Consider the following 57,671-nt stretch of genomic DNA (forward strand, 5'->3'; position numbering starts at 1 on the left):
TGTGCTGGTTGGTAAAAAAGCACCGCTTTTCCCCGGCTTTCACGTCAATGGTGTTGGCACCCTTCAGAAGAAAATGCATCTGGATGGCTTCTCCCTCGGTTGTCTTCGTAAGCTGAACGGATTTCGTCAGACGAAAATCAATGTCGGCAATCATAAAAGCCCCCGCATTGATCTGATTCTCGGCAATCTCGCCAATGGCTTCGTGCTGAAAAAACACCTGCTTTTCCGCTAGTTTCAGACCCGGTTTCTTCACTTCCGCTAGGGATTGCTGGCAAAGCCAGTTTTCCATTCCCTTTATTTTCACATCCAACTTCATAGTTAATCCCGATCGCGATACTAATTATCCTTCTTGCGATACCTACCGCAGCCAGTTCATCTACAAATTTGCATATATTTTTAATCAGTCTAAATAGTGTTATGCAACTATTTATTGGCCATCAGTAACTTCTTGTATTTCACCAACGGACCCTGTTTAAAGTCCTATTGGTCACTCCGTATCAATCCCAACTTCCTCTTCATACCATACCATGTACCGACGTTTTATTCTGCTAAGTTTCTGCCTGTTGCTGGTTCAATTTGCTTCGGCACAGACGGCTTCTTCCGTTATTGAAGGAAAAGTTTCCATTGACGACGACAACCCGTTGCCCTACGCATCAGTCGTTCTGGAAGGCACCCGCTACGGTGTCTCGACCGACGAGTCTGGTTATTTCAAAATTCAGCAATTGCCCGCCGGTCTATACCGGGTAAGGGTATCGGGCGTTGGTTTTAAAAACAGTATCCGCAGGGTGCAACTGAAAGACAGCGAAACCGTTAGCCTGACGTTTAAGCTGACGGCGGCCACCAACGAACTGGAAGTGGTGGAGGTGTTTGGCGCGCGCGACAAGCAACCGGAAAAACTGGACGCCATCACCCGCCTGCCGCTCAAGCCGAGCGACCAGATTCAGAGCATTTCGGTCATTTCCAACAAACTCATCGAGCAGCAGGGCGCCCTGACGGTCATCGAAGGCGTCCGCAACGTGCCCGGCGTTTATACCTACTCCACCTACGGCGGGGTGAAGGAAAGCATTTCGTCGCGCGGTTTCCGGGGCATTCCGACGCTGAAAAACGGGGTTCGCGTGATGACCGATTTCCGGGGCATGGGCTACCCGACCGATATGCAGGGCGTCGAAAATATTCAGGTTCTGAAAGGTTCGGCAGCCATCACGCAGGGCCTGGGACAAGCTTCCGGGCAGGCAACGGACCTGGGCGCACCGGGTGGTCTGGTCAACGTGGTTACCAAGACGCCCAAGTTTGTGAACGCCGGATCGGTTTCGCTCCGGGCCGGTAGCTGGAATCTATTCCGGCCTACCTTCGACGTTCAGGGACTGCTCAACGAATCCAAAACCATTGCGTTCCGGATTGACGGCGCTTACCAGACGGGCGGAAAATACCGCAAGGGCATGGAAAAGGAGTCGTTCTACATCAACCCGTCGCTGGCGTTTCGGCCCAACGAAAAGACCTTCATTACGCTGGAAATGGACTTCTATAACGTCAATGAAACCATCGACGCCGGTACGGTTAACCTGTCGGTGATGCCCAACCCGGCTTTTGACCCGACCCGACCGGCGGGCCGCAACAACGTTCGGTTTCTGACAAACATGACCAACGACATTTACGACATCCCGGACAACCGGATGCTGGGTTTTAAATCGGACATTTCGACGGTACGGCACAGCACCTACACCGCCAGCTTCCGCCGGTACCTGGACGACGCCAACAAACTGTACATTCGGGGGGCGGTATACCGCTCCGTCTACGACTCCGACGCAATCCGGACGTCCCTGACTCCGCTGGCCAGTAAACCCGATACGAACGACGTAAAGGTGAACCTGTACACCCGATCGATCAGCCATAACCTGCCGCGGCTCGACAAAAACTCCGTGGTTCAGTTCGACCTCGTTGGCGACCAGATCGAAACCGGTGTTCTGAAACACACCTTCATGGTTGGCGCCGATTATAAAGTGACGGACCTAACCGAAATGACGTACAATACCATCGCGATTCCGGGCATCATCGACGTGTTCCGACCCGAAACGATTAGCAACACGCTCCCTTACGGTACGGCCAATTTCACCAAAACCGGTGAAACCATCAGCCGAACCACCAACATGGGCGTTACGGCGCAGGATGTCGTTTCGCTGAACGACTGGCTGAAAGCCTTCATCGGCGTTCGGTACAGTTCAAACCAGAGCAGTTCCCCGCTCAATTCGGCCTTTACGCGCACGCATTTCTGGAATCCGCTCGGTGGCCTGATGGTTTCGGTGAAGAAAGGACTGAACCTGTTTGTTTCCTACACGAACAGCACGCGCCCCGAAAACGTCAGCCAGGTGGATGAAGCCGGTAACACGTTTGGAAACAGCTCCGTTAACCAGTGGGAAGCCGGGGTCAAATCCGACTGGCTGGACAACCGCCTGCGCTTCAACCTGACGCTGTACCGAATCGAGCAGAGCAACCTGATCGAGCAGTTGTACGACATCAACAACAACGCCATCACGATCAACGGCCGCAACGTCTACCGCGCCAGTGGCGACGACCGGCGGCAGGGCGTGGAGGTGGAACTGACGGGCCGGGTGCTGACCAACCTGGAAGCCATTATCGGCTACTCGTACATCAACGCCCAATACCGCAATACGGTGGTGAACGTCGAAGGCTCCGCGCCCAACAATACGCCCAGCCACACCTACAACGCGTGGTTGAACTACACCGTTGCGAAAGGTCCGCTGAAACGGCTGAACATCGGTGCTGGTCTGTATTACCTGGGTTCGCGGCCATACAACGACTGGACGCAGGTTGGTTACACTACCCACGGCCTCGACACCAGCAAAGAACCTTGGTACAACCAGGCATACACCCTGCTGAATGCGCAGTTGGGTTACCAGTTCAATCAGCAGTGGGGTCTGCGGGTAATTGCCAACAACCTGCTGGACAAAGTGGGGTACGATGCCTACCGCACTTCCTTCATCGACAAAATCCAGCCCCGTAACTTCTCGGGCGTTGTTTCCTACCGCTTCTGATTTCAGTTTTAGCTCAACTCATCCGAAGACATGGCCGGTATTACTGGTCATGTCTTTTTTATTTTCCCGTCCGGATGGTCAGGCCGCTCAGTGGCCGCGCCAGCAGCGACGCTCCCGGTGCTACGGAGTATTTAAGTTCGACTCTTACAATCGGCATCCCTGGCGATAGAATCAAATCCCTGAAACCGGGCAAACATTTGTCCGAAAGATCAGTTTTAGAAACAGATTATTAAACCTTACAAAATGATTTCGAACGAAGAAATTGTTGATTCGCTCAACGAGCTGGTCAAGATCAATAACGACCGCATCCAGGGCTACGAAAAAGCCGTTGAAGATACCAAAGACGCTAATCTCGACGATATTTTTCGCCACAACATCATCCAGAGCCAGCAGTTCCGCAGTGAGCTGGCCGACCACATCGTCCGGATTGACGGTTCGGCTGTATCGAGCGCCACTTCAACCGACATTTCCAGCAAAATTCACCGGGCCTGGATCGACATCAAAACCGCGCTAACCGGTAGTGACGAGCAGGCGGTGTTAAGCTCGGTTGAATTCGGGGAGAATGCCGCCGTGGAAGCTTACGAAGAGGCCATCGAAAAAGACCACATTCCGGCTTACATCCGCGAGGTGTTGCAAAAACAGCTTGAGCAGCTGAAAACGGCCCGCGATCGCGTGGTGGCTCTGCACAAGTAATTGAATACAAACTGAAATGAGTTGAAAACAGGTACCCGCTGCCTGTTTTCTTTATGTTATTCATCCTAACGATCAATCGCCATGACAAACGACGAAATTGTTGACTCCTTAAACGACCTGGTCAAGATTAACAACGACCGCATCAATGGATTTGAAAAAGCCGCTGTCGACATCGAAGACGCCGAGCTGGCTTCCCTGTTTAAAAACCTGACCTCGCAAAGCCGGAAATTCCGGAGCGAACTGGCCGACAACGTCGTTCGGATGGGCGGTGAAGTGCCGGGGATCGACGAAACCAGCACCGGCAGCAAAATTCACCGGGCCTGGATCGACATCAAATCCGCGTTCACGGGCAAAGACCGTCACACCGTTCTGGAATCCTGTGTTTTTGGCGAAAATGCCGCCGTTGAAGAATACGAGGAAGTGCTGGAAGACGAAGACATTCCGGCTTATATCCGCCAGACTCTCAGCACGCAACTCGACGAACTCCGCCAGACGCGCGATCAGATCGCAACCCTGCGCAACGTGACCGAGTAATTACTTGAATCATGGAACCTACCAGAAAAAGGTAGGTTCCATGATGGCTTATTTTCCCTTCCTTCCCAAGCCCGTCGAAATCGAGTCCAGCGTGTCGGCCAATTCCTGCAACTTATCCTTTACGCCATCTTCGGCACCGTCCAGACTTTTGCGCGTTAGCTTAGCGAGCGAATGCAACGACTCGGCAATCTGAAGATTTTTTCCCGTTGCCAGAGCCTTCTTAAGTTGCTCCAGTTCGTCCGAAATGTCATCAAATACCAGGTTGCCCGATCCGAGCGCCCGTACCCATTGATCAATAAAGCTGTTCGCCATCGGCTGCAAATGAACCGGATCGGTGTTCAGTTCCCGAACGGTAATGTTCAGAAGCTGGTCTGCATTTTGTGCTTGGGTCATAGCATTGAAAAAGATTGTTGAACAGACACAAGGTACAACGATTGTCCATTACTTTCACTTTTCAGGGGCCATTTTTCACTAAGCCAAGAAAAACCTAAACAAAACCGTTTACCTTGCTTCCTGACCTCCTCCCTGGAGAAAGCGTCATCCAACTTTTGGTAAAGCTATTGTACCCAAAACCTACTCTACCGGGCTTGCCCGTCGGATCAGCCCCGCAGGAAAACAAAAAAGGCAATCCAAGCTGGATTACCTTTCTGACTATCATTTCATAGTACTTAATCAATACTCATACCGTACGATGCCCGCTACCATGGCACACAACAGCGGGTTATTTACCTTGGTTTCCTCGGTTGAAAGCCGTCCCTTTTTATCGTACGTTTTTTCAATTAACGCAAGAAGTTCTTCGCTATTGGGCATCCGCTCACTGATTTGCCGACGGTTTCCGGCAAAGGAATGCGTAAAATACCGCGTTGCTTTATCAGCGTTCGAATACCAGGTTTCGCGGATCAGCACTTTATTTTTGTATTCATATTCCACCCGGTGACTGAATTGCTGGCGGGCATCATACCACCTCTGGCCCGTTTTTTTGCCGTCTTTGTATTCGTATTCTACCGAGCCCGTCAGCACGCGCTGCTCCGGGTTATGCTGGTTAAAATACGACCGTTCGGCTTTCAAAACCCCGTTTTCGTAATCGTATTCCGACTCGTCATAGGCCGTCCACTTCCCATCCGCCCCGTACTTGCCGTAGCGGATCTTGCCCACCAGGTTGCCGTGTTTGTTGTAAATCTGCTCCACATACGCCAGGACTTCTAGGTTACCGCCCGGCACCCGGCCCAGGTAGTCAATCCGGGTCTGCTTTCCATCTTTGTTGTAGGTATACTGCTCAATATTGACCGGACTTTCACACTCGCCTGAGTTACAAAACACTTTCCGAAGCGGAGAAGACTCATCGTTATAGGTATTGTCCCCCGGCTCAATGCCAAATTCGGAGGACTCATTCTGGCAGGCAAACCACAACAAAGCGGAAAATAAAAGAAGTAGTCGATTCTTCATAGAGATCAAGGATTTGGTCGTTAGCAGACTAGACTCCGATTCTGCCTGAACCGTTGGAAACGTGGCACCGTCAAAAGAATAAAACCGCAGATTAGCGGTACAATTTAACCGATAATGGAATTTCCGTAAACATTTCGCCTATTAATTATCTATACTTGATAACAAGAATTCTCTTCTACCATGAGTCAACCCCTGCAATCCCAGCTCAGTGAAGTTCTTCAGAAACTGGAATCCTTGCTGGAACGTGTCCCCGAAGCCGTCGCGAAAGAAGTTCGCCAGCAGATACGCGAATTCCGCCAGATCCTGGTCGATACCCGCCCTCCGCGCTTTGCGCTCGTTGGTCGGCGGGGCAGCGGAAAATCATCACTCATTAACGCCATTTTTGGTCAGAAAATCGCGCAGGTCGGTCACGAGAAGGCCCAAACCGGCGAGGCCACGTGGTGGCCCTATTCGGGCGAACTGGGCTCCATCGACATTCTGGACACACGGGGGCTGCAGGAGGGTTCGCGCCCCGACGAAGCCGATGCCGCATCCTCCCCCATCGAATCAATCCTGACGGCGTTGCGGGAAAAAGCCCCGGACATCATCCTGTTCCTGATCAAAGCCACGGAAGCCGACGCCGGAATCGACCACGACCTGGAGGCCCTGAAAACAATCAGCCAAACCGTCGAAAAAGTCCATAATTACCGTCCGCCGGTTATGGTGGTGGCCACACACTGCGACACGCTTGAACCCAAAAATGTGCGTTTGCACAAACCCGAAGAAGAAGATCCGGACGATTTGCAGGAAAAGCGGGAGCGCGTTGCCGTGATCGAAAATCACCTGCAGGCCAAATTTGAAGCGGATTCGTATTTAAAAGAGTCCCTGATTACCGTGCTGGGGGTATCGTCGTACCAATCCTGGAAAAACGACGTGCTCCGCTCCGACGAACGCTGGCGCATCGACACGCTGCTGGATTATCTTTTCAACGAGTTGCCGAAAGAAGGCAAGCTGGCCTTCGCCCGGTTGAGTCAGATTCAAACCCTGCAGGAGTCGATTGCCAATCGCCTGACGCAGATCGTTGCGGCCATTTGCGGAGGTATTGCCGCCGTGCCCATCCCGTTCGGCGACATTGTGCCCATCACGGCCCTACAGGTTGCCCTCATCAGCGCGATTGCCTACGTAGCCGGACGGCAGTTGAGCCAGGAAACCGCCAAAGAATTTCTGACGGCCATCGGGGCTACCATCAGCGCCGGGCTCATGCTGCGGGAAGTGGCCCGGGCTTCCATCAAGTTTCTGTTTCCGGGCGGGGGCAGCGTCATTTCCGCTGGAATTGCCAGTTCGGCAACATTGGGCATCGGAAAAGCCGCCACGGCCTACTTCATCCAGAACCTGAGCATCGAGAAAGCCCGGCAAATTTTTGAGGGCGAGCGAAAAAAAGCGAAGGCGTAAGCAGCAGCAATAACCCCGACCGGATGGGCCGAAAAACGTTGCCAATCCGGTCGGGAAGCCTTATTTCCGGTCGATTCCTTCCAGCACCCGCCGAATCTGGTTGGCGCGGGCCATAAACTCCGAGGAATCCTTCAGGTTCTGCTCGTCGATCAGCACTTTAAACTGCTTCAGAAACTCGATGTAATCGCCCAGCGCCTGGGAAACGTTAGTCCGGTTCTGGTCAAAAATCGGCGCCCACATCTGCGGGGAGCTTTTCGCCAGCCGAACCGTCGAGCTAAAACCCGTGCTGGCCATGTCGAAAATGGCCTGTTCGTCTTTCTCCTTCTCCAGGACCGTCAGCCCCAGCGCAAACGAGCTGATGTGGCTCAGGTGCGACACGTAGGCCAGGTGCAGGTCGTGTTCCTGCGGGTTCATGTAGAACAGCTTCATGCCGATGTCGCTAAACAGCGCTTCCACCAGCTTCAGGCTGTCGTAATGGCTTTTCGCGCGGTCGCAGATGATGAGGTTTTTACCGGGCAGCAATTCCCGAAAAGCCGCCCCCGGACCGGAATTTTCGGTGCCCGCCATCGGGTGAACGGCCACAAACTGCGCCCGTTTCGGATGCGCATCGGCCAATTGGCAAATCAGCCCTTTGGTCGAGCCAAGATCCGTAACCGTAGCGCCTTCCGGCAGGAGATCCAGCACCGGCGGCAGTAAGTCCAGAATGGCGTTAACCGGCGTCGCCAGCACCACCAGCGTACTGACGGCCACGGCTTCGGCCAGCGGTTTCATCTCGTCAACGATGCCTTTGGCCAGGGCCAGTTGCCCGTGGACGGGGGAAGCATCCACCCCCACAAACTTGGCCTTCGGGTATTTTTCCCGAACTGCCAGGGCAAACGAGCCGCCCAATAACCCAACTCCTACAATCGTAATGGTCATATTTTCCATCTCCGCTAACCTCCACTCTCCGTTGCTTAACTCCGCGAAATGATTAAGAGAACTGTTTCGCGGAGTCAAGCAGCGGATTAAAGAGTTGAGCAGAGGTTATTTTGAGATTCGGTGTACGGCTTCCCAGATGCGTTCTTTCGGCATGCAGAGCGACAACCGGATGTAGCGGTTGCCTTTCGGACCGAAGATGAAGCCGGGGGCAATGAATATGTGCTTGTTGTAGAGCAGATCGTCTACCAACTGCTCGGCAGACGGGACCTCATTGGGCAACTTAGCCCAGAAGAACATGCCTTCTTGATCGTCGGCGTAGGTGCAATCCAGCGCGTCCAGAAAAGCCGTAGCGGCTTCGAGCCGGCCTTCGTAGACGGCGTTGCGCTCCTGGTGCCACTCATCGGGGTTGCCCAGCGCTTCGGCAGCCGCGTCCATCACGGGTTTAAACATGCCGGAATCCACGTTGCTTTTGATCGACAATACCGCATCAATGTACGGTTTCGACGCGGCCATCCAGCCAACCCGCCAGCCCGCCATGTTGTGCGATTTGCTCATCGAGTTCAGCTCAATGGCGACATCTTTCGCCCCATCGATGGAAAGCAGACTAAGGGGCGGCTTTTTGTTCAGAATCAGGCTGTACGGATTGTCGTGGCAGAGCAAAATCCGGTGATCGTTGGCAAACCGGACGGCTTTTTCAAACAACTCCCGCGTGGCCGGGGCGCCCGTCGGCATGTGCGGATAATTGAGCCACATGATCTTGGTTCGGTCGGACACCCGCCCCGCCATCGCCGGCCAGTCCGGTTGCCAGCCCTGGTTTTCCAGCAGCGGGTATTCCTTCACATTGGCCCCCACCATCCGGCTCACGGCGCGGTAGGCCGGGTAGCCCAGCTCCGGTACGAGCACTTCGTCACCGTCGTTGAGAAACGTCAGCGAAATATGCGTAATGCCTTCTTTGGAACCCAGCAACGGCAGAATTTCCGTTTCCGAATCGAGCAGAACCTGATACGTATGCGCGTAATATCGAGCAATGGCACTCCGGAGGTCGGGCGTACCTTTATAATTTTGATAACCGTGGGCGTTGGCCTGCGCAGCCGATTGGCTTAACGCCTGGAGGGTGTTGGCAGAGGGCATCATGTCGGGGTTGCCGATGCCCATGTTAATCACGTCGTGCCCGGCCGCCAGCAGTTTACGTACTTCGGCCAGCTTGACCGAAAAATAGTATTCCTGCGTTTGTCCGGCGCGGTGAGCTACTGGAATTATCATTGCTTGATCGAGTCGCCGAAGCGACGAATTACACGGATAAAATAACGGAGCCGCAAAGGTACGGTATTTCCGTGTAAAACATCCTGAACCGGGATTGCACAGATTGGAGGATTAACCCCGGATGGCTCCCTAATTCTTTGCCATCGTCGTTACCCGTGCAATCCCGGTTTCAATTATTCACTCCGCAGACTCTTGACGGGGTCCGCCAGGGCCGCGCGGATGCTCTGGAAGCTGATGGTGACGAGCGCAATGGCAATGGCCAGCAAACCGGCCAGGGCAAAGACCCACCACTCCATGTCAACTTTGTAGGCAAAATCTTTCAGCCACTCGTTCATGGCCCACCAGGCAACGGGCGCGGCCAGCAGCAGGGCAATAAACACCAGCTTCAGGAAATCTTTGGACAGCAGGGCGACAATGCCGGCCACCGACGCGCCCAGCACTTTCCGGATGCTGATTTCTTTGGTGCGCTGCTCGGCCGTAAATGTCGCCAGCCCAAACAGGCCCATGCACGAGATCAGAATTGCCACGGCGGTGGCGGTATTGACCAAGCGGCCGGTTTTCTGCTCTTTTTCGTACAGCTTGGCAATCTGTTCATCCAAAAACTCGTACTCAAATTTTTTGTCGGGATGCACGGCTTTCCACTGTTCCTCGATACGCGCCAGTGCTTCTTTCAGTTCGCCGGTCGATCTGCCCTGTAGCTTGACGCCAAGGTTACGGGCCTGCGGCATATGGCCAATGAAAGCCGGATCAATTTTGGCGTGGAACGATTGCTCATGGAAATCGGCCACGACGCCCACAATCGGGTATGGCTTGCCGTCAAATTCCACGACCTTGTTCAGCGCATCTGCCGGTTTGCGAAAACCCAGGCGTTTGGCGAAGGTGGAATTGATGACCAGTTCCCGAAGCGAATCGCTTTTCTGGTAGTTGCGCCCGGCCAGCAAACGAAGGTTGTAAAGCGGAATGAAATTCTCGTCGCCCACTTTCGCCGACACGTCCAGTTCAACCTCTTTTTTGCCGTAATACTTCATTTTGGTTGTCATGTAACTCATGCCCATCGGCGGAAACCACTGCTTCGTGACCCGTTCCACGCCCGCCAGCTGTTTGATTCGTTCGGCCAGCAGGTCGGTTTTTCCCGCCCGCCCGGAATGCACTTCAATGATGGCGTCGGTTGAAAAGCCCAGGTCTTTGTTGCGGATGTAGTTGAGTTGCCGCTCCACAATGAGTGTTCCGATGATAAAAATGAGGGAAACCGTAAACTGGAAGACAATCAAGGTTTTACGCAGGTAGCCTTTTTGCCCGCCCACCAGCGCGCTTTGTCCTTTCAGCGTCAGCGCGGGCAAATACGACGACAGCACCAGCGAGGGGTAAAAACCGGCCAGCAACGCCGTACAAACCGTCAGGCCCAGCAGAAACACGCCGGTTTCCGGGCTAACTAAATCAAACGATAAGCCTTTCGGGGTAAGCGACTGAAAAGCCGTAAGGATGGGGTTAACAAGCACCAGCGCCAGGATTACCGCCAGCAAAGTCAGCAGGAACGTTTCGCTTAAAAACTGAATGACCAGGCTTTTCCGGCTGCTGCCCAGCACCTTCCGTACGCCCACCTCTTTGGCCCGCTGCACCGACTGCGCCGTCGATAAATTGATGAAGTTGATGGCGGCAATCAGCAGGATAAACACCGCTACCCCCATCATCCCATACAGGGTCGGCAGATGCGCTTTTCGGGAGTAATTATCCACGTAACCAGCGTCAAAATGCAGATCGGCAAGCGGTTGCAGCCCCGGCGTAAACTTGAATTCTTTCGGAAAATGCTTCCGGGAAAACTGCTGAAAAGCCGCCTTGAATTGCTCAGGACGGGCGCCTTCGGGCAATTTGACATATGCCTGCGAAGCCGACCAGATGTCTTCCCACTGATCGAGGTTAATGCTTTTCTTCATCAGGCTGCTGCGAACCGTCGCCATCGAAATAAAGTCCGTGAACGTCAGATCCGTCGGTTTTCCCCACTCCCTGACAATGCCCGAAACCTTAACCCGAACCGAATCCCAATAGATGACCTGCCGACCCAGCATCTGTTCCAGCGGCAGGTCGCCAAAATAGTTGCGGGCTTTCTGTTCCGACAACACGAGTTGAAACGGTTCGTTGAGGGCCGTTTTCGGATTACCGGCCAGCCACTGGTACTGGAAGATTTCGAAATACTGCGGGTCGGCCACGATCATTTCCGCATTATCAACCCCATGGCGCCGGTGTTCAAACCGCTTCGGCTTCCCGGTTCCCTCCGGGATCAGCACCTCCGACTCGATGTTGTGAAAAGCCGCCACCGTACCCAGCCCGGCCACCTCCTGCCGAACAGCCGCCGGAACGGCATTTGGAATAAATCCGACCGGGTGCCAATCCGCCGTGGGGCCGTGTTTTGCCTCACCCACCAGCCGGTAAATTCGCGCCCGGTCCGGATGGAACGTGTCGAAGCTCAGTTCATAGTCCGTAATCAGGTAGATCACCAGACAAGCCGTTACACCCAGACTCAGCCCCAGGAGGTTGATCAGCGCGCTGACTTTGTGTTTGGTAAGGTTGCGAAACGAGGTTTTGAGGTAATTGCGAATCATGACGGGATGCAGAAAAGAAGGGTTTGAATAGTCTCCAAAGCTCCGAACCGCCTTCGGACGTTTCAGCGCAAACGGTTTTATAAATCTCAGCACATTTAGAAAATACCGGCGGTTGGCTTGCGCAACACCCGCCCGCGCCACATCCCGCCCGTAGCGCTCGTGCAGATCGCCCTGAATCTCCTCCAGCAAGTGAGGAGCACAGAACAGTTCCAGCAGACGGACGGCCAATTGGGGCGGGTTTTTCATAAGTTAAGAGTGAAGAGTTAACAGTGAAGAGTTAATCGTACCAGCGAACCAGGCCGAACAAGGGGGCGACAGCTTCATAAGCTAAGTTGTTTTCTTCTTGACACATAACTCTTAACTTTTAACTATTCACTACTCACTCGCTTCGCAGTGACTTGACCGGATTCATCAGGGCGGCTTTGATGCTCTGGAAACTGATTGTCAGCAGGGCAATGCCGGTGGCCAGCAAGCCGGCCAGGGCGAAGACCCACCATTCCATGCCAATTTTGTAAACGTAGGTTTGCAACCACCGGCTCATGGCAAACCACGCCAGGGGCGAAGCAATCACAATGGCGACCAGCACCAGTTTGAGAAAATCCTGCGAAAGCAGCCCGACAATGCTCGGCACCGATGCCCCCAGCACTTTCCGGACGCCAATCTCCTTGGTGCGCTGCTCGGCCGTGAAAGCCGCCAGCCCAAACAGGCCCAGGCAGGAGATGAAGATGGCCAGAAACGCAAAGTAATTCGCCAGCGTACCCACCACGGTTTCGCTCCGGTAAAGCTTCTGAAAGGCATCATCGGCAAACCGGTAGGAGAACGGAAATTTTGGGTTCAGTTGCTTCCAAGCGGTTTCCAGACTCGCCAGCGCCTGCCGGGTCTGGCCGGGTTTGGTGCGAACGATGATGTTTTTTCCGGCAGCCTGCGGACTGAGTTTGGCAATAAACGGTTCAATGGCAATGTGCAGCGAACTCTGGTGAAAGTCGGCCACAACACCGACGATGGTACCGGTTTTACCCCACATCGTCAACGGTTTGCCGATCGGTTGCTGGTAACCAATCCGGCGGGCCGCCGTTTCGTTGATCAGATACCCCACCGAATCGGTGCTGAACTCCTTCGAGAAATCCCGCCCGGCTACGTTCACCTTCAGCGTTTTTGTAAAATCGTAATCCACCTGCGAAAACTGGAACTGAATGCTGGTGCTGGGGTCTTTGCCCGGCCATTGCACGTTGCCGGTGCTGCCAAAGCTGTTGGTCGGCGTACCGTCCATGTAGGTCATGGTCTGAATACCCGGCATGCGGAGCAGCTCCTGCTTGAACGTTTCGTATTTTTCGGCCAGATCGCCCTCCGCCGACAGGTAAATCAAGTCTTCACGGTCGAAACCCAGGTTTTTGGTCTGGATAAAATCAATCTGCCGGTAGACCACCATCGTACCGATGATGAGCAGCATGGACAAGGCAAACTGAAAGACCACCAGCCCCTGCCGAAACAGCCGGGCCCCGGCACCAAACCGGATGCTTCCCTTCAGCACCCGGATCGGGTTGAGCGAAGACAGGAAAAGGGCTGGGTAACTTCCGGCAATCAGGCCGGTGACGAGCGTCATCCCCAGCAACGTAAGCCAGAACGAAACCTGCGTCAACTGAAAAGAAATGTGTTTATCGGTCAGTTCGTTGAAAAGGGGCAGCAGCAGCCAAACCACCAGCACGGCCCCCATCAGGGCCAGCGACGCCAGCACCAGCGCTTCGCCAATAAACTGCCCGATGAGCAGGCTCCGCCCGGCTCCGACCACCTTCCGAACTCCCACCTCACGGGCCCGTTTGACCGACCGCGCCGTGGCCAGATTCATGAAATTGATGCAGGCAATTAGCAGAATAAACACCGCCACGATGCCAAACAGCCGGACGTATTCGATACGCCCCCCGTCCTGGTACCCATTTTTGAAATTCGAATAAAGATACGCTTCCTGAAACGGTTGCAGAAAAAGCTGAATGTCTAACCCCTTTTGCACCATCCCCGGATTGCGGCTTTTCAAAAACGACTTCATTTTAGCCTCCAGCCGGGCCGGATCGGCCGGAACCCCGTTGCGATCGGTGCGGAGCATGATGCGGGTTTCCGGGGCGTTGGTCCCCCAGTCTTTCAGCCACTCGTTGCGCCTGAGAAAGTCCGCCCAGCTGAGCAGGTAGTCGTACCGGTCGGAGCTGTTGTGGGGAATGTCCTCAAAAACCGCACTGACCTGATAGTCGTCTTTGTTGTCAATCCGGATGCTTTTGCCAACGGCCTCCTCAGAGCTGCCAAAGTAGTTTTGGGCCATTTTCCGGGAGATGGCAATGTAATTGGGCGCACTCAGGGCCGTCTCGGCGGTTCCGGCCAGCAGCGGCAGGCTGTACATCCTGAACCAGTCGGCGCCGACAAACCGCCCTTTTTCCTTGTTGAGTTTTTCGCCCACCGCGAACGTGTGCTGGTCTTCCCACGAATACCCGGCTGCGTAGGCAATCTCCGGAAATGATTTTTTCAACTCCTCCGCCAGCAAACCGGGCGTTCCCGAACCGGCTTCCACTTTTCCGTCGTAAAACTGGCGCTCCATGACGTTGTACAACTGCGGCCCGTTGGCGTGGTCGGCATTCACACTGAATTCGTCCTGAATCCAGAGGCCGATGAGCAGGCTGCACGCCATGCCCAGGGCCAGCCCCAGGATGTTAATGGCCGAAAATGACTTGTTGTGGGCGATGTTCCGCCAGGCGATTTTCAGGTAATTGCGAATCATACTTATGTTCATCAAATTTGCTGTTGGATACTCGTTGGGTATTCGTTTGAGGAAAAACGGCCCACCGGCCCGGGGCTTCAAGAAACTCAGGACTTCGCGCCCATATTGCCGCCGGGCGTAGGCCAGGCCAAACAACCACCGGTTGCGTAGAAACCGCTCGTACAAATCCCCCTGCACCTCCTCCAGCAAGTGGGGTGCGCAGAAAAATTCCAGAAGCCGTTGGGCCCAGCGGGGCGGATTTTGCATAGTGAAGAATTAAGAGTTATGAGTTAATCGTACCAGCGAACCGGGGACGACAAAAGCGGAGCGACAGCTTCATAGTCTTAGTTTATTTCTTTTAATTTCTTAACTCTTCACTCGTAACTCATCATTCTTCATTCGCTTCGCAAACTCTTCACGGGGTTGACAAGGGCGGCTTTGATGCTTTGGTAACTGACCGTCAGCGCGGCAATGGCGAAGGTGACCAGGATCGCTACCAGGAAAATGGCCGGACCAATCTGGATGTGGTAGGCATACTCCCGGAGCCAGACATTCATGGTGTACCAGGCCAGCGGAGCCGCAATGCCAAACGCAATCAGGAGCAGCCAGACAAACTCCCGGGAAAAGAGCACGACAATGCTGCTCACCGACGCCCCCAGCACTTTCCGGATGCCCACCTCCTTGGTCCGCTGAACGGCCATCAGCGACACGAGCCCGAACAGCCCCAGGCTACCGATGACGATGGCAATGCCGGCAAACAACCGGAAGGCGTTGTACACTTTTTCCTCCTGCGTATATAGTCTGGCAATGTGCTCATCCGTAAACTCGTACGTAAAAATGGACTCCGGATTCAGGGCCGACCAGTCGTGCTCGATGGTCGCCAGCGTTTTGCGGACGGCTGACGGCCGGAGTTTGACGCTGGCCTGCCACAAAGCCTTAGGTTCGTACGTAAGAACGCAGGCCCGAATTTTCTTGTGCTTGGATTCGCTCTGAAAATCCCGGACAACGCCCCGGATGATGACCGGTTGCCCTGCAACCCGCACGGACTGGCCGATGGCATCGGACTCCTTTTGAAATCCCAGACGGCGGATCAGCGTTTGGTTTACCACCACATTCCGAACGGTGTCTTTTTCCGCCATTTTGACAACCGGCTCACCCGCCAGCACCTCCAGGTCATACATCGGAATGTAGTTTTCATCGACCATCTTGAGTTCGGTGACATCGTTTTCGGTCATGCCCCGCTCCGGTGCGGAAAAAGGGGCGAAATTGATGTTGAAGGCCGGACCCGCTGAGGCAAAACTGACCTGCAGAACGCCCGGATTTTCCTGTAATTTCTGCCGGAGGACATCCGCTTTTTCACCCGTCGGGAAGGAAACAATCGCTTCTTTATCAAAACCCAGGTCCTGATTCAGGAAAAAATCCATCTGGCTGGCCACCACCAGCGTTCCGATAATCATAACCTGCGTAATGGAAAACTGCATGATCACCAATCCTTTGCGGAGCGCCAGCCCCCCTACCGTCAGATTGGTAGCGCGGGCCTTCAGGGCTTTGGTGGGCTGAAAACCCGCCTGAACGAAGGCTGGGTATAAACCCGCCAGCAAAATCGTGATCAGCAAAATACCGGCAATGGCCACCAGCACCAGCGGTTGAGTCAGTTGCGCTGCGTCGATCCGGATATTCAGCAACGGTTTAGACAGCGGCAGAAAAGCCCAGACCGCCCCCAGCGCCAGCACCATCGCCAGCCCGGCCAGGAACGTCGTTTCGCCCAGCACCTGCCCGACCAGTTGCCGCCGGTAAGCGCCTAAGGTTTTCCGGATGCCCACTTCCTTCGACCGCCGAACGGCCTGGGCCGTGGCCAGATTGACAAAGTTGATGCAGGCCGTCAGAATAATAATGACTGCCACCCCCGCCAGGCCGTAAATGGATTCTTTGGAACGCGGCATGGTAATCTGGGTCAGATAGCGTTTATCGAAGTGAATTTCCCGCAGCGGTTGCAGCATCAATACCCCCTTATCCTGTTTAACCTGATCGGCCCAGTTTTTTTCGAGAAAAGCCGGGAACCGGGCCGTAATCCGCTCCGGCCGTACTTTTTCCGGCAAAACCACGTAGGTATACCCGCCGTTGATCGACCAGAAATTGGTGGTACTGGCTTCTTTCCGGATGGTTTCCCACGACACCAGAAAGTTAAAGGTCAGGTGAGTGTTGGACGGCAACTCTTTGATCACCCCGGTAACCCGCATGTTCCACTGGTTGTCCAGGCGTATCACTTTACCGAGCGCTTCCTGATCCCCGAAGTACTTGCGGGCGATGCGTTCGGTCAAAACAATGGTGTTCGGCTCCTGTAAAGCCGTTTGGGGATGACCGGCCAGCCATTCAAAATCAAAAATCTGGGGAAATTGACCGTCAGCCCACGCGTAGCCTTCTTCGATATACCGCTCGCGGCCAACCTGAACCTGGCCCTCCCCGCGGTACAAATACTGGGAGACCTGCTCCGCTTCGGGAAAGTCATTCCGGAAAGCCGGCGCAACGGCGAAGGAAACACTCGGATTGTAATCCAGACCGTGTACCGTGACCCGGTAGGTGCGGTCGGCCTTCCGATGGTACCTGTCGTAGGTGAGTTCGTTGCGAACCACCAGAAAAATAACGATGCAAGCCGCCAGGCCCAGCGCCAGGCCCAGGACGTTGATGAACGCATAACTCTTCTGCTGAAGCAAATTCCGGTAAGCAATGGTGAAATAGTTGCGGATCATATCAGTCCAGTTGGGTTGCTTGAAAGGGTTTGGTTTTCTAGTCAGGAATTGAGGTTGCATAAATCTCACCACGTCCCAGACGTATTGCTGCCGGGCGTAGGCCAGGCCAAACAACCGCCGGTTGCGCAGAAACCGCTCGTACAAATCCCCCTGGATTTCTTCCAACAGATGCGGGGCGCAAAACCACGCCAGCAATCGGTCGGCCCAGCGGGGGGGTTCGGTGGTTTTCATAAACTGACAGCGGGTAATCCGTTCGGGGCGATTGAATCCCAGAGTTGTTCGCGAACCGCCCGGATGTCGTGCAGCGTGCGGCTGCCCAGCACCGTCACCGTAAAAAGCCGTTTGCGCCGACCACCCCGTTCGGCCGTGGCTTCGCCCAGGTGCGACTTCAGCATGCCCTTTTCTTCGAGCCGGTGCAAAGCCGCATGAACCGCGCTGATGCTGACCGCCCGGCCGGTTTGCCGCTCCAGTTCGTCGGTGATGGCCACCCCGTACGCGCCGTCGGCCAGCACCGCCACCGTAAGCAGCACCACTTCTTCAAATTCACCCAGGTACGATCGTCTCATGGCCAGGAGATATAATTAACTTCTGTAGAACAAATCTGCTGCCAGAAACAAAAAATGGCCTTTCCAGGCCACTTAAGGGGTTTTCCAGAAAACTGCTGTCCGAATCCGTACAGTGTCAATGTCCGAACGCGAACAGCAGAAGTTGCGATTAGCAGGCTTATTCAGCGAATTTTAGGGCATACTGCCGGTTCGGTTTATCGATCGTCAGCCAGTATACCATTTTTTCGCCCGCCTTTTTTACCTGCAGCCGGTATTTCCCGCTTAGCATTTGGGTCACATCCAGATACCGGTTGTAGCCTTCCAGACGGCTCAGATCATTAAAATAAACCGTCCGGGCCGTTTCATCGGTGAGTTCGATCGACACCAGTTTCTGTTCCGGATTGGCGAAGTGGACGCGCAGCTTGCCCAGGGAGTTGATCCACGGTTTAACCAGAAATGTCTTGTTTGCTTCCGAAAGCCGCATCGACGACGTTTCTTCCAGTTCATACCGGGGTGTTGTGCGGGTGAACCGAACGTCGTTGGAAGCCAGCAATTCCGAAGACCTGACCTGCGACGCCAGCAACTGACTGTTGACCACGCGATCAAGCATTTCGTCGAACAGCCGGATATTCCGTTTGGTCAGCTTCACGTATTTGCCCGGCAGGGTTTCCTGGTAAACCGGTTCGTTGCGGTCATTAAAAAACCGGACTACGGTACTCCGGCTGGCGTAGTCGGTTTGAATCTTCCAGTACCCTTTGGCGGCCTTTGTGCCGGGTTGATTCTCCGACTGAGCGCTGACCGACAAACTGGCCAGAAAGAACAGGGCGGTCAGCAAACCGCCAACGGTTTTGGTGAATTGTTTCGAGAGGGTTTTCATGGGATTGTGCGTTGTTGTTTACTGCGGTTTAAATTGATTGTTATTAACTCAACCTTTGCAGACCAAATCTGTTGCCAAAGTGAGAAATGGCGATTTGAGTCAATAAAAGCCCTTTTAAGCAAAACAGGCTGTCCGGTAGCGTACAAAAAGTGTCCGCTACCGGACCCCATACTGGCGGAGTTAAACTCGTCTATACGGGCTATTTCTCAATTGCCCGGAGTTTGTAGGAACGGGGGTTGTCCTGAATAACCAACTGGTAGGCGTAGTCTTTCCGGGAGCCATCGATCTCCAGCCGGAACCGGCCCTCCGGCAGTTGCGTCAGGTTCAGCGTTCGGGTGTGCGCCAGCTGCGATGTTTTTTCTTTGTAGACATACCGCCCCTGGTCGTTGAGCAGCAGGATCAGAACCGGTTCTTCCCGGATGTTCAACGTATGGATTTTTAGCTTGCCCACGTTGCTGATGGCCACATCCGACCGCAGCGGACTGATCTCCGTCGGGTCTTTGGCAGGGTCCAGGATGTAGGAAGTAAACACGGGCATTTCCGAAGACGTCGAGACCACCTGCTGGGGCACATTGTTGCTACTGGCGATGAGCTCGTAACTTTTTACTTGCGCCGACACCAGTTGATTGGTCACCAGACGTTGCAGCATTTCATCAAACAGGCGGATGTTTCGCGGGGTCAGCTTTACGTACCGGCCCGACAGGGTCTCCTGGTAAACCAGTTCGTGTCGCTGGTTGAAAAATCGGATCATCGTTTTCTGACTGGCGGCATCGGTCTGAAGTTTCCAGTAGGCTTTACTCGAATCGGTTCGGGCGTAATAGTCGGATTGCGCTCTGGCCGTCAATCCGGTCAACAGGATACAGACGGTCAGCAGACGTTGCAGGCCACAGAAGAGGGTCGGGGGAAGCATTTTCATACTCATTGTGCTTGTTGTTTACGAAAGGTTTAGTAAAAAAGTTATTATTTCAATGTTTGCAGAACAAATGCTCTGCCAAATTCAGAAACAGGGGTGTTTAGACTTAAATCGGGGATTTTTTCGCTTAGGTCGCTAAGAACTCGTCCATTAGTGGACACTGGACGTCCCAGAATGGACAATGCGGCAACTCAACGGGGCTGGTGCTGAGAAGATGCATAAAAGATGCGGCCCGAACGAACTATGTTGCATAACGGCTCCAAAAATTTTAACGGTAAAACTCGTCTGCAATCCGGCGCGGAAAGAAACAATCGGTCACCAGCATTGGGTTACCGCTTTACCTGCGAGGGCGTATGACCAAACTGCCGCCGAAAAGCCGTTGCGAAGTGGGCAGCATTGCTGAAGCCAACGAGTTCGCTTACTTCCTGGACCGACGCCTGAGTGGCCTGCAACAGGTGGTGCGCCGTGGTCAGTCGCTTTTGGGCCACGTAGCCAAATACCGTCGTCCCAAAAAGCTCTTTAAAACCTTTTTTCAGCTTAAAATCATTGGTGCCAAACTGCCGGGCCAGCGTCAGTAGACTGGGCGGGTTCTGGTAATTCTGATCCAGAAAATCGCGAATGGCGTAGAACAGGTCAACATCCCGGCGGGCAAGGCGGCTTTGGCTTACTTGCTGATACTGGTTCTGCTGCTCGACAAACAAATCCAGAAACCGAGCTTCCAGAAACATTTTTTTCAACGTTCCGCCGAACGGGCAGCTCAGAATCTGCTGGATGAGCCCCAGCGTCTGATCGGAGTGCACGATCGACTCCCGCAGCGCCCGGAACGGCTCCCGACGGTTTAGAAAGTGGTCGTAAAAACCGGTCCATTCCGTATTGTTGACCACCAGTTGTTCAAAAAAAACCGGGTCCATCATGATGTGAAAGGCATGAAACCGTTCGCCCGGAACAAACAAATGCCGGCTGTTGTCGCACTCTTCAAAAATCAGGTTGTGGCGTTTCGTAGGCACACTGACGGGGCGCTGGTCCATCGACGAATGAATCTGTCCATCGAGTTGGTACATCATCCCGACCCAGGGGCCCTGATTCTCCCTGGACGATAGCTCCAGCGGCAACGTCAAATTTCCCACCAGTTCGGACAAGGTGAAGCCTCCCATCGAGTAGTCGCGAACGGTCATGGTGCCGGCCTGGCCGCACTGCCACAGACTCTGAATGTAGGTCCAGTCCGGTTCTGGTTCGGCCAGTACGTTCAGGTTCTCGATGATGTCTGTTTCCAGCCCCATCCGGTAAATGGTATTCATAAAATCCGTTTGAGAAAGATGGTTATCCGTTTCGCGTAGGATGCCTGAAAAGTAGCTCGTTACCTTTGTAACGTAAACAACAACTACAAACAAAGGTAAATCATGAAACGATCATTTGAAAACCCGTTAATCGGCGACAAAGTCTACTTCACTAAGTACGCAACAGAACCCGGCAGCCCCGCCAGCATCATTGATGTTGAACTCAAACCCGGCGGGGGCAACGGCCTGCACTACCACAAAACCTTTGCCGAGCACTTTGAATGCCTGGAGGGCGAACTGAGTATTCAGGTAGGCAAAGAAATTCTGCGTCTGCTGCCCGGCGAAACCGCAACGGCCCCCGCCGGTTCGCTCCACCGGTTTTTCAACGCCAGCGCCCAGCCCAACCGGTTTCGGGTTACCATCGATCCGGGCCACCCGGGCTTCGAAAACACCCTGAAGATTGCCTACGGTCTGGCGTCGGACGGCCACGTCAACAAAGCCGGGATGCCGAAAAAATTGTGGCATATGGGTACCATCATTCTGTTGTCAGACACGAATCTGCCCGGATTTTTCAGCCTGATTCAGCGCCCGCTGGCCTGGATGGCCCGGCGCGCTATGGCCGACGGCCGCTTCAAGCGGGAACTGGAACCGTACACACGGTAATAGAAAACCGGGCCTGCGCCCGGTTTTTCTGTTTTTCAGCGTATGTTTATGCCATGAAAATTCTCTCGCTGACTGAGCTGAATACAGAGCAACAACTAGCCGCCCAGGCCCTCGAAATCGTCTGCAAATCCGAAGGTGGTTTGAAATGCAACATGCACTGGGATAAATCCATGAACTTTTTCCCAACCATGCGCCACTGGTTTTTGCTCTACAACGACGGGGTTTTGATGGCCGTGCTGTCGGCTTTTGCGCCCACGGTCAGCCAGGTCGAATTCGGTGGCTATACCCTCCCTAAAGCCCGGCGCAAAGGCTGTTTTTCGCTGCTGCTTGACGTGGCCGCCGAAGAAGCCCGTCAGTTTGGTTACCAGCACGCCCTGCTGATTACCGAGCGCTCGTCAAAGACCGGGCAGGCATTTGTCCGACACCTGGGCGCGCTTTATTCCAACACCGAATACCAACTGGTCTGGCAGTCTTCAACCGAGTTGGCCCCCTCCCCCCTCCCACCGCTCAAACTCGCCGTAGCCACGCTGACCGAGCTGGAACCACTAACCGAGCTCAGCCGTTCTATTTTCGGAGGCTCCCCCGAAGAAGCCCGTCAGATTCTGGAAACGACCATTCACACGCCCCACCTGACCCAGTACGTCGCCACGCTTGATGGGCAGATAGTCGGTATGGTCGCCATTAATTTTGAACAGACTACGGCCTGGATCATCGGGCTGGGCGTTTGTCCGGATCAACAGGGTAAAGGGTTTGGGAAACGGATTCTGCACCAGACGCTGGATTTGCTCCGGCAGGACAGCCGGGCCGAAACCGTTATGATCGAAGTGGACTCCTCCAACGAAGTGGCCCTGCGCCTTTACCAGCAAGCCGGATTCGTTATTCAAATGGGACAGGATTATTTTAAATTACCGTTGTAGACCGTTGCTGCGCGGAGATTCAGAGCAACAAGCAAAGCTGCTGCGCAACAACTCTTTTGGGCCCTATCGGTTTAGATGGGGATGAGTTTGCATATATGATGGAAGAACCTCTTAAACCGCATCAGGCCGAACGGGGGCAAAAAACCACGTTGGTTGGAATTGTGGTCAACATTGGGCTGGTGCTGGTCAAAGGACTGGCCGGCTGGCTGGGAAATTCGTACGCGCTGATTGCCGACGCGATGGAATCAGCCACTGACATTATAACGTCCATTTTTGTCTGGGTGGGCCTGCGGACGGCCGCCAAGGCGCCCGACCATAACCACCCTTACGGCCACGGAAAGGCCGAACCGCTGGCGGCCCTGGTGGTGTCGATGGCCTTGCTGGCGGCCGCCATTCTGATTGCCATACAAAGCATTGAAAATATTCGCATTCCCCACGAAACCCCGGCGCCATTTACACTGATTGTTCTGGCGATAGTTGTCATTGTAAAAGAAGTCTTGTTTCGGCGGGTTTCGCAGGTAGGTGCTGAAGTTGAAAGCAGCGCCGTGAAAGCCGACGCCTGGCATCACCGCAGCGACGCCATCACTTCCCTGACGGCTTTTGTGGGCATCAGCATTGCGCTGATTGGCGGGCCGGGCTACGAGAGTGCCGACGACTGGGCCGCCCTGCTGGCGTCCGTCTTTATCGTTTACAATGCCTACCATATTTTCCGGCCCTCGTTCGGCGAAATCATGGACGAAACGCCCCCCGGCGACTGGCAGCGGGAACTGGAAACCGTCGCGCTGGGAGTTCCGGGCGTGCGAGGAATTGAAAAATACCGGGTGCGTAAAACCGGTTTTGAGTATTTCATTGACCTGCACGTACAGGTGGCGGGCGAGCTAACCGTTAGCCAGGGGCACGACATCGCGCACGCGGTTAAAGCCGCTATTCTGGCAGCCAAACCGGCGGTATATGACGTGCTGGTGCATATTGAGCCGGTGTGAAGAAATTAATTAATTCGCGGAGTGAGCAGAATAAAAAGAGGGAAGCAGAGGCTCCGCTTAACTCCGCGAAACCTCTCCTCAATCTTTCATGCCAGCGCCTGCCGCTCCACCAACCGCTCGGCCATCGGCAGCAGGGTTTCCTCCAGCGGCAACCGACGTTTTGACTCCACCATGTACGTAGCCGGATTCGGCAGGTGGGGCCGCTGGCGAATCAGCTCCAGCTTCAGCGTTTCGTAGGTTCTTCCAATGCCTTTCCGAACCGAGTCGATGTAGCGCGTCCGGATGGTTTGCGACTGGCTCATGGTCAGTCCCGGCAGGGCCAAGCCGGGCCAGCTCAGGCTGAAATAGTAAATATGCGTTTGCGCGTGCGAGGTCCAGTGCAGAAACAGATAGCCTTCACTGCGGTGCAGCGGCAACATTCCAACGGGTGTCAGCGTCAGGTTGGCTTCCAGTTCGTCGGCCATTTGCTGCCCTTTCGTCAGCGTTTGGCCAAACCGGGGCAGTGCAAAATTGATAATCGAATCAATTTCGGTCATTAATTCGTCGTCGTCCTGCCGGGGCTGGTACCGTACCGTAAGACTTTCGGGGTTAATCCCGGTGGCATCCTTGGGAAACGAGGCCGAAAGCTTACCTTTATGATTCTGAAACCGGAGACTCGACTCGTAATGCTCGCGTAATTCCGTCAAATCCGGGTAAAACTTTTTGTCAGAAAAGTGCCGCTGAACCTGTTGCAGATATGCCAGAACGACAAACTTTTTATACTCGAAATCAATCAGTCCTTGCGTCAACCAGTCTTTCTGAAGCTTTTTCATAGACACTTAATCAAGAAAAATACCCAAGCTTGTTATTTAGTAAGTTAATGAAAAATCAAAATCTGCCAAATAGTGTTTGGTGGATTTTTTAGGGAACAGAAAAGTCTACGCCATAACGCATTGATTTCCAAACTGACACCTAAAACCGGAAATTTTGTCAGTCTTTGTCTAAAAAGAGCTTCTGGCACAATAAGTGACAACTGACGAGCGTCAGTTCGACAATAAACGGTTCGCCGTTGCGATCGAGCCTTTATTAACCATTAACACAATTTAAACTTCTTAAACACAAGCCCCATTATGGAAGCAGTAACGGAAAGTAAAGTAAACGTAAGACCGTTGGCTGACCGGGTGCTGGTTGAACCAGCTCCTGCTGAAGAAAAAACCGCATTTGGTATCATCATTCCTGACACGGCCAAAGAAAAACCCCAGCGCGGAACGATCGTAGCCGTTGGTACGGGTAAAAAGGATGAGCCGCTGACCGTTCAGGTAGGTGACACGGTGCTGTACGGCAAATACGCCGGTACGGAAATCACCGTCGAAGGCAAAGAATACCTCATTATGCGTGAGTCAGACATTTTTGCCATTCTTTAATGGCCAACCGTCATCCGTTGCCCCAGTGGACTGGCAAGCGGCTGATTGGTAAATCGTTTACTCTCAATTACGTTAACTCATTAATTTAATTAACAATGGCTAAGAAAATATTTTTCGACACGGAAGCCCGCGATAAGATCAAGAAGGGCGTTGATACGCTGGCCGATGCCGTGAAAGTAACGTTGGGCCCGAAGGGCCGGAATGTTATTCTGGATAAAAAATTTGGTTCACCGGCCATCACGAAAGACGGTGTGACGGTAGCGAAAGAAATTGAACTGAAAGACGCCATGGAAAACATGGGCGCTCAATTGGTGAAAGAAGTTGCTTCCAAAACGGCCGATTCAGCCGGTGATGGCACGACAACGGCGACGGTTTTGGCCCAGGCGATCTACTCGATCGGGGTGAAAAACGTGGCCGCTGGTGCAAACCCGATGGATCTGAAACGCGGTATCGACAAAGCCGTTACTGTGGTGGTTAACAACCTGAAAGAGCAGTCACGCGCCATCGAAACGTCAAAAGAAATCGCTCAGGTAGCGACCATCTCGGCCAACAGCGACGAAGAAATCGGTAACATGATTGCCGACGCCATGGAAAAAGTTGGTAAAGAAGGCGTTATCACGGTGGAAGAAGCCCGCGGTACCGAAACGGAAGTAAAAACCGTTGAAGGGATGCAGTTCGACCGTGGTTACCTGTCGCCGTATTTCGTTACCAACACCGAGAAAATGGAAGCTGAGCTGGAGCGTCCGTTCATCCTGATCTCGGAGAAAAAGGTTTCGTCGATGAAGGAACTGCTGCCGGTGCTGGAGCAGGTGGCTCAGACGGGCCGTCCGCTGCTGATCATCGCAGAAGACGTTGACGGGGAAGCCCTGGCAACGCTGGTGGTTAACAAAATCCGGGGTGCGCTGAAAGTAGCTGCCGTAAAAGCTCCGGGCTTTGGCGATCGTCGCAAAGCCATGTTGGAAGATATCGCCATCCTGACGGGCGGACAGGTTATTAGTGAAGAGCGTGGTTTCAAACTGGAAAACACCTCGATCGAATTCCTGGGTCAGGCTGAAAAAATCATTATCGACAAAGACAACACAACTGTTGTTAACGGTATTGGACAGAAAGAAGACATTACGGGTCGGGTTAACCAGATCAAATCACAGATCGAAAACACGACTTCGGACTACGACCGGGAGAAACTCCAGGAGCGTCTGGCCAAATTGTCAGGTGGTGTAGCCATCCTGTACATTGGTGCCGCTACGGAAGTAGAAATGAAAGAAAAGAAAGACCGCGTTGACGATGCCCTGCACGCAACCCGCGCTGCCGTTGAAGAAGGTATCGTTGCCGGCGGTGGTGTCGCCCTGATCCGCGCCGTTAAATCGCTGGAGAACGTGAGCACCATCAACGAAGACGAAAAGACCGGCGTACAGATTATCCGCGTCGCTCTGGAAGCTCCGCTGCGGACCATCGTTGCCAACGCTGGTGGCGAAGGCTCTGTTATCGTAAACAAGGTTAAAGAAGGCGAAGCCGACTTCGGTTACAACGCCCGCGAAGACAAATTCGAAAACCTGATCGGTGTCGGTATCATCGACCCGACGAAGGTAACGCGTCTGGCGCTGGAAAATGCCGCTTCGATCGCGGGTCTGTTGCTGACGACCGAATGTGTCGTTGCCGACGAGCCGGAAGAAGCTCCTGCGGGTGGTGCCGGCCACGGTCACCCCGGTGGCATGGGCGGCATGATGTAATCATCGGCTCGCCGAAGCAAGCGTTTTGCTCTTTTTCAAAAGCCCCGGCTCTGCGGCCGGGGCTTTTATTTTTGTTACCACTTGGGAAATAATTTCCACAATTGGGTACTGCACTGTCCCATTTTTCGGTACAACTTATTAAATAAAACTTCTTTTTTGGCCCAAAAACGACCCTTTTTGGCTTTGGCACGCATTTTTCTCTAAGGCTATACGTACACAAGTTTCATTCACCAAAACAAGGAAACGTCATGGGAAATTTGCTTTATGTCATTGCGGTGGTCTTAATCATCCTTTGGTTAGTCGGATTATTAGGTTTTAGCAGTTTTGGTATGGGCAACATTATTCACGTTCTATTAGTGATTGCCGTAATTGCCATCATCTTGCGATTGATTCGAGGAGATCGGGTAGTGTAGCCGGACGTAATCAACTAGTTATAAAACAAAGGCCCCCGGAACTTTCGGGGGCTTTTTGATTCTATACCAGATCTATTTTCTGCTCCCTGTTAAACCTTCGCTGCGGAGATTGATCCAAAACGAAACAACCAACCACAGATACTGATATGAAAAAGATAATGATCCTGGTAGCGGCTGCGGGCCTGATGATCGGTGGCTGTACTACGCAACGAACCACAACGAGTGACCGGTACGATCGGTATGACCGGCGTGATGATCGTTACGGCCGGGAAATTCCCCTTGAAAACAAATTGGAACGCTGGCAGGACGAGCTGAGGCTGACGAATAGGCAGAAACGCCAGATCCGCGATATTCAGGAACGCTACGACCGCCGGGGCCTGAGCCGCAACGAGCGCAACGACCGCCGGGACTACCGCGAACTGCAACGGCAGAAACGGAGGGATCTGCTTTCCGTTCTGAACTCCCGGCAACGCGACCGGCTCCGCGAACTGGAACAACGCAACCGGGACTTTTACGGACAACGAGACTAATGACAAAAAGGGCGCTGAAAAGGTGCCCTTTTTCTTTTTTCGGGAAATGAATACCTTGCCAGCCAAATCCTATTCCTGAACCATCATGCTTATGTTCCGCCCCTCTGTGCTGGCCCTGCTCACCAGTTTCCTGCTTTTTCATGCCACGGTCTACGGACAAAAGGTCAAACCGCCCAAGCGTAAAACGACGGTTTCCATTGTGGGAGACCAATTCTACATCAACGGCAAACCGACGTTTCCAGGCCGTACTTGGAACGGCTACAAAATCGAAGGTCTGTTGCCCAACGCCCGACTGGTACAGGGTATTTTCGACGACCAGAATAAAGAAAGCCGCTCCCGCTGGGCCTATCCCGACACCAAAACTTGGGACCCCAACCGCAACACCGACGAATTCATAGCCGCCATGCCGGTCTGGAAAGCCCACGGTTTGCTGGCTTTTACGCTCAATTTGCAGGGCGGCAGTCCGGAGGGGTACTCCGTTGAACACCAGCCGTGGATTAACTCGATGTTCAATCCCGATGGCTCCTACCACCCCTTTTACTCCCACCGGCTTCACCGCATCCTCAACAAAGCCGACGAGTTAGGCATGGTCGTTATTTTTGGGCTATTTTATTTCGGGCAGGATCAGTATTTAAAAAATGAAGCGGCTGTCATCAATGCCGTTAACAACACACTAGAAATCCTCGCGGATGGCAATTACCGAAACGTCATCCTTGAAATTAACAACGAATGCGACATCCGGTACGACCACGCCATTCTGAAGCCGGAGCGCGTCCACGAACTCATTCAACGGGTGAAAGCCAGCAAAATCCGGGGTCACCGGTTTCTGGTCAGCACCAGTTTCAGCGGTGGCACCATTCCGACGGACAAAGTGATTCAGGAAGCCGACTTTGTGCTTCTGCACGGTAACGGGGTGAAAGAGCCGGCCCGCATTGCCGACTTTGTACAGCAGGTCCGCGCCAGGGCCGGAAGCCGGAAGCTGCCCATCGTTTTTAACGAAGACGATCACTTCGACTTTGACAAGCCCTCCAATCATTTCCAGGCTGCGACCAGCGCCTACGCTTCCTGGGGTCTTTTCGACTACCGCATGAAGAACGAAGGTTTCAACGACGGTTTTCAGTCGCCCCCGATCAACTGGCAAATCAGCTCTCCGCGCAAGAAAGCCTTTTTTGATTACCTGAAAGAAATTACCGGCGGTTTGCCCTGAAAACACTAGCCTGCCTAAACGCTGGCAGGTCGCTTCCCACTTTACTCTGCTGGTTTAGCATACCCTTTCACGGACGAGCGCGAACATCGTTTCAAAACCGCTCTTCCGTGAAAGGATTACTTAGCCCCTGCTCTATTCGTACCGCAGATCAATAGACCGAAACGAACCCGCGCCTTGCTGATCGCCCGAGACACTCAGGCCCACGCGCGGTGCCCGGTCCCAGCGGGGCAGAAAAGCGCCGTCCACCGGCGATGTCGTGAGCAGGACCGGCTTTCTTCCTTCCGATGCCCAGTAAAAATCGTAAAACCGCCCAAAACGGCTTTTGAGTTGCAGCGTCACCGGACCCGCTGCAGACGGCAACGGTTGTGATTTCAGCACCTGGCGTACTCCGTCTTTCACCTGCCAGACCTCCAGCGTTCCCTGGCGAACTCCCAGCCCCAGCGCGTTCTGGGCGTCGCCGTACAAACTGACGCTTTGCAGCACATCGGCTTTGGCGTCAACTGTGGCCGAGAGCGAATACGTTCCCTTTTTAAGCACCAGCCCCAGAAAGCTGCCGGCGGGCTGCGAGACGGCATTCTGGAGTTTCAGCGCCCCGGCTTCGACGGCATAGGCGGGTTTCGGTTGGCTGGCATCCCACACCCAGGGCACTTGCGTTGCCGGTTTGGCAAAATCAACGGTTACGTTCCGGTCGATTTGCTGAACGGTTTTGGCGGGCGATTCGGCCTGGGCGGGCGTGGTTGTGCCGTAGCGAAAAACCGGCCAGCCGGTTTGGTCGTTCCAGGCCAGTTCACTCAAAACGCCCTGCCGACCCGTCTGGGTAAAATCCGTTCCGTTGTAGGCGTGGTGCAGGTAAAAATAGCGGTTGTCAGGCGTGGTGACTACGGTTCCGTGGCCGGGGCATTTCCAGGTATCGTCACCGACCAGCACCGGATTGCCGGCAAATTTTTCCCACGGTCCCTGCAGTTTTTCGGCCCGGGCCAGCCCGACCTGGTAGTTGCAGTTGGCTCCGCAGCAGGCATTGCCCGAATAAGTCATGTAAAAATACCGTCCCCGTTTGAACAGCGCCTGCCCTTCGGCCCCGCCCGCTTCCCAGTTGTCCCGTTCGGCGGTCAGCAGCGTGAAGGCTTTTCCCGTCACCTTCAGGCCATCAGAGGATAATTCGGCCCCCAATAGCTCAATCGCCTTGCCTTTGTCCAGACCGTAGGCTTTCCAGGTCATAAACAGTTTGCCCTGATCTTCGATAATAAAGGCGTCGATGGCTTCCGAGGTCCATTCGAGCAGCAAACCGTGGTCCGTAAACCCTTTACGCAGGTCGCGCGTGGTGGCGACACCGATGTATGAACGCTTATCTGATTTCCGGCGGGCCGTGTAGTAAACGTAAAAAATACCGTTGCGGTGGAATAACTCCGGTGCCCAGTAGCTGCCCACGGTCCATTCCGGCAAGGTGGCAAAAACCGGCCCAACATACGACCAGTTAACCAGATCGGTTGAGGTATAAATCGGGTAGGCCGGTCCCCATTCGGAAGACGTGCCAACCGCGTAATAAGTACTTCCGACGCGGATCACCGACGGATCGGCAAAATCGCCCGCAATAACCGGATTGCGGTACGTGGCGGTTGGCGTTATCGGTTTAGGGGACTGGGCCAGAGAGGCCGGTAAAATTAAACAGAAGAGCAAACTGATGCAGATAAACTTCATGTGTTTTTTAAGGTTCGGTACCGTGAACAAAAGTAGCACCTGTGAAGTATATTCGTATAGCAGAACAGTAAATGGGTGGGATAACGGTTTTTGTACCCTTCCCGGCAAAATCAGATCCCGTTTTCGGTTTCCTGCTGTACCTAAATCCGTCACTAAGATGAGCAGCTTTTATCTGATCTGCCTGGCTGGTGCATTACTGGCCTCCCCCGGCGACGAAACGAAGAAGAACCGTCGGCTGAAAAACCGCTTCGAACGGCAGGAATACCTTAATTCCGTTCAGGAAATCACCTACCACGACCGCTGGAAAAAAATGGCAACCGTGCAGACGTTCGACAAAGCCAACCGGCGGCTGTCGGAAGAACACTACCGGGATTACCAGCAACGCATCCGCCACGGGCGCACTCGGTCGTGGTTTCCGAACGGGCAACTCCACTGGACCTGCGACTTCAAGGATAATCAGATTAACGGTCCGTTTTTTTCGTATTACGAAGACGGCACCCTCAAACGGCGGGAGCTTTACCGGCTGGGCCAGGTCCGGAGAAAAGGCGAATGTTTTACGGCCAACGGCGAGCCAACCCCGTGTCAGCCGCTGGTGCAGCAGGCCGAGTTTGAGGGCGGCCCCAAGAAATTCGTCCAGTTTTTAAAAGGGCGGCTTCGCCAGATTCAATCCCCTGAGCCATCGATATTCATTACGCTGGAAGGCACCTTGTCGGAAAGCGGCATTCTGTACAATCTTCGGCCCATGTCCTACCTGAAAAACCGTCCGGAATCCGAACAGAAACTGGCGAGTCAGCTCGTTGAAAACCTGCGGGATATGCCCCAGTGGCGGCCCCTGGTCATCGATGATCAGGCGACCCAAAGCGATTTGCTCATCAGCATTCACCTCTACGGTGGTCGGGTCTACAGCGCCAATTACGGCTACAATACGATGTAACCGCTTTTGTCAGTACGTTTTCTCCAGCAGAACGTCAACCCGTTTGGCGTCCTTCATGAACTGGTTGTAGGGTATTCCCAACTGCGTCAGCCGCTGGCCCGCGCAATTGAAAATATTGCTCATGGGCGACGACAGAAACGGATTTGAAAAGACCAGGTATTCCTGACCCTGGTACGAATACACCACGACGCTCAGCGGTCCGGCTTTGGGCTGCTGGAAACCCGATAAATGTTGCTTCACCCAGGGCGTGCCCTCCAGCGAACTCTTCGTAAAGCACCGCTCTTTCAGGTCTGATTTTTCGCAGGATGTAAAAAGGTACAGACTGATCATCAGCCAGGCGCCCAATCCGCTGCGTATGGGGGTCAGAAGGAAGTTCATAAAGGCTTAATCAAGGGCTTACAGGACGACTCACCTAGGCGTAAAACCGTTGGAAAGCGTCTTTGTCAAAAGCGCTATTTCCGGAATATTTAGCCAATGGTCTCTCTACCATGGTCTTTTGCTGGTTAGTATAGAATGAATCTGAAAATCTTAGGCTGGCTTACGGTGTTCGGGCTGGTATCGCTGTCGAGCGTTGGGCAGCAAAAACGCATTCTGGACCATAACTCAATTGGCTGGTTTGTCTATGACGGCGACCACGAACTGAGCAAAAAGTGGTCGTTGCACACGGAGTACCAATGGCGCCGGATTGATTACATCCGGACCTGGCAGCAGTCGCTGGCCCGGTTGGGGGTGAACTACAAACTGACGGATAAGCTCCAGCTCGGCGGGGGGTATACGTATTTCGTCACATTCCCGTACGGCGATCACCCCGTGGCAGACCGGGGCGTTCCGACGCCGGAACACCGGTTGTACCAGGATCTGGAACTGGCCGACACTGCCGGACGGTTTGCGCTCAGTCACCGGTTTCGGCTGGAGCAACGCTGGCTGAGCGAACAAGCCCCGGAAGACCCGCGCCGAATCAGCGGCTGGTCGTACGAAAACCGGGCGCGGTACCAGATTACGGTCAATTACCCGCTGCAAGGCGCTGCGATCGACGACAACGAGTTTTACCTGACCTTTTTCGACGAACTGTTTATCAGCTTTGGCAGGAATGCGGGGGCAAACATCTTCAATCAGAACCGGCTTCTGGGCGGTTTAGGGTATCAGTTTCAGGACAACTTTCAGCTTGAACTCGGCTTTCTTAACCAGATTACGCAACACGCCGATACCGATCCCGCTACAAACAATCCGGTGTTTGAGTTCAACAACGGTTTCCGGTTGAATGTGGCCTTTGGGTTTTAAAAAGGCTGTTCGTACACAGAGTTGATCAGAGGTAATAAGAGTTTGCTCCGATCAACTCTGTGTACGAACACTTTTACTTAACAGGCCCCGAAATTACGCCCAGATACCGCCCTAGCCAGTACGGCAGCAGCCAGATGTCGCCCGCGCTGTGCTCGGAGCCACCGCTGCGGCCTTTCCGGTCGAGATTAAACATGTTGGCGTTGTGCCGCTGGATGGGCCGCTCGTCGGGCGGGAGCACTTCCCTGGTCGTTTGACGACGGAAATTGGGCTCCAGGAGTTGAATGTCTTTGCGGTGGCTGTTCTCGATGTTCCAGTCGATCAGGTCGAGCGGGTGTTCCTGCAAATACCAGACGGCTTCTTTCAAATCAAAGTCTTTCACGCCGGTCATGGCAGCAAACAGGTTCCAGGCGCCCTCTTTTTCGGGGCGCTCGGCCTGCCAGTGGTCCAGAATCTGCTGCTTATAACGGGTTTTCAGCGTATCGTTGAAGGCATACCGGTACAGCCCCCAGTAACCCACAAAATACATTTCATCGTCGGAGTGATTCCAGCCGTCAGACATGTGTTTGCTGTGCTCGTCGGCATTGTCGGCCGCCCGGCCAATCTCTTTCATCGGGCGCATCATGTTGGCGTAGTAACCGTGTTTCTGCATCAGCTCAAACGCCTTCTTTTTGTACTTCTCCTTTTTGGTAAAATGATACGCGGTTTGCAGCATCGCCACAATATTCGACGAGTTCAGTTTACGATCGCCCACGTTGGTCGGAAAGGCGTTGACGTAAACCGGATTCCACTTGCCCCACTGCGTGGGTTTACCGTCGTAATCAACCAAATACATATCGTTTTTGAGGATGTGACTCATCAGCGTATCGATCAGCGTAATGGCGCGGCTTTTCAGGTCCTTATCCGGAATCAGTTCGGCCATCGCCCCGAAGGCAAAGATGTGTCCGATGGCTTCGTCACTGCTGGTAGTCGATTTCCAGTCCCACTCCGGATTTTTGGCGTGCTGCCAGCGTTCGGGGTCCGACAGCTCTTTCAGGTGACCGCTGCGCTCGAACGACCGGGCCGGAAAACCGGGAACCGGATTGACCGTATAAAGCCGTTCCATCGCATCCAGCGACTCGCGGCAGTTTTGCAGCGCTTCGGGGTCTTTCGTGACCGCATACCGAAAAATTTCCCCGCCCAGGTACATGGAGGTCCACAGGCCGTCGTTGTCCGAATCTTCCAGATAACCAGTCGAAATATCGCCCTTGTTCATGTCGCTCAGGGTAGCGTTAAACCCCACCCGAATGTGGCGGCTACGGACCTGGTTGTCGAAAAAAACGGCCTTGTCATGCAGCGTCATCGGCTTGAAAGCGATTTGGCCCAGCCCGGCTTTCGTCAGAATCAGAACCGAGTTTTTGGGGCCTTTCGAGATGTGCACCACCTCGTCGCCGGGCAGCCAGCGTTCGCCGTTGTAGTAATCAAATTTACCGTCCGAACGCAGGGCAAACGCGCCTTTCGTTGAGCCAAACCACAGCTTACCGTCCACCTCGGCCACCGCCGTGATGTCGGTCCAGGGAAGTTTTTTGCGCACCTCGCCCGCTTGTTTTTTCGTTGTCACGTCAAATTCCAGGTAGCCGTCGGCCGTTCCCACAATCACTTTTTTCCCCTGAGCCGCCAGATCGAAAGCCGTAAACCCGCTGCCGTCTAGCACTTTCGTCAGTTTCGGACTGGCTACCGAAACCGTTGACAACGTTTTTTTTCCTAATACCCAGAACTGGTTGCCCCCCGGCTGGTACCGGATTCCGATCACCTCATCGTTGGGCAACGAACCGTTCCAGAGGCTCTTCGAGTCTTTCACCAAGGCCAGCGACGAGCCATCAGAAACCAGGAACGTAAACGCGGGCGCACCGGCAAACAAACGGGCTTTCGGCAGCGAATGCGCGGAAAAAAGCTTGCCCGCCCAGGCGTTGCTGTACACCACTTGGTCGGTCAGGTACACCAGTTGCTGGTCGAAAACACCCAAAGCCGTCAGGTTTTTATCTTTCGTAAACCGGTAATACTGATCCGGCTTGAGCGTACCCGGATGCAGAAACTGCCCGTCGTGCGGGTGCAGCAACTCGCCATCGGTGTTGATGATCTGAATGGCCCCGTTGCGGTCCGTATAGACGGCCTGTAGGTTTCCGCTGGATTTATCGGCGTAGAATTTTACGCTGTAATCCTGCCAGAACGGCTTGTCCTGGTAAACGGACTGGGCGTAGGTTCGGCAAAAAATAAAGGCAATAACAATGCAGTAACGAAAAGTTCGCATGATCGATTGGGGTTGTATGAATCAAAGAAACCGCTCAGGGTTTTTGGGCCGTGACGGGGTCGGAGGTAACGGCTGCCGGATCGACCACAACGTGCCGAATCGACTTCTCTCCTTTTTCCAGGTGGTGGGAATACGTCAGGTGGAGCAGTCCGTCGGGCGTCTGAATCAGCGAGGGATACGAAAACGCACCCTGATTTTTTTGCTTGTCCTCCAGCCGGATCTTCCATTTCCAGGTCTGGGCTTCATCATCCGACAGGTACAGGCTCAGCCGGTGACGGCCGTTGTCGATGTCGTTTCCCAGAAAAGCCCACTTTCCATCCCGCAGCCGGAGCAGTTCAACGCTGGCCGTGTTTGGAATCTCGGACTTTACGGTCGCTTTCCAGCTTTCGCCGTTGTCGGATGATTCGCTGACCTGGACCCGGCTGGGCATATCGCCACTGTCGCGCATGTAAGCGATGATGGTCCCGTTGTTCCGGCGGGCCAGAGCCGGTTGGATGGGCCCGCGCCCCACAATCGGCAGGCTGGGCCGCCAGGTGGTTCCGTCGTCGTCGGAAATGGCGATCAGCGACATGTTCAGTCCGTCGGAATAAAGCGGCAGCAGAATCCGGCCGTTTTCCAGAATCAACGGTTTGATGCGCGTCATCCAGCCCGTGCTGCGTTTACGGGCATCCTGACTGGCCTCGATAATCATGTCGTCGTATTGGGGGGCATATTCGGCCCAGCCCGAAGTATTCTTCGGCAACTCCTTAAACCGCTTCTCGACTTCCTCGGCAAACCGCTTATCCGGTTTCAGCAGAATGTTGTCCTGCCAGCTCCAGACCGGCGCACCGGGTTTGGTATAATCCATTGTGGTCCGGAACCGGAGAATTGAATTTTCCCAGCGGTTGGCCACCACGGCAATCCAGACCAGAAACAGCTTCCCCTGGCGGTTCAGAAACAGGACGGGGTTGCAGTCGGGCAGGTTGGGCGTGTCGGCCAACACAAACGGTTCGCTCCAGGTGGTCTGGCCTTTGAGCTGCCGGGCTCCCATTATTTTCACATCATCGGCGGAGCGTTCCCCGCTGCCCTCAAACCAGGCCGCCAGCAGATCCCCGTTGGGCAGGGCCACCAGGCTGCTGCCGTGGACGTGGTGCTGCATTTGATAGGGAAAAACAATCTCACCCCGCACCACCGCCGACTTTGACTGGGCCAGCACCCCGGCACTTACCAAAAAGAATACGCCAAAAACCAAAAACAACTTTTTCATTTTTATTTGATTGATTTCCGGCGCTCCATCATTTCGCGCCAGGTGGTCAGCACGATGCCTTCCGATTGAATAAAAGCTTTGAGTTCCGGGTCCATCATCGACAGCATATCGGCATACCGCGACCCGCCCGACCCGCTGACGTACTTGAAGGTGTCATTCTGTTCGTTGCTGTGAATGATGATCATGGCAACGCCCGGCTTCATTTTGGTCAGTATCTCCTTAAACCGCTGCGTTTTGTATTTCCCCCAGGCTTCCGGGCTGGGGTTTGGGTCGTCTTTCGGTTTCCAGCCGCCGGTATCGGCGTACAGATCGTCCAGTACGGGCAGACCGGCTTTCCAGATTTTGGCACCGATGGCCGGGGCCTGTTTGATGGCTTCCGGAACGGGCAGGTTCATCCCTTCCTTCCATTTGCCCTCCGCTTTCAGTTTATCGATCACCGGCTGAATTTCGCTATCGGCCAGCAGGATGTTGTTGCCACCGGGAAACATCACCGGAATACCGTACTCCACGCCCACTTTGATGTAGCGCTCCAGAAAAGCCGGGGTGGCAAACAGCGTGCCCATGTGCGAGTCGAGGTGCGTCGGTTTCAGCCCCATTTTCAACGCCCGGTCGATCTGCGCCCGCATTTCCTGTTCCAGCTCATCCGGGTTGGCATTTTTGACAACCTCCGCCACCGACGGCCACAGGGCCCCTTCCTGGTCGGTCAGCGTCGGCACCTGCTTGATTCCGGCCAGCGGTGCCCAGCGGTAATCTTTCCACTCCGAGGTCAGCGTCAGGTGAATGCCCGCGTCAATCGCCGGATTTTTCAGCACATACTTGACGAAACTGGCGGCCCAGGCGCAGGGCATCATGATGCTGGTGGAAGTAGCCACGCCCTGCTCAATGGATTTAATGGTCCCCTGATTGGCGGTCAGGTACATTCCGGCGTCGTCGACGTGAAAAATAACGATCTTTTTGCCTTTGGGATAACCGAGCTGCTCGGCGTAGGTGGTTTTTGGCTGCGCGGATCCGGTCAACACGCCGACCGAACACGTCAGGAAAAGAGCAAGCGTTTTTAACTTCTTCATGGGTGTGTGTTGTTACACAGAGTTTATCGGCGGTTCATCAGAGGGTACCAGAGCAACTCGGCTTAACTCTGATGAACCGCCGATAAACTCTGATGCATAGCTTTATTCAATCATCTTCAAATACCTTCCCATCCAGTACGGCAGCAGCCAGAAAACCGGCTCACGCTCGATGCTGGGGTCACCGTTGACGGCCGCCCACGGGTTTTTGTCCCAGCGCACCACGGTCCGGATACTGGCGGGCGGCAGCTCGTTGATCTGCAATTCGTCCAGAACCGGCGAACGGCTTATTTTCACATCTTCCCGGCGGGTGTGGTCCACGACCCAATTCACCAGATCGAGGGGTGTATCGACCAGAAAATCCACCGACGCGGCCAAGTCGATTCGCTTATTTCGTGCGTAGCAGTAAAAGAAATTCACCAGCGGGTTGTGGTCGTTCCGGCGTCGGTCCATCCAGGCATCCATGTGTTTTTCGTAAAACCCGCGCAATGTAGGGTCCTTTTCGCAATGAATCAGAATCGGGTAAACATACGCTTGCAGCATCACGTCGAAGTAGATAAACCAGGCCGGGTTCTGCTGCGGAATGGCCGCCATGTTGTCGAGGTAATGCTCCTGCTCGATCAGCCGACGGTATTCTTTCTCGTAGTTGGCCTGGCCCGTCATGTGGTAGGCCAGTTTCAGAAAAGCTAGCATTTCCATTGAATTCTGGCTTTTGTCGGGTGCCCATTCCGGGTCGAGGTTTAGCTGCTCCGGCGACCACACCGCCCAGCGCGTCGGCTGGCCGTCAACATCCACAAAATTGTAACGGTGCTTCATCAGGTAATCGACCAGCCGGGCTACGTGCTGGCGGACGGCCGCCTTCTCGGCTTCGTCGGCCACCAGTTCGTAATACAGAAAATAGCCAATCATATGGCCGCACATTTCGTCGCTGCTCGTGTCGCCCTTCCAGAGCCACTTGCCGTCCTTCGACTTCCGCCAGCGCACCTCAACGGGTTTGAACCGCGGTTCTTTCACCAGTTCGTCGGCCAGTTGACGGGCCGTAAAGGTACGGTTTCCATCGTCTACTTCGGTCCAGCTGGCGGGCACGATCGTCCGGGCAAAAAAGCCGTCGGAGTCGGTTACTTCCTGCAATAATTTCAAAAACCGGAACGCCCGGGCGGCTTTTTCTCTGGCGTCAGGATCTTTTGTTGCGGCATACCGGAAGCATTCCATGGCCAAGTAATTGCCCGTGTATTCGCCGTCGTTGTCGTCGTCGTCGGGGGCAAATGTCGTCGTATCGCCGGGCACGGTCAGCTTGCACTGGCCCGCAATCCACGGATCACGGATGTGGCGCTTCATCAGGACCTTGTAGAAATAATCATTCTTCTGGGCCAGCGTCATCTGGCGCTTTTTGATGGCGCTGACTCCCTGCGGAGTGGCGATCCAGGCGTTTCCGTCCCCATCGAACGCAATGGCGTTCACTTTATCGTCCAGCAGCCAGCGCCGGCTGAACCGCAGCGAATGATTGCCGTTCGGCTGGTAGCGGACCACGCCCACTTCCGTTCCTACCCACATCGTGCTATCGGGTGCCCGCTCGACGCAGGTGACGTAACTAGACGGGATTCCGTTCTCCGGTTTCAGCGTTTTTTTCAGTTGATTGCCGGTCAGCACGCTAACGCCCCCCAATCCGCCCGCCCACAGTTGCTGCCGCGAATCAAAGGCCAGTCCCTTCACGTAAGCACTGATCAGGTAGTCGGTTGTATAAAAATGGTCGGTTGTATCGGCTTTCTGATGGTACAAACCCACGTCGGTACCCAGCCACAAACCGCCCTGACCATCGGAAACAGCCTTCCGGATCGACCGCACATCCGGGGCTTTTACCCGTTTCCAGCCGGTTGCCTGTTGTTGCCAGATTCCTTTAGGGCCCATCGCATACAGGCCCTCGGGGGCCACACAAAGTGCGGATATGGGTGCTTCCGGTCCGGCTATACGTTCGAATTTTCCGTCCTGATACCGATAAAGCCCGTTCCAGACGCCCAGCCACACCGCCGACGCCCGATCAACGGCCACGGCAAAAGCAGGCCCCCGGTCGGCTTCCGGCAAGAGGGCTTCCCAGGCCCGCTCATCGGCCTTCTTCCGAAAAACTCCGGCAGCCGTGGCGGCCCAGACGGTATTTTGCGCGTCGACGGCGACACTCCGGACCTGGTTTTCTTCCGGACTTGATCCGATCGGATACGGTTCGTGGTACTCCTGCCAGAAGGCGGCATCCTGATGAACCGTCGGCGGGTCCGCCACCTCGCCCGACTGGCGACAGGACCAGCCCAACAAGGCAAGCAGGCAGCAGACAAGCAGCAGGTGGGTCGACCGGAAATCCTTCATCAAATGGACGTCAATTTCCTAGTATACTGGCAAGGTCGGTTTCCGGGCTATCGGAGAGTCCGGGCAATTTTACGGTTTTGTTAAATCAAAAAGTTTCATCAAAACAAGATAGTCCTTTTACCGGATGGGCCAGTACCCTACTTAGTACTCACAACCGTCCCTATGCACGCCCGCTTTACCACGTTTTCCTTTTTCTCCCGATTGCTTCTTTTCCTGGGAACCAGCCTTCCGGCTTTGGCCCAAATTCATAAAGATTACCTGCCCACGCCCTACCCGGACCGGCTGACGCTGGGCTGGCAGGACAATCCGGCCACATCACAATCGGTTAACTGGCGGACGGATTCGACGGTAACCAACGCCGTGGGTGCCATCAGCGAAGCCGACCCTTCGCCGGAAGTGGAGAAAAAAGCCACCCTTGTACCCGCTACAACGCAACGGGTTATCCTCGACGGCACCACGAAGCTTTACCATACCGTTCAGTTTAAGAACCTGAAACCGGCCACCAAATACAATTACCGCGTCGGCAACGGCACCATCTGGACCGAATGGTTTCAGTTTACCACCGCCAGCGACAAGCCAGCCCCGTTCTCCTTTATTTATTTCGGCGATGCCCAGAACGACATCCGGTCCCTGTGGTCGCGGGCGATTCGGGGAGCGTACTCCACCATGCCCAAAGCAGCGTTTATGATCCACGCGGGCGATCTGATCACCACCTCCAACGCCGACTGGCAGTGGGGTGAATGGTTTGAAGCGGGCGGCTGGGTCAATGGGATGGTGCCGACCCTGGCAACGCCCGGCAACCACGAGTACTTTAAAGATGACGACAATCAGCGGAAAGTTTCGCGGCACTGGCGTCCCTCGTTCGTGCTGCCGGAGAACGGTCCCGAAAAACTAAAAGAAACCGCTTATTATATCGACTATCAGGGTACCCGGTTTATCTCACTGAATTCGCAGGGGGCTTTGCTCGACTCCACGGTGCTGGACCAGCAGGCTGACTGGCTCGTGAAAATCCTGACCAACAACCCCAACCGCTGGACCGTCGTCACGCACCACCACCCGATTTACTCAACGGCCAGGGGCCGCGACAATAATGAATGGCGGGAGAAAATGGAGCCGATTTACAAAAAATACAAAGTGGATCTGGTCTTGCAGGGACACGACCACACCTACGGGCGCGGTCTGAACATGCCGCTGGGCAAAAGCCGTAAATTTCCCGACGGCCCGATTTATGTGGTTTCCGTCAGCGGCCCCAAGATGTACAACATCGGTTTGCAGGACTGGATGGACCGGGCGGCTTCCAATACGCAGCTATACCAGATTGTTTCCATCGACGGCGGCAAGCTCTCCTACCAATCCTTTACGGTAACGGGCGAGTTGTACGACGACTTCGAGCTTGCTAAAAATGCCAAAGGGCAAAACCAGCTGACCGACCGCGCACCGGCTCAGACGCCCGAACGGCTTGACCTGCCTGCGGAGTACCTAAAACGATTTAACCCAGACCAGTTGGAAGAATACAACCGCCGGTACAAAGAATATAAAGCCCGTAAAAAGCCATAAAAATCCACAAAATGCCCAATACGCAAATTGAGGATAGATTTACGCATTTTGCGACGCGGGTATCGTGATAAATAACCTATATTAGCTTATCAACAGCCCGATAGCTGGGCAATCCATACCATAAAGAGAAGTTTAAGTACCCAACGCCCGTAATTTTAACGATTCCTAATCACCCACGACAATGGATTGTCTTGATGAACGTATTCTCCGCAAAGTGATCCAGGGCGATCAGGCTGCGTTTGCGGAGTTATATAAGTACTACCGGACGCCCGCCCTTCGCTTCTGCACGACCCTTCTGAAAGATGAAGAAGAGGCCGAGAACATGATTCACGAAGTATTTATCAAGCTCTGGGATCGTCGGACGCAAATCAACCCAACCCTGAATTTTACCTCCTATTTATTCACCTGCCTGCGCAACATGACGTTCGACCACCTGAAGAAGATGGAGAAAAATAACCAGCTCAAGCAGGTGTATCTGGAGAAAATGGCGGCTGCGCGTGAGGAGGAAGTGGAAGACAAGGAAGTTAAATTCCAGCTGCTGTACAGTGCCGTCAGTTTACTGTCTGAAAAGCGAAAGCAGATTTTGTACCTCAATATTGAAGAAGGCAAGTCCTACCAGGAAATTGCTGAGATGCTGATGATCTCCAAGAATACCGTCAAAAACCAACTGGTAAAAGCAAAACAATTCCTGCGGGAAAAAGTCGATATGGCCACCTTGTAACTTGTACTAACCCTGACCCTGTTTCCCTTTTCGAACGCCATTCTGGCCCTGTGTCAGAATGGCGTTTACGTTATAAGCCTGCGCAAAAATCTTTTCATTTTTTTATAAAAATAGTTCACTGAACAATAGCCTTATAAATAGATGGGACAGTATTATAGTCAGCTTACCAAACTCAACTGGAATGGTACGGTCCCGCGCCGAATATTTGATTAACAGGCTAATCAGCAACACCTTGTCCGAGAAAGAACTGGACGAGTTGTTGGAAGGATTAGGTAAGGATGAGGTGCTGAATGAATACTCACCGATTCTTGAACGCTATTTCAATGAATTAATTGAAGAAGAAAAACCGACTTATAACCCAGAATGGCGAATTAACCGGGCCGGTGAAATGACTTCGGCCAAGCCGCTATCACCGGCCCGACGGTTTCAAAAATTTTACACCGACTACCGCCGGATGGCGGCTTTTGTTGCGCTGCTGTTTAGCCTCGGTACGGCTTATTATTTCGTTTCCAGCAACCAAATAAACCGGCTTCAGACGCTGCTTGAGTCCGCGCAGGGCAATCAGTCCAAAACCGGTATTATTACAAAAGAAGAAATCGCTCCGCGCGGAATCCGCAGGAATGTACAGCTCAGTGACGGGAGTCTGGTGAAGCTTAATTCGGATACCAAAATGAGCTTTCCCCATACGTTTAACGGGCAAAAGCGGACGGTATCGCTCCAGGGCGAAGCGTTTTTTAATGTGGAGCGCGACGAGTCAAAACCCTTTATCATATCGCTCGAAGGCGTTACGATTAAAGTGCTCGGCACTTCGTTTAACGTCAAGAATTATACCGACGAGCAAGCAGTTGAAGTAACCGTCCGATCGGGGCGGGTTAGCGTGAGCCTGGAATCGGATTCCAGCGAATCCATAATTCTCGAAAAGAACCAGAAACTGATCTTCAATAAAAACACCGATACGTTCAACATAATCGATGTTAATGCGGAACAGGAAAGCAGCTGGATAAACGGATCACTGCAATTTAATAAAACACCCCTGCGCACGGTAGAAAACACGCTTGAAAAGTGGTATAACGTTGACATTATAATCAAGGACGAATCGCTTTACAAGGCTTCCTTAACGGGTACGCACTTAAACGAAAGTCTTGTATCCATGCTCGAATCAATTACCTATGCAATTGACGCTCAGTACGAAATAAAAGGACGGACAGTTACTATAGGAAATTAACAAATTCTTAAACGACAAAACGATGAAAGCGATCGCTAACACCTCGTAATTTGATGTGGAAAGTAGATGAATGACCGTATAAAATCCAACCTATCTACGAATACAATTCCCTCTTTACATCGCTTATGAACTCAAATTTTATCTTCCACCGAATGCTAAGGCACCTCTTCGCGGTAGCATTACTCGCGGGGATTTGCTGCTCCGCTGCCTGGGCCGATCGACCGGAAATCGATCTGGAAAATGTCAAAATAAACCTCTCCCAAGAGGAAGGCAAAATCAGCACGATTATTCACAAAATCACCAAGATTACCGGGTACGTTTTTCTTTACGAAGACAACCTCAAAACCGATCTTGACAAACGCGTTCGCATTGAGAATGGAACAACTCTACAAACCGTTTTAAACAGCATCTCACAGCAATCGGCGCTGGAATTCAAAGCCGTTAACAAAAACATTGTCATCCGAAAAAAGGGCGGTTCGGGCCTCGAGCCCGGCGACGCAAAGCAAACCCGTAAAGTGAGCGGACGCGTCACTTCGAAAACCGACGGTGCGGCCATGCCCGGAGTAAACGTCGTCCTGAAAGGAACCCAGACGGGTGCGAATACCGACGGCGACGGTCGGTATTCAATCGACGTGAGCGGCTCCAACCCAGTACTGGTTTTTTCGTACATCGGTTTCGAAACCCAGGAGCTGACGGTGGGCAACCGCAGCACCATTGATCTGGTGCTGACTGAAAGCGCCGAAACCCTGCAGGAAGCCGTGGTGACGGCCCTCGGGATCAAACGGGAAAAACGGGCGCTGGGTTACGCGGTGGGTGAAGTGAAAGGCGACGCCATCACGAATGTTGCGCAGGAAAACGTCATGAATTCGCTGGCAGCCCGCGTACCGGGGGTAGCCATCAACCAGACCAGTGGAGCCGGTTCGTCCATCAGCGTGGTGATCCGGGGAGCCAAATCGCTGACGGGCGACAACCAGCCGCTGTTTGTAATCGACGGCGTGCCGGTGGCCAATGCCCTCAACAACGTCCGGTCGATGGGCGACCGTAACAACGTCGACTACGGGAACGCCATTTCCGACCTGAACCCCGAAGACATCGAAAGCATTTCGGTGCTGAAAGGACCCAGCGCGGCCGCTCTTTACGGATCGCGGGCCGGTAATGGGGTTATTCTGGTGACGACCAAAAAAGGAGTGAAAGGCCGGGGCGTCGGGATTACGTTTTCAACCAGCAACGTATTTGAGCGTCCCTTCCGCTACCTGGATTTTCATTACAAATACGCCAACGGCGACCGCAACAACCGGCTGGACGAAAGCTCGGCGTACTGGGGTGGCCCGGCCTTGGATGTGGGCAACACCGCCGTTCAGTGGAACAGCCCGGTGGGACCCGACGGCAACAAGATTGCAACGCCCCTGGTCTCCTACAAAGACAACATGAAGAACTTTCTGGAAACCGGTATCACCTCGACCAACAACATCGCGCTGGCGGGGTCGGGCGATAAAACGACCTACCGGATTTCGTTCAACAACATGACCAACAAAGGGCTGATTCCAAATTCAGACCTGTTTCGCAACTCGCTGGCGTCGGCCGTAACGTTCGACATCAGCAAAAATTTCAAGCTGAACACGAACCTGAACTTCGTCCGCTCGAAATCCAACAACCGTCCATCAACCGCCAACCGGGGGGCCAACCCACTGGAAGCGGTTTACCTGTATCCGCACGTCGACGTTCGTGAACTGAAAGACTACTGGATTCCGGGTAGCGAGCAAATCCAGCAGCGGGCTCCGTCGACCAACGGCGACAACCCGTACTTCCTGGCCTACGGCATCAACAACGGCTTTGTCCGCGACCGGATTTTCGGGAACATTAAGCTGGACTGGAACATCAACTCCGAACTGTCGGCGTACGTGCGGGGCTCCCTCGACAATTTTGCGGAAGAACGGGAAACCAAAATTCCCTGGAGCTATTCGCGGGTGAAAAACGGGGGTTATTACCTCCAGGATCTGGCCCGCACGGAAACCAACGTAGACGCAATGGTGACCTACCGGAAGAAAATCAACGATTTCGACTGGAGTGTTTCCGGCGGGGGTAACGTCATGTCGCAGAACTACCGTGACTCGTACATGGGCGGTTCAACACTGACGATTCCGGGTCTGTACCGCATTGCCAACGTTCCGAACACGGCTTTGACGTTCAACAACGGCACTTATCAGAAAGCTATTTACAGCTTGTTGGGAACGGCCAACCTGGGTTACAAAGATCAGGTTTACCTGGATTTGACGGCCCGCAACGACTGGTCGAGCACGCTGCCAGCCGCCAACCGTTCGTACTTCTACCCCTCGGTTTCGCTGAGCTGGCTGGCCAACTACACGTTCAATCTGCCGCAGCAAATCTCCCTGCTGAAACTCCGGGCCAACTGGGCGCAGGTGGGTAACGATACCGACCCCTACCGGCTGGTTCCGGCGCTGGGAACTGGTCAGTGGGGCAGCCTGATCACGACCAACGTATCGGGTACGCTGCTGAACCCGCAGCTGAAACCGGAAATTCAGACTTCTTCCGAGTTTGGGGTTGAACTGAACCTGTTCAGCAACCGGATCCGGTTAGACGCTACCTACTACAACGCCGAAAACCGGAACCAGATTCTGACCGTCACCACGCCAAGCTCGTCGGGTTTTGGCAGCAAGCTGATCAACGCCGGATCGCTGGTGAGCAAAGGCTGGGAAATTGCCCTCGGCGGAACGCCCATCAAGGACGCCAACGGCTGGAATCTCGACCTGAACCTAAACTTCACCCGCAACCGCACCACCATCAAGGAACTGGCGCCGGGCATCGATTTCTACCAGTTGTGGGACGACAACAACGGGGGAGCCTTCACGTTCGTAGGGGAAGAAATCGGGAACATTTACAGCCGCGGCTTTGCTTACGTTGAAGATCCGAACTCGCCCTATTACCGCTGGCCAATTCTGAGCAATAACGGCGAATGGATCTCGATCAACGACCGGGACAAGCGGGTAAAAGTCGGCAACTTCAACCCCAAATTCATGATGGGGATGCAGGCTTCGCTTTCCTACAAACGGTTTACGCTGAACGCCAGCTTCGACTGGCGCAACGGGGGTAACTTCCAGTCGTACACCTACCGCTACGGCGAATCCGACTGGCGGTCGCAACGCCAGCTGGACAACCTGATTCCGGGCGGTCTGTATTCAGCCGCCGACCTGGCGGCCATGCTCAAGTCGGACCCTGAAAAATACATTATTCCGCAAAACGGCAACTTCCCCCGGGTGGGTGGCCATACGCAGGAAACGGGCGGTATGAGCTTCGACTCCAACGGCGACGGTGTGCTGGAGTACGACGGCGGCTTTATTCCGGGTGTGATTCAGAACGCCGACGGTTCGTACACCGAGCACCTGGGCGGCCCCGGCACGAAAGTTTACCCCATCACCGACACGTATCCCTGGAGCTACAACCAGCAGATCACCTTTGATGCCTCGTTTGTTAAACTGCGGGAAATCTCGTTTGGGTACACCATTCCGAAACTGTGGGGCCTGCGCAATGCCAACATTGCCGTTTACAGCCGGAACATCATTCTCTGGACAGCCTCCAAAATTGGCATCGACCCCGAGCGCGCCTTTCAGGCCGATGGTGGCCGGTTCCGCCAGGGCATCGAGTTGCAGAACGTGATGCCCTGGACGATTCCTGTTGGCTTTAAATTAGGGTTCAGCCTGTAATCGTTAGATATCTGAAAAGCATTTTTTATGAAACGACTCACTTTATTTTCTAAAGCCGTTTTCGTGCTGGCGATGGTTGTGCTCTCGTCCTGCGACGATAAACTCACCGAGTTGAACGAAAACCCCAACGTGGTTGATCCGGCGTCGGCCAACCCGAATATGCTCATGCCGACGGTCATGAGCCAGGCCGCCAAAAACTACCTCGATCTGGGGTACGGCGACATCGCGGGCGTTGTGCAGCACACGCAGAAAGACGGCTGGTTCAGCGCCCACAACAGCTACGACTGGTCGCCCAGAGACTGGAGTAGCTATTATGACCTCCTGCGCAACAACGATTTCCTGTATAAACGGGCCGTCGCCCTCGATTACAAGTTCCACCAGGGAGTAGCCCTGACCATGCGGGCCTTTCTGTTTGGAAACATCACGGATATGTGGGGCGATGCCCCCTACACCGACGCGCTGAAAGGCGATGTTTCCAACGACTACGTTACGCCCAAATACGACAGCCAGGAAGTTATTTACAAAGGGATTATTGAAGACCTGAAAGCCGCTTCGACGCTGTTTGCCGCCGGGGACGCAACGGGTTACCGGACGGGCTACGACGTGTACTACAACGGCGACCCGGCCAAGTGGCAGAAGTTTGCCAACTCCCTCCTGCTGCGGTACTACATGCGCCTGTCGGGCAAACTCCCCGATGTGGCCAAAGCCGGTATCGAAAGCATTTATTCGTCGGGCGTTTACCTCAAATCGGCCAGTGAAGATGCCGTGATGGATTACATCGGCAGCAAGCAGGACGACTCCTGGCCCGGAGCCGTGCAGTGGGAATCCGACCCGTCGGAATACCGTCGTCGCAAACCGGCTAAATTATTGATGGACAAACTGCTGACCAACGGCGACCCCCGGCTGAAAGTCTGGTTTGCGCCCGTCTATGTTCAGTGGGTAGCCGATCCGACCCTGGCGACGCCGGTTGATCAGTTTATCCGGAAAAACGGCGTAATTCAAACTGGAACCGTTTCCCTGACGGATGCCCAGTTTCTGACCGAAACCAAAGCGGGCAACAAATTCACGCGGCACTTCAACCCGAACACGTTCACCGTAGCGGTCGACACCCGCGAGTACGTGGGCGTTCCCGCCGGTCTGATCGACCCCAGCTCGTACAATTACAACCCGACTCCGGGCCAGGTGGTACAGAACCAGCACGTCTCTCAACTGGCCGAGGTATTCCGCGGCAGCAAAGGCGGTTTGCTGAAAGCCCGTCTGATTTCAGCCGCCGAAGTAAGCTTCATTCTGGCCGAAGCGGCTCAGAAAGGCTGGGCCGCCGGGGATGCCAAAACGCACTACGAAGCCGGAATCAAGAACTCGCTGGAAACCTGGGGGGTAGCCGATCAATTCGCTACCTACAGCCAGAAAGAAGGCGTGAAATTTAACAACACGCAAGCGCAGATTCTGGAGCAGAAGTGGATTGCCAGCTGGACAGCCGCCACCGAAGCCTGGATGGATTACCGTCGCACGGGCTTACCAACCTTCCAGGCCGGTCCGGCTTCACCCGAAAACGCACTGCCCCTCCGGTTTATCTACGGCGATAACGAAACCAATTACAACAACGCCAACTCGATTAGCGCCCTTAGCAGACTGGAAGAAAACACGCACACGAAAATTCGGGGCAAAAACAGCCAGTGGGCTAAACCCTGGATCGTTCAGGGCACCGGCAAACCCTGGTAAACTGACTACCTGCGGTCTATTGATACGAAACAGCGTAAAAAAGGGTGGGCGAAAATCCACCCTTTTTTACGCAAATTATTTATATTTTAGCACCATATCTTCATAATCCACCACGTATCTGTTTTTCTGATTGCTGTAAACCTGCATTTTAAACCCTCTTTTCAGAAAACGATGAATCAACCTTTAATTTGCCCGCAAAGGCTTCGGTGTTTGCTGGTCGGCCTATGGCTGCTGGTGCTCAGTGTTTCTTCCGCCGGGGCGCAGTCTGGTCGCCGGGTAACCGGAACCATCCGGCTTGGCACCGACAACTCCCCCATTCCCGGTGTCAACGTACTGATCAAAGGCACCCAGACCGGTACCACCTCCGATCAAAACGGTCGGTACATGCTGGATGTCAGCGGAGCCAATCCGGTGCTGGTGTACTCCTACATCGGCTACCAAACCGAGGAAGTGCCCGTGGGTAACCGTACCGTCCTTGACGTTACCCTGACCGAAAGCGCCGAAACCCTGCAGGAAGCCGTGGTGACGGCCCTCGGGATCAAACGCGAGGAACGTTCTCTCGGTTATTCGGTTGGCAAAATTGAGGGCAAAGACCTGACCCGCGTGGTGCAGGAAAACGTACTCAACGGCCTGGCCGGGCGGGTGGCTGGGGTCACCATCAGCGCTACGGGTGGTACGGGTTCGTCGGTCAGCATGGTCATCCGCGGGGCCAAATCGCTCAGCAACGATAACCAGCCGCTGTTTGTGGTCGATGGCGTTCCGATTGCCAATACGCTTAACAACGTCAGCCAGGTCGGTACCGACAACCGGGTGGATTACGGCAATGCGATCTCCGGCCTGAACCCCGACGACATCGAAACTATTTCCATCCTGAAAGGTCCGAGTGCAGCCGCGCTCTACGGAACCCGGGCCGGTAACGGCGTGGTGCTGATCACCACCAAAAGCGGTTCCAAAGTGAAACGACTAACGGTGAACGTTAGCTCCAATACGGTTTTTGATCAGCCCTACAAGTTCCTCAACTGGCAGACCGGCTTTGGCTCGGGTCAGTTTTCGGCCATCCCTACTTCGGTCAGCAACAACCCGCTGACCAACCCGTTTGGCAAACTGATTCAGGAGGAAATTGGCGCTACCTACGGAGCAGCCCTGGACAAAGGGTACGAGGAAGTGCAGTGGAACAGCCCGCTGGATGCCAACGGCAAACCGATTCCGCTGCCGCTGGTGTCCCACAAAAACAACGTCCGGAATTTCGTACGGACCGGGATTACCTCCACCAACGGGATTTCCATCGCCAACAACACCGACCAGATCACCTACCGGATTTCGTACTCGAACATGCAGAACCGGGGGATTATTCCAAACACTGACCTTTTCAAAAACACCCTGAACCTGAGTACCTCGCTCAAGGTAAACGACAAACTCCGGCTCAGCACCAACCTCGACATCAGCCGCAACAACTCCAACAACCGGCCCGCCGGAAACCGGGGGGGCAACCCGCTGCAAGCCGCCTACAATACCTCGCCCCACATCGACATCCGGGATATGCGGGATTACTGGATGCCCGGCCAGGAAGGCTTGCAGCAGCGCACCCAGTACAACGGAGTTTACAACAACGCCTACTTTCTGGCAAACGAAATCAACAACAGCTTCACGCGCGACCGGATTTTCGGCAACCTGCGCGCCGACTGGCAGCTTACCAAGGATTTCAGTTTCATGGGGCGGTATTCGCTCGACACCTACCAGGAACAGCGCGAAACCAAAATTGCCAACAGCTACGTCAACGATCCGCGCGGAGCCTACGGTCTGATCAACATTGGCTCGTTTGAAAGCAATGCCGACTTTCTGGCCACCTACAAAAAAGACATCGGCGGCTTTGGCCTGTCGGTTTCGGGGGGTGGGAATTACCGTTACCAAACCGGCTCGAACCTTATGAATGCCACCCGCAACGGCACCGGCCTGATTGTTCCGGGCATTTTCACCATTCAGAACATTGCCCCCGCCAACCTCGACTACAACAGCACCAAATTTTACCGGGGTATTTACAGCCTGTACGGTCTGGCTAACCTGAGCTTCAAAGACATGGTGTACCTCGATCTGACGGCCCGCAACGACTGGTCGAGCACGCTGCCGGTCAATAACCGGTCGTACTTCTACCCGTCGGCGTCGCTGAGTGTTTTGCTGAACGAAATTCTGCCGGTTTCCAACACCATCAGTTTGCTGAAGCTGCGGGGCGGCATCGCGCAGGTGGGCAACGACGCCAATCCGTACATGCTGCTCAGTACGCTGACCAACGCCGGAACCTGGGACGGTATTCCGCGTCTGAACGTGCCGGGAACGCTCCTGCTCTCGGATTTGAAACCGGAAATTGCCACCTCTTCGGAATTTGGCGTTGACCTGAATTTGTTTCGAAACCGGCTGCGGGCCAGTGCTACCTACTACGTTTCCGAGAACCGGAACCAGATCCTGAGCACCAAACTACCGCCCTCTTCGGGGTATACGACCAAAAACATCAACGCGGGTTTGCTCGTCAGCCGGGGTATTGAACTGACGCTTGGCGGCACCCCCATCGAGAAAAACGGCTGGCGGCTGGATGTAAACGCCAACCTGACCCGCAACCGCACCACCATCGAAAAGCTCTCCGACGACCTCCCCTACTTCACCCTCTGGACCGACGCCAAGGGCGGAGCCTGGACGTACGTGGGCGACGAAATCGGCGATATTTACGACGCCAAGGTGGTGACGGTGGAAGACAAAAATTCGCCCTACTTTGGCTACCCAATTCTGGACCAGACCGGTAAATGGCAGTACATTGACGCCATTGATACGAAGAATAAAATCGGCAATTTCAACCCCCGGTTTCTGCTCGGCCTGCAAACCTCGCTGACGTACCGGGGTTTCAGCCTGAACATGACCTTCGACTGGCGGAACGGCGGAGATTTTGTGTCGCAAACATACCGCTACGGGGAAGAAGATGGCCGGTCGCAACTGTTTTACGACAAGCTCATTAACCCCAACGGCCTGACTGGCGACGCCCTGCGTAATTATCTGGTGGAAAATCAGGACAAACTCATTCAGATTAGCGGCAACAACTTCCCGGTGGTGGGCGGCCCCACGCCCGAGTACGGCAGCTTTCCGTTTAAATACGGCCCCTACACGCTGCCCCACGGCGGGGTTTTCATTCCGGGCGTGATTGCCACCGGCTACGACGAAACCGGTGAGCCTACGGGGTACAAGGAAAATCTGGGTGGCCCCGGCACGATGATGCTGCCCTTCGCCGGAGCAACCACCTGGTCGTTTACGCGGGCCAACCTGTTCGATGCGTCGTTCCTCAAACTGCGCGAAGTATCGCTGGGCTATGACCTGCCGCAGGGCCTCGTCAAACGGATGGGCTTGCAAAATGCGAACGTGTCGGTCTACAGCCGAAACATCATTCTGTGGACGGCGGCCAAAATCGGCATCGACCCCGAAATGGCCTTCCAGGTCGAATCGGGTGTGCAGGGGTCCGGCATTCAGTTCAAACAGGGTATCGAGCGGTATAACGTCCTGCCCTGGGTCATTCCGGTGGGTTTCCGGCTTGGTTTAACGTTTTAATCGATCTTCATCCTCATGAAATTGATATCTTTTCCCTTTTTAAGTCTCGTTGTTGGCCTGATCCTGACGGTATCTTCCTGTAAGAACCTGGCGGATCTGAACGTGAACCCCAACGGGGTCAATCCGGCCACGGCCCACCCCAATCTGGTGCTTTCGACGGTGTTGACCGAAACCGGCAGAGCGTTTGTCAACCTGGGGTATCAGGATATTGCCGGGGTGATGCAGCACACGCAGAAAGACGGCTGGAGTGGCGCCCACAACGATTACGAATGGGGCGGCAGCCAGAGCTGGAGCGAATACTACGACATCCTGCGCAACAACCAGTACGTTTATGACCGCGCCGTAGCGCTGGACTTCGAACTCCACCAGGGCATTGCGCTGGTCATGAAATCCATGCTTTTCGGCCTGATTACCGACCTCTGGGGGGATGCGCCCTACAGCCAGGCCCTGAAGGGCGAGTTGGGCGGGGCCGAAAACACCTTCCCGGTTTTCGATACGCAGGAAGCCATCTACACGGGTATTCTGGCCGATCTGGAAAAGGCCAACACCCTGTTGTCGAAACCCAAAAGCGCCTACAACAGCACCGCCGAAGCCGCTGACGTTTACTACAAAGGCGATCCGGGCAAATGGCGCAAACTGGCCAACTCACTGGCGTTACGGTATTACATGCGGATTTCGTCGAAAAAGCCCGACGTGGCCAAAGCCGGTATTGAAAAAATCGTGGCCAATGCCGCTCAGTATCCAATCATAACCGCTTCGGCCGACGATGCCGCCATGCCGTTTGCGGGCAACAGCAACGCCGATTCTTGGCCCGCCAATACCACCTACGACGCCACCGAAAGCAACTACCGCCGACTCAAAATGGCCGACACCTTCGTCAAAGCCCTGCTGGCGATCAACGACCCGCGGCTGACGGTCTGGGCCAATAAAGTTCAGATTCCGCTGGTGGTCGATGCGACGCTTCCGGCCAAAACCGACAAAATTGTGGACGGAAAACGGTACCTCTCGCCCGACCAGGTGGCCGGAAAGGAAGTCAATACCGATCCTAATTATGTGGGTCTACCCACGGCCATCGTGGGCGGATCGACCTACAACCTGAGCCAGACCGGCGAACAGGCCGCCAAAAATCCGCACGTTTCCTGGCTGAACGACATCTACCGGGCCGCCAAAGGGCCGCTTCTGAAAGCCCGGCTGCTGGCGGCATCGGAGGTGAATTTTATTCTGGCTGAAGCAGCTCAGAAAGGCTGGGCCGCCGGGGACGCCAAAGCCCGGTACGAAGCCGGCATCAAAAACTCGCTCGAAACCTGGGGCGTTGACGGTGCCTATGCCGCTTACATCGCTCAGAAAGGGGTAGCTTTTAACGGTACCCAGCAGCAGATCATCGAGCAAAAATGGATTGCCAGCTGGACAGCCGCTACCGAAGCCTGGTTTGACTACCGCCGGACGGGTTTCCCGCAACTGGCCGCGGGGCCAAACGCCAAACGGAAGGTACTGCCCGTGCGGTTTTACTACATGCTCGACGAACGTAACCTCAACAAAGCCAACGCCGACGCGGCCCTGAACCGGCTGGAGCAGACTCCCTTCTCGGAAGCCGACGGCAAAAACAGCGCCTGGTCGAAACCGTGGGTATTGCAGGGTACGGCCAAACCGTGGTAAGTGTTGATCGCAATGAAAAAGACGTTTCTGCTGGTATTTCTGCTGGGGGCCGTAACGGTTTTCGCCCGCGCCCAGCCGCTGCGGGCGGGGGCAGCCCGGCGGGTGATAACCCCCAATCCGTTGCTGCCCGTTTCCGGCGGTATCGGCACGCCCAAAAAGGTGACCGAGCAAAAGGGCGATCTCTTTGTCCGGGCGTTTGTGCTGGAAAAAGGGCCGACGCGGATCGCCATTGTGAGCGTCGATAACCTGGGTTGGCCCTCGGTCCTGGGCGATAAATCGCGGGCGCTGATCAGAAGTATTCCCCCGAAAAACGTGCTGATCGGTGCGACGCACACCCACAGCGGACCCGACGCCTACGGTTTCCCAGACCAGTCGGGTCACGCGCGTGCTGACCTGGCATATCTGGAAAAATGCGTGAAGCAGGTTGCTGAAACCGTGGAAGAAGCCGTGGCGAACCTCCAACCAGCCGGGCTGAAAATAGCTGTCGGAGAGGCCAAGGGCAAGATTGCGTTTAACTATTACGCCGAGGAATTGTACGACCCGCGCTGCGGGGTAATTCAGGCGCTGACGGTGTCGGGTCAACCAATTGTTACGCTGGTCAACTACGCCATTCACCCCGAGGTTATCGGCCCGGATCGCGGCATTCTGAGCCCGGATTTATGCGGACCGCTGTACGCTAAGATTGAAGCCAAAACCGGCGGGATGGCAATTTTTATGAACGGCGCCCAGGGCGGCATGGTCACGGCGGATGTCCGGCGACCGGGCGGCAAGGAAGAGAATACCTGGGAGGAATGCATCCGAATTGGTGAGTTGCTGGGCGAGGAAGCCTTGCGAATCGTGGGGCCGGCGCCGGTGCTGACAAATCCGTCACTCTACTGCACGGCCCGTAAAGTGGAATTCCCGGTGGAGTCGGAGGTCATGAAATACATCATTAAAAACTCACCGCTTGGGTATAAGCTCAGCGAGACCAACACCGTCTCGACCCAGCTGAATCTGCTGAACATCGGTCCGGCCCAGATTCTAACGATTCCCGGCGAGGCCCTGCCCAATATCGGTTATTACCTCAAGCGACACATGAACACCCCGTTGCCGTTCCTGTTCGGCCTGACCAACGATGCCTTTGGTTACCTGCTGACCAAAGTTGATTTTAACAGTTTCAAACGGTATGAATACATCAGCCGGACCAGTCTGGGAGAAATAGCCGGCGAGCGGTACATTGATCAGGCGCTAAAACTGGTGGTCGAAAGTCCCAAAGCCGCCCCCTGATCCAATCCAAAAGCCCGAAGGGCCTGACTCCGGATAACCCCGAGAATAACCCCGGGGCAGGGACCAGGGACAGTGGCAGGGATCAGCTTCATAGCCCGGTACCGGTCCACCCAACATCACCCATAAAACCAACACCATGCAAAAACGACTCTTAACCCCTTTTCTGCTGCTTATCAGCCTGTCCTTTGGCGCGTTCGATTCTCCGAAAAGGGAGCCCGTTACGCCGGAAACCGCACTGCAGAGTTACCTGAACAACGGCGATAAAACCTTTCGGTGGGAAGTGAAAGAAACCTTCGAAGCCGGTCCGGCCAAAGGTTACCACCTGCTGCTGACCTCGCAGAAATGGCGCGAGCACACCTGGCGGCACCAACTGACGGTACTGGTGCCGAACGAAAACCAGTACGACGGCGCGTTGCTGTTCATCACCGGCGGCTCCAACAAGAGCGAACAGCCGAACTGGAATGGCGGCTCCGACGACAAGGTGTTGCAGGGTCTGGCCGGGATTGCGGTTAAAAACAAAGCCATTGTTTCGATTCTCCGGCAAACGCCCAATCAGCCCCTTTACAACAACCTGACCGAAGACGCGCTGATTTCTTTCACGCTCCACAACTTCAAAAAAGACCACGATTACACCTGGCCGCTGCTGTTTCCGATGGTTAAAAGTGCGGTCCGGGCGATGGATGCCGTGCAGGAGTTTTCGAAGCAGACGCTGAAACGGGACATCAACCGGTTTGTGGTTTCGGGGGCTTCCAAACGCGGCTGGACCACCTGGCTGACCGGGGCCAAGGACAAACGCGTAACGGCCATTGCTCCGATGGTGATCGATATTCTGAACATGCCCGTCAACCTTGATTACCAGATCAAGTCCTGGAACAAATACAGCGTGGAAATCGAAGATTACGTCAATCTGGGCATTCCGCAGACGGCCCGCACCCCGGACGGCAACGCCATCACCCAGATGGTGGACCCCTACTCCTACCGGAAAAAGCTGACCATGCCCAAGATGATTTTCATGGGCACCAACGACCCGTACTGGACCGTAGACGCGATCAAAAACTACTACGACGACATTCCCGGTGAGAACCTGATTCATTACGTGCCCAACACCGGACACAACTTGGGTGACGGCAAACAGGCGTTCGAAGGATTGAGCGCGTTTTTTGGCATGACGATGGCAAAAAAGCCGTACCCGGTGTGCAAGTGGGAGGCTTCCGGCACCAAAACCGGCGTCCGGCTGACCATCCAAACCACGGCCAATGCGCTGGTCGATGCCGTGGTCTGGTCGGCGGATTCGGAAGACCGGATTTTCCAGGACGAAAAATGGGCGGGCAAAAGCCTGGGCGTTAAAGGACAGTCCAAAGTAGAAATCACGCAGCCCTACCCCACGTCCGGCTACCGGGCTTTTTACGTCGATCTGAAATACAAAGACCCCAACGGCGGGGAATATACGGAGAGCACCCGCATGTTTCTGACCGACAACGACGAAGTTTTTCTCAAACAAAGTTCCATTTAACGGCCGATGATGCCGCCCCGGCTAGTTCTGCCGGGGCGGTCGAAAGCCTTATTACCCACCGATGAAGTTCACCCTTACCCTGCCCCTCTTAGTTTCCGGTTTATTTTTCTCCTGCCAAAAGGAATCACAACCCGCCGACAACACCGTAAAAGCCGTAATGGACGGAGCCGTCACCCGGCTTTACCAAACGCTCCAACCCGAACAACTTGACACCATCAGCCAGGCGTATGTGCTCCAGTTTTTGACCGAACCCGAGAAGAAAGTCCTGGCCACGCAGTATATAACCTTCGAGGTAGACCAACCCGTTACGGTGTCAATCATGCGTCATCAGGACCAGAAAATTCCGCCCTTCTGGCTGAAAACCAGCGGCTTTAAAAAGACGAAACTCGTCGTCAAAAACGAAGAATACACCTACGAAGTGTGGCAGAAACCGTTCGAGGCCGGCAACGTGGAGCTGGGAATCAACGGCTTCGACAAACACCGACCCGTTTATTTCATCAGCGTCGGCCCGCAGAAACCGGGCAACCCAGTAACGATCACCAACGTTTTTCCGGCGGATCAAACGCTGGCGATACTGCGGCTGGGCGCGTTCACTTACCACGACTGGAGTGACCTTACCCTGACCGACGTGCCGGCGTCGCTGCGCGGCCAAACCCTGTTTCAGACCATTCGGGGCCGGGCGCGGGAAGCACACCTGATTGGGGCTTTTCGCAAAACCAGCACCCCCGCTACGGCCCAGCCCGACCAGGTTCTGCAAACGTGGAGCGGTGACGCGGCCACCACCCGCGATATTCAATGGCGAACGGCGGCAACGGTTTCTGACGGCCTGGTGCAGTATTGGCCGCTGGGCACAACGGACACCCTGTCGGCCACGGCTTCGGTTTTCAAGATGGAAGACCGGCTGTTGCAGAATGACCGGTATGCAAACCGGTTCACAGCCAAGC

Annotated in this window: 43 protein-coding genes (2 of these 43 only partly in view); 24 read left to right on the forward strand and 19 right to left on the reverse strand. The window is 54.4% G+C overall.

Translation table 11 applies throughout. The annotated features are described in order from the left end of the window. On the reverse strand, positions 1–289 hold the 5' portion of the coding sequence (locus tag OQ371_RS24920) for a helix-turn-helix transcriptional regulator (protein WP_265991167.1). 668 nt of this gene lie to the left of the window's left edge; only the first 289 of its 957 coding nucleotides appear in the window; it begins with the start codon at positions 287–289; its stop codon lies beyond the left edge, outside the window. A gap of 238 nt (positions 290–527) precedes the next feature. On the opposite strand from OQ371_RS24920, the gene OQ371_RS24925 reads away from it, so the two are divergent. The 3 genes from OQ371_RS24925 (at position 528) to OQ371_RS24935 (ending at position 4,280) form a co-directional block, all read left to right on the forward strand. Next, positions 528–3,053, forward strand: a complete 2,526-nt coding sequence (locus OQ371_RS24925; RefSeq protein WP_265991168.1) for a TonB-dependent siderophore receptor — start codon at positions 528–530, stop codon at positions 3,051–3,053. A gap of 243 nt (positions 3,054–3,296) precedes the next feature. Beyond that, the gene (locus OQ371_RS24930) at positions 3,297–3,746 is read left to right on the forward strand and encodes a ferritin-like domain-containing protein (RefSeq protein WP_265991169.1); all 450 of its coding nucleotides are present in this window, start codon (positions 3,297–3,299) and stop codon (positions 3,744–3,746) included. Positions 3,747–3,827: 81 nt separating this feature from the next. Next, positions 3,828–4,280, forward strand: a complete 453-nt coding sequence (locus tag OQ371_RS24935) for a ferritin-like domain-containing protein (protein ID WP_265991170.1) — start codon at positions 3,828–3,830, stop codon at positions 4,278–4,280. Positions 4,281–4,328: 48 nt separating this feature from the next. Here the strand turns inward: OQ371_RS24935 and OQ371_RS24940 are convergent, their stop codons facing one another. Then, entirely contained in the window at positions 4,329–4,673 is a 345-nt protein-coding gene (locus tag OQ371_RS24940; protein ID WP_265991171.1) for a hypothetical protein, read from the reverse strand. A 279-nt stretch (positions 4,674–4,952) separates the two neighbouring features. Continuing rightward, complete coding sequence (locus OQ371_RS24945; RefSeq protein WP_265991172.1) at positions 4,953–5,726, reverse strand: hypothetical protein; 774 nt, start codon at positions 5,724–5,726, stop codon at positions 4,953–4,955. A 180-nt stretch (positions 5,727–5,906) separates the two neighbouring features. Between OQ371_RS24945 and OQ371_RS24950 the strand changes: the two genes are divergently transcribed. Beyond that, positions 5,907–7,157, forward strand: a complete 1,251-nt coding sequence (locus tag OQ371_RS24950; RefSeq protein ID WP_265991173.1) for a GTPase family protein — start codon at positions 5,907–5,909, stop codon at positions 7,155–7,157. A gap of 60 nt (positions 7,158–7,217) precedes the next feature. Here the strand turns inward: OQ371_RS24950 and OQ371_RS24955 are convergent, their stop codons facing one another. From OQ371_RS24955 to OQ371_RS24995, 9 genes are all read right to left on the reverse strand, one after another. Then, positions 7,218–8,075 carry a prephenate dehydrogenase gene (locus OQ371_RS24955; protein WP_265991174.1) on the reverse strand — a complete coding sequence of 286 codons (858 nt, stop codon included), beginning with the start codon at positions 8,073–8,075 and terminating at the stop codon, positions 7,218–7,220. Between the two features lie 105 nt (positions 8,076–8,180). Then, entirely contained in the window at positions 8,181–9,338 is a 1,158-nt protein-coding gene (locus OQ371_RS24960; protein WP_265991175.1) for a pyridoxal phosphate-dependent aminotransferase, read from the reverse strand. Positions 9,339–9,511: 173 nt separating this feature from the next. Then, positions 9,512–12,184, reverse strand: coding sequence for an ABC transporter permease (locus tag OQ371_RS24965; RefSeq protein ID WP_265991176.1), 2,673 nt, complete (start codon positions 12,182–12,184; stop codon positions 9,512–9,514). Between the two features lie 133 nt (positions 12,185–12,317). Continuing rightward, positions 12,318–14,948, reverse strand: a complete 2,631-nt coding sequence (locus OQ371_RS24970; protein ID WP_265991177.1) for an ABC transporter permease — start codon at positions 14,946–14,948, stop codon at positions 12,318–12,320. A 128-nt stretch (positions 14,949–15,076) separates the two neighbouring features. Continuing rightward, positions 15,077–17,662, reverse strand: a complete 2,586-nt coding sequence (locus OQ371_RS24975) for an ABC transporter permease (protein ID WP_265991178.1) — start codon at positions 17,660–17,662, stop codon at positions 15,077–15,079. Beyond that, the gene (locus OQ371_RS24980) at positions 17,659–17,997 is read right to left on the reverse strand and encodes a PadR family transcriptional regulator (protein WP_265991179.1); all 339 of its coding nucleotides are present in this window, start codon (positions 17,995–17,997) and stop codon (positions 17,659–17,661) included. The genes OQ371_RS24975 and OQ371_RS24980 overlap by 4 nt, the downstream gene beginning before the upstream one ends. Before the next feature lie 157 nt (positions 17,998–18,154). After that, positions 18,155–18,853 carry a hypothetical protein gene (locus OQ371_RS24985; protein ID WP_265991180.1) on the reverse strand — a complete coding sequence of 233 codons (699 nt, stop codon included), beginning with the start codon at positions 18,851–18,853 and terminating at the stop codon, positions 18,155–18,157. A gap of 199 nt (positions 18,854–19,052) precedes the next feature. Further along, a complete protein-coding gene (locus OQ371_RS24990) occupies positions 19,053–19,769 on the reverse strand; it encodes a hypothetical protein (RefSeq protein ID WP_265991181.1) in 717 nt (238 codons plus the stop codon). Between the two features lie 326 nt (positions 19,770–20,095). Next, positions 20,096–21,064 carry a helix-turn-helix transcriptional regulator gene (locus OQ371_RS24995; RefSeq protein ID WP_265991182.1) on the reverse strand — a complete coding sequence of 323 codons (969 nt, stop codon included), beginning with the start codon at positions 21,062–21,064 and terminating at the stop codon, positions 20,096–20,098. Between the two features lie 102 nt (positions 21,065–21,166). On the opposite strand from OQ371_RS24995, the gene OQ371_RS25000 reads away from it, so the two are divergent. The 3 genes from OQ371_RS25000 to OQ371_RS25010 all read left to right on the forward strand — a co-directional run bounded on the left by OQ371_RS25000 (position 21,167) and on the right by OQ371_RS25010 (position 23,606). Then, a complete protein-coding gene (locus OQ371_RS25000) occupies positions 21,167–21,706 on the forward strand; it encodes a cupin domain-containing protein (protein WP_265991183.1) in 540 nt (179 codons plus the stop codon). Between the two features lie 53 nt (positions 21,707–21,759). Next, positions 21,760–22,623 (forward strand): GNAT family N-acetyltransferase, encoded by an 864-nt coding sequence (locus OQ371_RS25005; protein ID WP_265991184.1) that lies wholly within the window; start codon positions 21,760–21,762, stop codon positions 22,621–22,623. Positions 22,624–22,721: 98 nt separating this feature from the next. Then, positions 22,722–23,606: a cation diffusion facilitator family transporter gene (locus OQ371_RS25010; RefSeq protein WP_265994358.1), complete on the forward strand. Its 885-nt coding sequence runs from the start codon at positions 22,722–22,724 to the stop codon at positions 23,604–23,606. An 86-nt stretch (positions 23,607–23,692) separates the two neighbouring features. Here the strand turns inward: OQ371_RS25010 and OQ371_RS25015 are convergent, their stop codons facing one another. Beyond that, positions 23,693–24,418: a hypothetical protein gene (locus OQ371_RS25015; RefSeq protein ID WP_265991185.1), complete on the reverse strand. Its 726-nt coding sequence runs from the start codon at positions 24,416–24,418 to the stop codon at positions 23,693–23,695. Between the two features lie 297 nt (positions 24,419–24,715). On the opposite strand from OQ371_RS25015, the gene OQ371_RS25020 reads away from it, so the two are divergent. The 5 genes from OQ371_RS25020 to OQ371_RS25040 all read left to right on the forward strand — a co-directional run bounded on the left by OQ371_RS25020 (position 24,716) and on the right by OQ371_RS25040 (position 28,889). Further along, complete coding sequence (locus tag OQ371_RS25020) at positions 24,716–25,009, forward strand: co-chaperone GroES (protein ID WP_265991186.1); 294 nt, start codon at positions 24,716–24,718, stop codon at positions 25,007–25,009. Between the two features lie 95 nt (positions 25,010–25,104). Then, positions 25,105–26,739: a chaperonin GroEL gene (gene groL / locus OQ371_RS25025; RefSeq protein ID WP_265991187.1), complete on the forward strand. Its 1,635-nt coding sequence runs from the start codon at positions 25,105–25,107 to the stop codon at positions 26,737–26,739. Positions 26,740–26,987: 248 nt separating this feature from the next. Next, the gene (locus OQ371_RS25030) at positions 26,988–27,152 is read left to right on the forward strand and encodes a lmo0937 family membrane protein (RefSeq protein ID WP_111627569.1); all 165 of its coding nucleotides are present in this window, start codon (positions 26,988–26,990) and stop codon (positions 27,150–27,152) included. A gap of 146 nt (positions 27,153–27,298) precedes the next feature. After that, positions 27,299–27,682 carry a hypothetical protein gene (locus OQ371_RS25035; RefSeq protein ID WP_265991188.1) on the forward strand — a complete coding sequence of 128 codons (384 nt, stop codon included), beginning with the start codon at positions 27,299–27,301 and terminating at the stop codon, positions 27,680–27,682. 91 nt (positions 27,683–27,773) lie between these two features. After that, positions 27,774–28,889: a hypothetical protein gene (locus tag OQ371_RS25040; protein ID WP_265991189.1), complete on the forward strand. Its 1,116-nt coding sequence runs from the start codon at positions 27,774–27,776 to the stop codon at positions 28,887–28,889. A 132-nt stretch (positions 28,890–29,021) separates the two neighbouring features. Here the strand turns inward: OQ371_RS25040 and OQ371_RS25045 are convergent, their stop codons facing one another. After that, the gene (locus tag OQ371_RS25045) at positions 29,022–30,587 is read right to left on the reverse strand and encodes a glycoside hydrolase family 43 protein (RefSeq protein ID WP_265991190.1); all 1,566 of its coding nucleotides are present in this window, start codon (positions 30,585–30,587) and stop codon (positions 29,022–29,024) included. Positions 30,588–30,744: 157 nt separating this feature from the next. Between OQ371_RS25045 and OQ371_RS25050 the strand changes: the two genes are divergently transcribed. Next, the gene (locus OQ371_RS25050) at positions 30,745–31,521 is read left to right on the forward strand and encodes a toxin-antitoxin system YwqK family antitoxin (protein WP_265991191.1); all 777 of its coding nucleotides are present in this window, start codon (positions 30,745–30,747) and stop codon (positions 31,519–31,521) included. Positions 31,522–31,530: 9 nt separating this feature from the next. On the opposite strand, the gene OQ371_RS25055 is transcribed toward OQ371_RS25050, so the two are convergent. Further along, positions 31,531–31,899: a hypothetical protein gene (locus OQ371_RS25055; RefSeq protein ID WP_265991192.1), complete on the reverse strand. Its 369-nt coding sequence runs from the start codon at positions 31,897–31,899 to the stop codon at positions 31,531–31,533. 135 nt (positions 31,900–32,034) lie between these two features. Between OQ371_RS25055 and OQ371_RS25060 the strand changes: the two genes are divergently transcribed. Then, the gene (locus tag OQ371_RS25060; protein ID WP_265991193.1) at positions 32,035–32,802 is read left to right on the forward strand and encodes a DUF2490 domain-containing protein; all 768 of its coding nucleotides are present in this window, start codon (positions 32,035–32,037) and stop codon (positions 32,800–32,802) included. Positions 32,803–32,875: 73 nt separating this feature from the next. On the opposite strand, the gene OQ371_RS25065 is transcribed toward OQ371_RS25060, so the two are convergent. The 4 genes from OQ371_RS25065 to OQ371_RS25080 all read right to left on the reverse strand — a co-directional run bounded on the left by OQ371_RS25065 (position 32,876) and on the right by OQ371_RS25080 (position 39,757). Further along, a complete protein-coding gene (locus OQ371_RS25065; RefSeq protein WP_265991194.1) occupies positions 32,876–35,089 on the reverse strand; it encodes a hypothetical protein in 2,214 nt (737 codons plus the stop codon). A 34-nt stretch (positions 35,090–35,123) separates the two neighbouring features. Continuing rightward, a complete protein-coding gene (locus OQ371_RS25070; RefSeq protein WP_265991195.1) occupies positions 35,124–36,335 on the reverse strand; it encodes a sialidase family protein in 1,212 nt (403 codons plus the stop codon). 2 nt (positions 36,336–36,337) lie between these two features. Beyond that, positions 36,338–37,402 (reverse strand): polysaccharide deacetylase family protein, encoded by a 1,065-nt coding sequence (locus tag OQ371_RS25075; RefSeq protein WP_265991196.1) that lies wholly within the window; start codon positions 37,400–37,402, stop codon positions 36,338–36,340. A 102-nt stretch (positions 37,403–37,504) separates the two neighbouring features. Next, positions 37,505–39,757: a ligand-binding sensor domain-containing protein gene (locus OQ371_RS25080; protein ID WP_265991197.1), complete on the reverse strand. Its 2,253-nt coding sequence runs from the start codon at positions 39,755–39,757 to the stop codon at positions 37,505–37,507. A 162-nt stretch (positions 39,758–39,919) separates the two neighbouring features. Between OQ371_RS25080 and OQ371_RS25085 the strand changes: the two genes are divergently transcribed. The 10 genes from OQ371_RS25085 to OQ371_RS25130 form a co-directional block, all read left to right on the forward strand. Then, entirely contained in the window at positions 39,920–41,314 is a 1,395-nt protein-coding gene (locus tag OQ371_RS25085; RefSeq protein ID WP_265991198.1) for a purple acid phosphatase family protein, read from the forward strand. 181 nt (positions 41,315–41,495) lie between these two features. Then, positions 41,496–42,035, forward strand: coding sequence for an RNA polymerase sigma factor (locus OQ371_RS25090; protein ID WP_265991199.1), 540 nt, complete (start codon positions 41,496–41,498; stop codon positions 42,033–42,035). Positions 42,036–42,216: 181 nt separating this feature from the next. Next, a complete protein-coding gene (locus OQ371_RS25095; protein ID WP_265991200.1) occupies positions 42,217–43,260 on the forward strand; it encodes a FecR family protein in 1,044 nt (347 codons plus the stop codon). A gap of 152 nt (positions 43,261–43,412) precedes the next feature. Next, on the forward strand, positions 43,413–46,982 hold the full coding sequence (locus OQ371_RS25100; protein WP_265991201.1) for a SusC/RagA family TonB-linked outer membrane protein: 3,570 nt from the start codon (positions 43,413–43,415) through the stop codon (positions 46,980–46,982). A 27-nt stretch (positions 46,983–47,009) separates the two neighbouring features. Beyond that, complete coding sequence (locus OQ371_RS25105; protein ID WP_265991202.1) at positions 47,010–48,704, forward strand: SusD/RagB family nutrient-binding outer membrane lipoprotein; 1,695 nt, start codon at positions 47,010–47,012, stop codon at positions 48,702–48,704. A 171-nt stretch (positions 48,705–48,875) separates the two neighbouring features. Beyond that, positions 48,876–52,292, forward strand: coding sequence for a SusC/RagA family TonB-linked outer membrane protein (locus OQ371_RS25110; protein ID WP_265991203.1), 3,417 nt, complete (start codon positions 48,876–48,878; stop codon positions 52,290–52,292). Positions 52,293–52,307: 15 nt separating this feature from the next. Beyond that, positions 52,308–53,948, forward strand: a complete 1,641-nt coding sequence (locus tag OQ371_RS25115; RefSeq protein WP_265991204.1) for a SusD/RagB family nutrient-binding outer membrane lipoprotein — start codon at positions 52,308–52,310, stop codon at positions 53,946–53,948. Positions 53,949–53,960: 12 nt separating this feature from the next. Beyond that, complete coding sequence (locus OQ371_RS25120) at positions 53,961–55,214, forward strand: hypothetical protein (protein ID WP_265991205.1); 1,254 nt, start codon at positions 53,961–53,963, stop codon at positions 55,212–55,214. Positions 55,215–55,350: 136 nt separating this feature from the next. Continuing rightward, positions 55,351–56,727 (forward strand): PhoPQ-activated pathogenicity-related family protein, encoded by a 1,377-nt coding sequence (locus OQ371_RS25125; protein WP_265991206.1) that lies wholly within the window; start codon positions 55,351–55,353, stop codon positions 56,725–56,727. 61 nt (positions 56,728–56,788) lie between these two features. Next, on the forward strand, positions 56,789–57,671 hold the 5' portion of the coding sequence (locus OQ371_RS25130; RefSeq protein WP_265991207.1) for a purple acid phosphatase family protein. 893 nt of this gene lie beyond the right edge of the window; only the first 883 of its 1,776 coding nucleotides appear in the window; the start codon lies at positions 56,789–56,791; its stop codon lies off the right edge, out of view.

The sequence above is a fragment of the Larkinella insperata genome (assembly GCF_026248825.1).
GTDB lineage: Bacteria > Bacteroidota > Bacteroidia > Cytophagales > Spirosomataceae > Larkinella > Larkinella insperata.

What these genes read in the sequence shown, in the direction of transcription:
- OQ371_RS24975 (WP_265991178.1), bottom strand. Translation starts at nt 17,662, where the DNA reads ATGAAAACCACCGAACCCCCCCGCTGGGCCGACCGATTGCTGGCGTGG.
- OQ371_RS25050 (WP_265991191.1), top strand. Translation starts at nt 30,745, where the DNA reads ATGAGCAGCTTTTATCTGATCTGCCTGGCTGGTGCATTACTGGCCTCC.
- OQ371_RS24935 (WP_265991170.1), top strand. Translation starts at nt 3,828, where the DNA reads ATGACAAACGACGAAATTGTTGACTCCTTAAACGACCTGGTCAAGATT.
- OQ371_RS25125 (WP_265991206.1), top strand. Translation starts at nt 55,351, where the DNA reads ATGCAAAAACGACTCTTAACCCCTTTTCTGCTGCTTATCAGCCTGTCC.
- OQ371_RS24940 (WP_265991171.1), bottom strand. Translation starts at nt 4,673, where the DNA reads ATGACCCAAGCACAAAATGCAGACCAGCTTCTGAACATTACCGTTCGG.
- OQ371_RS25065 (WP_265991194.1), bottom strand. Translation starts at nt 35,089, where the DNA reads ATGCGAACTTTTCGTTACTGCATTGTTATTGCCTTTATTTTTTGCCGA.
- OQ371_RS24980 (WP_265991179.1), bottom strand. Translation starts at nt 17,997, where the DNA reads ATGAGACGATCGTACCTGGGTGAATTTGAAGAAGTGGTGCTGCTTACG.
- OQ371_RS25105 (WP_265991202.1), top strand. Translation starts at nt 47,010, where the DNA reads ATGAAACGACTCACTTTATTTTCTAAAGCCGTTTTCGTGCTGGCGATG.
- OQ371_RS25080 (WP_265991197.1), bottom strand. Translation starts at nt 39,757, where the DNA reads ATGAAGGATTTCCGGTCGACCCACCTGCTGCTTGTCTGCTGCCTGCTT.
- OQ371_RS25085 (WP_265991198.1), top strand. Translation starts at nt 39,920, where the DNA reads ATGCACGCCCGCTTTACCACGTTTTCCTTTTTCTCCCGATTGCTTCTT.
- OQ371_RS24955 (WP_265991174.1), bottom strand. Translation starts at nt 8,075, where the DNA reads ATGACCATTACGATTGTAGGAGTTGGGTTATTGGGCGGCTCGTTTGCC.
- OQ371_RS25040 (WP_265991189.1), top strand. Translation starts at nt 27,774, where the DNA reads ATGTTCCGCCCCTCTGTGCTGGCCCTGCTCACCAGTTTCCTGCTTTTT.
- OQ371_RS24970 (WP_265991177.1), bottom strand. Translation starts at nt 14,948, where the DNA reads ATGCAAAATCCGCCCCGCTGGGCCCAACGGCTTCTGGAATTTTTCTGC.
- OQ371_RS25010 (WP_265994358.1), top strand. Translation starts at nt 22,722, where the DNA reads ATGGAAGAACCTCTTAAACCGCATCAGGCCGAACGGGGGCAAAAAACC.
- OQ371_RS25110 (WP_265991203.1), top strand. Translation starts at nt 48,876, where the DNA reads ATGAATCAACCTTTAATTTGCCCGCAAAGGCTTCGGTGTTTGCTGGTC.
- OQ371_RS24930 (WP_265991169.1), top strand. Translation starts at nt 3,297, where the DNA reads ATGATTTCGAACGAAGAAATTGTTGATTCGCTCAACGAGCTGGTCAAG.
- OQ371_RS24950 (WP_265991173.1), top strand. Translation starts at nt 5,907, where the DNA reads ATGAGTCAACCCCTGCAATCCCAGCTCAGTGAAGTTCTTCAGAAACTG.
- OQ371_RS25090 (WP_265991199.1), top strand. Translation starts at nt 41,496, where the DNA reads ATGGATTGTCTTGATGAACGTATTCTCCGCAAAGTGATCCAGGGCGAT.
- OQ371_RS25045 (WP_265991190.1), bottom strand. Translation starts at nt 30,587, where the DNA reads ATGAAGTTTATCTGCATCAGTTTGCTCTTCTGTTTAATTTTACCGGCC.
- groL (WP_265991187.1), top strand. Translation starts at nt 25,105, where the DNA reads ATGGCTAAGAAAATATTTTTCGACACGGAAGCCCGCGATAAGATCAAG.
- OQ371_RS25100 (WP_265991201.1), top strand. Translation starts at nt 43,413, where the DNA reads ATGCTAAGGCACCTCTTCGCGGTAGCATTACTCGCGGGGATTTGCTGC.
- OQ371_RS25070 (WP_265991195.1), bottom strand. Translation starts at nt 36,335, where the DNA reads ATGAAAAAGTTGTTTTTGGTTTTTGGCGTATTCTTTTTGGTAAGTGCC.
- OQ371_RS24965 (WP_265991176.1), bottom strand. Translation starts at nt 12,184, where the DNA reads ATGAAAAACCCGCCCCAATTGGCCGTCCGTCTGCTGGAACTGTTCTGT.
- OQ371_RS25120 (WP_265991205.1), top strand. Translation starts at nt 53,961, where the DNA reads ATGAAAAAGACGTTTCTGCTGGTATTTCTGCTGGGGGCCGTAACGGTT.
- OQ371_RS25000 (WP_265991183.1), top strand. Translation starts at nt 21,167, where the DNA reads ATGAAACGATCATTTGAAAACCCGTTAATCGGCGACAAAGTCTACTTC.
- OQ371_RS25095 (WP_265991200.1), top strand. Translation starts at nt 42,217, where the DNA reads ATGGTACGGTCCCGCGCCGAATATTTGATTAACAGGCTAATCAGCAAC.
- OQ371_RS25005 (WP_265991184.1), top strand. Translation starts at nt 21,760, where the DNA reads ATGAAAATTCTCTCGCTGACTGAGCTGAATACAGAGCAACAACTAGCC.
- OQ371_RS24945 (WP_265991172.1), bottom strand. Translation starts at nt 5,726, where the DNA reads ATGAAGAATCGACTACTTCTTTTATTTTCCGCTTTGTTGTGGTTTGCC.
- OQ371_RS25075 (WP_265991196.1), bottom strand. Translation starts at nt 37,402, where the DNA reads ATGAAGAAGTTAAAAACGCTTGCTCTTTTCCTGACGTGTTCGGTCGGC.
- OQ371_RS25060 (WP_265991193.1), top strand. Translation starts at nt 32,035, where the DNA reads ATGAATCTGAAAATCTTAGGCTGGCTTACGGTGTTCGGGCTGGTATCG.
- OQ371_RS25055 (WP_265991192.1), bottom strand. Translation starts at nt 31,899, where the DNA reads ATGAACTTCCTTCTGACCCCCATACGCAGCGGATTGGGCGCCTGGCTG.
- OQ371_RS24925 (WP_265991168.1), top strand. Translation starts at nt 528, where the DNA reads ATGTACCGACGTTTTATTCTGCTAAGTTTCTGCCTGTTGCTGGTTCAA.
- OQ371_RS25030 (WP_111627569.1), top strand. Translation starts at nt 26,988, where the DNA reads ATGGGAAATTTGCTTTATGTCATTGCGGTGGTCTTAATCATCCTTTGG.
- OQ371_RS24990 (WP_265991181.1), bottom strand. Translation starts at nt 19,769, where the DNA reads ATGAAAATGCTTCCCCCGACCCTCTTCTGTGGCCTGCAACGTCTGCTG.
- OQ371_RS25015 (WP_265991185.1), bottom strand. Translation starts at nt 24,418, where the DNA reads ATGAAAAAGCTTCAGAAAGACTGGTTGACGCAAGGACTGATTGATTTC.
- OQ371_RS24995 (WP_265991182.1), bottom strand. Translation starts at nt 21,064, where the DNA reads ATGAATACCATTTACCGGATGGGGCTGGAAACAGACATCATCGAGAAC.
- OQ371_RS24960 (WP_265991175.1), bottom strand. Translation starts at nt 9,338, where the DNA reads ATGATAATTCCAGTAGCTCACCGCGCCGGACAAACGCAGGAATACTAT.
- OQ371_RS25020 (WP_265991186.1), top strand. Translation starts at nt 24,716, where the DNA reads ATGGAAGCAGTAACGGAAAGTAAAGTAAACGTAAGACCGTTGGCTGAC.
- OQ371_RS25115 (WP_265991204.1), top strand. Translation starts at nt 52,308, where the DNA reads ATGAAATTGATATCTTTTCCCTTTTTAAGTCTCGTTGTTGGCCTGATC.
- OQ371_RS25035 (WP_265991188.1), top strand. Translation starts at nt 27,299, where the DNA reads ATGAAAAAGATAATGATCCTGGTAGCGGCTGCGGGCCTGATGATCGGT.
- OQ371_RS24985 (WP_265991180.1), bottom strand. Translation starts at nt 18,853, where the DNA reads ATGAAAACCCTCTCGAAACAATTCACCAAAACCGTTGGCGGTTTGCTG.